Origin of the sequence: Luteibacter sp. 22Crub2.1 (genome assembly GCF_900167995.1) — a bacterium.
GTDB classification, from domain to species: domain Bacteria; phylum Pseudomonadota; class Gammaproteobacteria; order Xanthomonadales; family Rhodanobacteraceae; genus Luteibacter; species Luteibacter mycovicinus.
The window spans coordinates 1-55,448 of sequence record NZ_FUYT01000012.1; the positions used below are offsets into that span (position 1 = coordinate 1).

At 65.1% G+C, this 55,448-nt stretch carries 56 protein-coding genes (1 of these 56 running past the window's edge); 22 read left to right on the forward strand and 34 right to left on the reverse strand.

Translation table 11 applies throughout. The annotated features are described in order from the left end of the window. On the forward strand, positions 1 to 217 hold a 217-nt coding region (locus B5X73_RS13380; RefSeq protein ID WP_139382785.1), incomplete at its 5' end, for an IS3 family transposase. 70 nt (positions 218 to 287) lie between these two features. On the opposite strand, the gene rplS is transcribed toward B5X73_RS13380, so the two are convergent. The 5 genes from rplS to ffh form a co-directional block, all read right to left on the reverse strand. Next, positions 288 to 692 (reverse strand): 50S ribosomal protein L19, encoded by a 405-nt coding sequence (gene rplS / locus B5X73_RS13385; RefSeq protein ID WP_036111719.1) that lies wholly within the window; start codon positions 690 to 692, stop codon positions 288 to 290. Positions 693 to 702: 10 nt separating this feature from the next. Continuing rightward, complete coding sequence (trmD, locus tag B5X73_RS13390) at positions 703 to 1,485, reverse strand: tRNA (guanosine(37)-N1)-methyltransferase TrmD (RefSeq protein WP_036111718.1); 783 nt, start codon at positions 1,483 to 1,485, stop codon at positions 703 to 705. 17 nt (positions 1,486 to 1,502) lie between these two features. Further along, positions 1,503 to 2,018 carry a ribosome maturation factor RimM gene (gene rimM, locus B5X73_RS13395; protein WP_036111715.1) on the reverse strand — a complete coding sequence of 172 codons (516 nt, stop codon included), beginning with the start codon at positions 2,016 to 2,018 and terminating at the stop codon, positions 1,503 to 1,505. Then, positions 2,018 to 2,269, reverse strand: coding sequence for a 30S ribosomal protein S16 (gene rpsP, locus B5X73_RS13400; RefSeq protein ID WP_036111712.1), 252 nt, complete (start codon positions 2,267 to 2,269; stop codon positions 2,018 to 2,020). Before rpsP ends, rimM begins: the two co-directional genes overlap by 1 nt. A gap of 99 nt (positions 2,270 to 2,368) precedes the next feature. After that, positions 2,369 to 3,751: a signal recognition particle protein gene (gene ffh, locus B5X73_RS13405; RefSeq protein WP_036111710.1), complete on the reverse strand. Its 1,383-nt coding sequence runs from the start codon at positions 3,749 to 3,751 to the stop codon at positions 2,369 to 2,371. Between the two features lie 128 nt (positions 3,752 to 3,879). Here ffh and ccsA point away from each other — a divergent pair, with 128 nt between their 5' ends. Next, a complete protein-coding gene (gene ccsA, locus B5X73_RS13410; protein ID WP_036111707.1) occupies positions 3,880 to 4,677 on the forward strand; it encodes a cytochrome C assembly family protein in 798 nt (265 codons plus the stop codon). A gap of 27 nt (positions 4,678 to 4,704) precedes the next feature. On the opposite strand, the gene radA is transcribed toward ccsA, so the two are convergent. From radA to B5X73_RS13460, 10 genes are all read right to left on the reverse strand, one after another. Then, positions 4,705 to 6,099, reverse strand: a complete 1,395-nt coding sequence (radA, locus tag B5X73_RS13415) for a DNA repair protein RadA (RefSeq protein ID WP_079522097.1) — start codon at positions 6,097 to 6,099, stop codon at positions 4,705 to 4,707. 78 nt (positions 6,100 to 6,177) lie between these two features. Next, on the reverse strand, positions 6,178 to 7,266 hold the full coding sequence (gene alr / locus B5X73_RS13420) for an alanine racemase (RefSeq protein WP_079522098.1): 1,089 nt from the start codon (positions 7,264 to 7,266) through the stop codon (positions 6,178 to 6,180). A gap of 95 nt (positions 7,267 to 7,361) precedes the next feature. Beyond that, positions 7,362 to 8,330, reverse strand: coding sequence for a CsgG/HfaB family protein (locus tag B5X73_RS13425; protein ID WP_036111700.1), 969 nt, complete (start codon positions 8,328 to 8,330; stop codon positions 7,362 to 7,364). A gap of 157 nt (positions 8,331 to 8,487) precedes the next feature. After that, positions 8,488 to 9,225 (reverse strand): SGNH/GDSL hydrolase family protein, encoded by a 738-nt coding sequence (locus tag B5X73_RS13430; RefSeq protein ID WP_254857295.1) that lies wholly within the window; start codon positions 9,223 to 9,225, stop codon positions 8,488 to 8,490. A gap of 62 nt (positions 9,226 to 9,287) precedes the next feature. Next, the gene (locus tag B5X73_RS13435) at positions 9,288 to 10,718 is read right to left on the reverse strand and encodes a replicative DNA helicase (RefSeq protein ID WP_036111694.1); all 1,431 of its coding nucleotides are present in this window, start codon (positions 10,716 to 10,718) and stop codon (positions 9,288 to 9,290) included. Positions 10,719 to 10,838: 120 nt separating this feature from the next. Then, positions 10,839 to 12,065: an alginate export family protein gene (locus tag B5X73_RS13440; protein ID WP_139382786.1), complete on the reverse strand. Its 1,227-nt coding sequence runs from the start codon at positions 12,063 to 12,065 to the stop codon at positions 10,839 to 10,841. Positions 12,066 to 12,460: 395 nt separating this feature from the next. Then, entirely contained in the window at positions 12,461 to 12,907 is a 447-nt protein-coding gene (gene rplI / locus B5X73_RS13445; protein ID WP_036111689.1) for a 50S ribosomal protein L9, read from the reverse strand. 78 nt (positions 12,908 to 12,985) lie between these two features. Beyond that, on the reverse strand, positions 12,986 to 13,216 hold the full coding sequence (gene rpsR / locus B5X73_RS13450) for a 30S ribosomal protein S18 (RefSeq protein WP_029214018.1): 231 nt from the start codon (positions 13,214 to 13,216) through the stop codon (positions 12,986 to 12,988). A gap of 15 nt (positions 13,217 to 13,231) precedes the next feature. Further along, entirely contained in the window at positions 13,232 to 13,654 is a 423-nt protein-coding gene (gene rpsF / locus B5X73_RS13455; RefSeq protein WP_036111682.1) for a 30S ribosomal protein S6, read from the reverse strand. 161 nt (positions 13,655 to 13,815) lie between these two features. After that, positions 13,816 to 14,142, reverse strand: a complete 327-nt coding sequence (locus tag B5X73_RS13460) for a HesB/IscA family protein (RefSeq protein WP_079522100.1) — start codon at positions 14,140 to 14,142, stop codon at positions 13,816 to 13,818. Between the two features lie 124 nt (positions 14,143 to 14,266). On the opposite strand from B5X73_RS13460, the gene asnS reads away from it, so the two are divergent. From asnS to B5X73_RS13490, 6 genes are read left to right on the forward strand one after another with little or no spacing between them, the layout of a single operon-like run. Further along, complete coding sequence (gene asnS, locus B5X73_RS13465; RefSeq protein WP_079522101.1) at positions 14,267 to 15,670, forward strand: asparagine--tRNA ligase; 1,404 nt, start codon at positions 14,267 to 14,269, stop codon at positions 15,668 to 15,670. Positions 15,671 to 15,690: 20 nt separating this feature from the next. Beyond that, the gene (locus B5X73_RS13470; RefSeq protein ID WP_079522102.1) at positions 15,691 to 16,503 is read left to right on the forward strand and encodes a MalM family protein; all 813 of its coding nucleotides are present in this window, start codon (positions 15,691 to 15,693) and stop codon (positions 16,501 to 16,503) included. A 7-nt stretch (positions 16,504 to 16,510) separates the two neighbouring features. After that, complete coding sequence (locus B5X73_RS13475) at positions 16,511 to 16,843, forward strand: hypothetical protein (RefSeq protein WP_036111675.1); 333 nt, start codon at positions 16,511 to 16,513, stop codon at positions 16,841 to 16,843. Positions 16,844 to 16,871: 28 nt separating this feature from the next. Beyond that, complete coding sequence (locus B5X73_RS13480) at positions 16,872 to 17,660, forward strand: SDR family oxidoreductase (protein WP_079522103.1); 789 nt, start codon at positions 16,872 to 16,874, stop codon at positions 17,658 to 17,660. A 7-nt stretch (positions 17,661 to 17,667) separates the two neighbouring features. After that, positions 17,668 to 19,119 (forward strand): aldehyde dehydrogenase, encoded by a 1,452-nt coding sequence (locus B5X73_RS13485; RefSeq protein WP_079522104.1) that lies wholly within the window; start codon positions 17,668 to 17,670, stop codon positions 19,117 to 19,119. Beyond that, the gene (locus B5X73_RS13490; RefSeq protein WP_079522105.1) at positions 19,109 to 19,531 is read left to right on the forward strand and encodes a RidA family protein; all 423 of its coding nucleotides are present in this window, start codon (positions 19,109 to 19,111) and stop codon (positions 19,529 to 19,531) included. Before B5X73_RS13485 ends, B5X73_RS13490 begins: the two co-directional genes overlap by 11 nt. 16 nt (positions 19,532 to 19,547) lie before the next feature. On the opposite strand, the gene hutG is transcribed toward B5X73_RS13490, so the two are convergent. The 3 genes from hutG to B5X73_RS13505 all read right to left on the reverse strand — a co-directional run bounded on the left by hutG (position 19,548) and on the right by B5X73_RS13505 (position 23,047). Next, complete coding sequence (gene hutG, locus B5X73_RS13495; protein ID WP_079522106.1) at positions 19,548 to 20,342, reverse strand: N-formylglutamate deformylase; 795 nt, start codon at positions 20,340 to 20,342, stop codon at positions 19,548 to 19,550. A 16-nt stretch (positions 20,343 to 20,358) separates the two neighbouring features. Continuing rightward, entirely contained in the window at positions 20,359 to 21,720 is a 1,362-nt protein-coding gene (gorA, locus tag B5X73_RS13500) for a glutathione-disulfide reductase (protein ID WP_217699777.1), read from the reverse strand. Positions 21,721 to 21,787: 67 nt separating this feature from the next. Beyond that, positions 21,788 to 23,047 carry an NAD(P)/FAD-dependent oxidoreductase gene (locus B5X73_RS13505; RefSeq protein ID WP_079522107.1) on the reverse strand — a complete coding sequence of 420 codons (1,260 nt, stop codon included), beginning with the start codon at positions 23,045 to 23,047 and terminating at the stop codon, positions 21,788 to 21,790. Between the two features lie 188 nt (positions 23,048 to 23,235). On the opposite strand from B5X73_RS13505, the gene B5X73_RS13510 reads away from it, so the two are divergent. Then, complete coding sequence (locus B5X73_RS13510; RefSeq protein ID WP_139382787.1) at positions 23,236 to 23,757, forward strand: C40 family peptidase; 522 nt, start codon at positions 23,236 to 23,238, stop codon at positions 23,755 to 23,757. 126 nt (positions 23,758 to 23,883) lie between these two features. Then, complete coding sequence (locus tag B5X73_RS13515; protein WP_079522109.1) at positions 23,884 to 24,336, forward strand: organic hydroperoxide resistance protein; 453 nt, start codon at positions 23,884 to 23,886, stop codon at positions 24,334 to 24,336. A 141-nt stretch (positions 24,337 to 24,477) separates the two neighbouring features. On the opposite strand, the gene B5X73_RS13520 is transcribed toward B5X73_RS13515, so the two are convergent. Beyond that, on the reverse strand, positions 24,478 to 24,966 hold the full coding sequence (locus B5X73_RS13520; RefSeq protein ID WP_079522256.1) for an FKBP-type peptidyl-prolyl cis-trans isomerase: 489 nt from the start codon (positions 24,964 to 24,966) through the stop codon (positions 24,478 to 24,480). Between the two features lie 53 nt (positions 24,967 to 25,019). Next, positions 25,020 to 26,255, reverse strand: coding sequence for an MFS transporter (locus B5X73_RS13525; RefSeq protein WP_079522110.1), 1,236 nt, complete (start codon positions 26,253 to 26,255; stop codon positions 25,020 to 25,022). 128 nt (positions 26,256 to 26,383) lie between these two features. On the opposite strand from B5X73_RS13525, the gene B5X73_RS13530 reads away from it, so the two are divergent. The 3 genes from B5X73_RS13530 (at position 26,384) to B5X73_RS13540 (ending at position 29,025) form a co-directional block, all read left to right on the forward strand. Further along, on the forward strand, positions 26,384 to 26,659 hold the full coding sequence (locus B5X73_RS13530) for a hypothetical protein (RefSeq protein WP_079522111.1): 276 nt from the start codon (positions 26,384 to 26,386) through the stop codon (positions 26,657 to 26,659). A 62-nt stretch (positions 26,660 to 26,721) separates the two neighbouring features. Further along, positions 26,722 to 27,384, forward strand: a complete 663-nt coding sequence (locus B5X73_RS13535) for a class I SAM-dependent methyltransferase (RefSeq protein WP_079522112.1) — start codon at positions 26,722 to 26,724, stop codon at positions 27,382 to 27,384. A gap of 228 nt (positions 27,385 to 27,612) precedes the next feature. After that, positions 27,613 to 29,025 carry a DEAD/DEAH box helicase gene (locus B5X73_RS13540; RefSeq protein ID WP_079522113.1) on the forward strand — a complete coding sequence of 471 codons (1,413 nt, stop codon included), beginning with the start codon at positions 27,613 to 27,615 and terminating at the stop codon, positions 29,023 to 29,025. Between the two features lie 42 nt (positions 29,026 to 29,067). Here B5X73_RS13540 and rimJ read toward each other — a convergent pair whose 3' ends face one another. Both rimJ and fghA read right to left on the reverse strand, forming a co-directional pair. Next, positions 29,068 to 29,622, reverse strand: a complete 555-nt coding sequence (gene rimJ / locus B5X73_RS13545; protein WP_079522114.1) for a ribosomal protein S5-alanine N-acetyltransferase — start codon at positions 29,620 to 29,622, stop codon at positions 29,068 to 29,070. Further along, positions 29,619 to 30,467 carry an S-formylglutathione hydrolase gene (gene fghA, locus B5X73_RS13550; protein WP_079522115.1) on the reverse strand — a complete coding sequence of 283 codons (849 nt, stop codon included), beginning with the start codon at positions 30,465 to 30,467 and terminating at the stop codon, positions 29,619 to 29,621. The genes rimJ and fghA overlap by 4 nt, the downstream gene beginning before the upstream one ends. A 148-nt stretch (positions 30,468 to 30,615) precedes the next feature. Here fghA and B5X73_RS13555 point away from each other — a divergent pair, with 148 nt between their 5' ends. Then, on the forward strand, positions 30,616 to 32,475 hold the full coding sequence (locus tag B5X73_RS13555) for a DEAD/DEAH box helicase (protein WP_079522258.1): 1,860 nt from the start codon (positions 30,616 to 30,618) through the stop codon (positions 32,473 to 32,475). Between the two features lie 83 nt (positions 32,476 to 32,558). Here B5X73_RS13555 and B5X73_RS13560 read toward each other — a convergent pair whose 3' ends face one another. Then, on the reverse strand, positions 32,559 to 32,903 hold the full coding sequence (locus B5X73_RS13560; protein ID WP_036111645.1) for a YkgJ family cysteine cluster protein: 345 nt from the start codon (positions 32,901 to 32,903) through the stop codon (positions 32,559 to 32,561). A 10-nt stretch (positions 32,904 to 32,913) separates the two neighbouring features. Then, the gene (locus B5X73_RS13565) at positions 32,914 to 33,804 is read right to left on the reverse strand and encodes a KPN_02809 family neutral zinc metallopeptidase (RefSeq protein ID WP_036111642.1); all 891 of its coding nucleotides are present in this window, start codon (positions 33,802 to 33,804) and stop codon (positions 32,914 to 32,916) included. 103 nt (positions 33,805 to 33,907) lie between these two features. Between B5X73_RS13565 and B5X73_RS13570 the strand changes: the two genes are divergently transcribed. Further along, a complete protein-coding gene (locus B5X73_RS13570; RefSeq protein ID WP_051943421.1) occupies positions 33,908 to 34,339 on the forward strand; it encodes an MAPEG family protein in 432 nt (143 codons plus the stop codon). 43 nt (positions 34,340 to 34,382) lie between these two features. Here the strand turns inward: B5X73_RS13570 and B5X73_RS13575 are convergent, their stop codons facing one another. Continuing rightward, entirely contained in the window at positions 34,383 to 35,960 is a 1,578-nt protein-coding gene (locus B5X73_RS13575; protein WP_036111640.1) for a hemolysin family protein, read from the reverse strand. Between the two features lie 122 nt (positions 35,961 to 36,082). Here B5X73_RS13575 and B5X73_RS13580 point away from each other — a divergent pair, with 122 nt between their 5' ends. Next, complete coding sequence (locus tag B5X73_RS13580; protein WP_176167840.1) at positions 36,083 to 36,862, forward strand: CPBP family intramembrane glutamic endopeptidase; 780 nt, start codon at positions 36,083 to 36,085, stop codon at positions 36,860 to 36,862. Here B5X73_RS13580 and B5X73_RS13585 read toward each other — a convergent pair. Further along, complete coding sequence (locus B5X73_RS13585) at positions 36,859 to 37,455, reverse strand: class I SAM-dependent DNA methyltransferase (RefSeq protein WP_036117284.1); 597 nt, start codon at positions 37,453 to 37,455, stop codon at positions 36,859 to 36,861. The two genes, B5X73_RS13580 and B5X73_RS13585, sit on opposite strands and share 4 nt — an antisense overlap. A gap of 98 nt (positions 37,456 to 37,553) precedes the next feature. Here B5X73_RS13585 and B5X73_RS13590 point away from each other — a divergent pair, with 98 nt between their 5' ends. From B5X73_RS13590 to B5X73_RS13600, 3 genes are all read left to right on the forward strand, one after another. Further along, on the forward strand, positions 37,554 to 37,853 hold the full coding sequence (locus tag B5X73_RS13590; protein WP_036111635.1) for a hypothetical protein: 300 nt from the start codon (positions 37,554 to 37,556) through the stop codon (positions 37,851 to 37,853). Positions 37,854 to 37,953: 100 nt separating this feature from the next. Next, positions 37,954 to 39,462: a DUF1800 domain-containing protein gene (locus B5X73_RS13595; protein ID WP_254857296.1), complete on the forward strand. Its 1,509-nt coding sequence runs from the start codon at positions 37,954 to 37,956 to the stop codon at positions 39,460 to 39,462. 8 nt (positions 39,463 to 39,470) lie between these two features. Beyond that, complete coding sequence (locus tag B5X73_RS13600) at positions 39,471 to 40,661, forward strand: DUF1501 domain-containing protein (protein ID WP_079522118.1); 1,191 nt, start codon at positions 39,471 to 39,473, stop codon at positions 40,659 to 40,661. Here the strand turns inward: B5X73_RS13600 and B5X73_RS13605 are convergent. The 3 genes from B5X73_RS13605 to B5X73_RS13615 form a co-directional block, all read right to left on the reverse strand. Beyond that, entirely contained in the window at positions 40,658 to 42,499 is a 1,842-nt protein-coding gene (locus tag B5X73_RS13605; protein WP_079522119.1) for a glycoside hydrolase family 15 protein, read from the reverse strand. The two genes, B5X73_RS13600 and B5X73_RS13605, sit on opposite strands and share 4 nt — an antisense overlap. A gap of 36 nt (positions 42,500 to 42,535) precedes the next feature. Then, the gene (locus B5X73_RS13610; protein ID WP_079522120.1) at positions 42,536 to 44,764 is read right to left on the reverse strand and encodes a DUF5916 domain-containing protein; all 2,229 of its coding nucleotides are present in this window, start codon (positions 44,762 to 44,764) and stop codon (positions 42,536 to 42,538) included. 81 nt (positions 44,765 to 44,845) lie between these two features. Next, a complete protein-coding gene (locus tag B5X73_RS13615; protein WP_079522121.1) occupies positions 44,846 to 45,733 on the reverse strand; it encodes a LysR family transcriptional regulator in 888 nt (295 codons plus the stop codon). 98 nt (positions 45,734 to 45,831) lie between these two features. Between B5X73_RS13615 and B5X73_RS13620 the strand changes: the two genes are divergently transcribed. Together B5X73_RS13620 and B5X73_RS13625 are read left to right on the forward strand one after the other, a co-directional pair. After that, positions 45,832 to 47,256, forward strand: coding sequence for an aldehyde dehydrogenase family protein (locus tag B5X73_RS13620; RefSeq protein ID WP_079522122.1), 1,425 nt, complete (start codon positions 45,832 to 45,834; stop codon positions 47,254 to 47,256). Between the two features lie 88 nt (positions 47,257 to 47,344). Then, on the forward strand, positions 47,345 to 48,277 hold the full coding sequence (locus B5X73_RS13625; protein WP_079522123.1) for a peptidylprolyl isomerase: 933 nt from the start codon (positions 47,345 to 47,347) through the stop codon (positions 48,275 to 48,277). 106 nt (positions 48,278 to 48,383) lie between these two features. On the opposite strand, the gene B5X73_RS13630 is transcribed toward B5X73_RS13625, so the two are convergent. Continuing rightward, a complete protein-coding gene (locus B5X73_RS13630; protein ID WP_176167841.1) occupies positions 48,384 to 49,175 on the reverse strand; it encodes a DUF3014 domain-containing protein in 792 nt (263 codons plus the stop codon). Positions 49,176 to 49,443: 268 nt separating this feature from the next. Here B5X73_RS13630 and B5X73_RS13635 point away from each other — a divergent pair, with 268 nt between their 5' ends. Next, positions 49,444 to 49,851: an ExbD/TolR family protein gene (locus B5X73_RS13635; protein WP_079522125.1), complete on the forward strand. Its 408-nt coding sequence runs from the start codon at positions 49,444 to 49,446 to the stop codon at positions 49,849 to 49,851. Here B5X73_RS13635 and B5X73_RS13640 read toward each other — a convergent pair. The 4 genes from B5X73_RS13640 to B5X73_RS13655 form a co-directional block, all read right to left on the reverse strand. Further along, positions 49,848 to 50,657, reverse strand: coding sequence for an alpha/beta hydrolase (locus tag B5X73_RS13640; RefSeq protein ID WP_079522126.1), 810 nt, complete (start codon positions 50,655 to 50,657; stop codon positions 49,848 to 49,850). The two genes, B5X73_RS13635 and B5X73_RS13640, sit on opposite strands and share 4 nt — an antisense overlap. Before the next feature lie 83 nt (positions 50,658 to 50,740). Beyond that, positions 50,741 to 54,193, reverse strand: a complete 3,453-nt coding sequence (locus tag B5X73_RS13645) for a methylmalonyl-CoA mutase family protein (RefSeq protein WP_079522127.1) — start codon at positions 54,191 to 54,193, stop codon at positions 50,741 to 50,743. 111 nt (positions 54,194 to 54,304) lie between these two features. Beyond that, the gene (locus B5X73_RS13650; protein ID WP_176167842.1) at positions 54,305 to 54,802 is read right to left on the reverse strand and encodes a DUF2199 domain-containing protein; all 498 of its coding nucleotides are present in this window, start codon (positions 54,800 to 54,802) and stop codon (positions 54,305 to 54,307) included. 37 nt (positions 54,803 to 54,839) lie between these two features. Continuing rightward, on the reverse strand, positions 54,840 to 55,448 hold the 3' portion of the coding sequence (locus B5X73_RS13655; RefSeq protein WP_079522129.1) for an alpha/beta hydrolase. It continues 306 nt past the right edge of the window; the window shows 609 of its 915 coding nt (coding positions 307–915); its start codon lies beyond the right edge, outside the window; the stop codon is at positions 54,840 to 54,842.

Consider the following 55,448-nt stretch of genomic DNA (forward strand, 5'->3'; position numbering starts at 1 on the left):
CATGTCGCGCAAGGGTAACTGTCTTGATAACGCAGCGATGGAGAGCTTTTTTGGCACGCTGAAGGCCGAATACTTCCATCTCAACCAGTTCGATAGCGTCGAAGAGCTCAAGCGCGGCATCGACGACTACATCCACTATTACAATCACGAACGCATCAAGCTGAAACTAGAAGGCCTGAGTCCGGTGCAATACCGGACCCAGGCCTTGAGTGCCTAGCTCAAACTGTCCAACTTCTTGGGGTCAGTTCATCGCTCGCGGGCTTTTTCGTGTGCCTTGCGGCAGCCGATTACTCGGCGGCGGCAGCGGCGGCAGCGGCCTTCTTGGCGACCTTCGCAGCGGCGGCGGCGGCGATGTCTTCCTTGATGCGGGCAGCCTTACCTTCGAGACCACGCAGGTAGTACAGCTTGGCGCCGCGGACCTTACCCTTGCGCTTCACTTCGACCGAGTCGATGGCGCGGCTATGCGACTGGAACACGCGCTCCACGCCGGTGCCGTGCGAGATCTTGCGCACGGTGAAGGCGGAGTGCAGGCCGCGGCTGCGCTTGGCGATGACGATACCTTCGAACGCCTGTACGCGCTCGCGGTTACCTTCCTTCACCTTGACGTTGACGATCACGGTGTCGCCAGGACCGAAATCCGGCAGCTGGCGGGTGATCTGCTCGGCTTCGAACTGTTGGAGGAGTTTGTTCATGGCACACCTGTCAATTTTTGTTACGGCGGTCGTTTCCGGCCGCACCGTTTGGCCGTTCGTATTCACGGCGGAATTCATCAAGCAATGCCCTCGATTCATCATCGAGCGCACGCTGCGTTAGCAGATCCGGCCGGCGCAGCCAGGTACGACCCAGCGACTGTTTTCGACGCCAGCGGCGAATAGCCGCGTGATCGCCGGAAAGCAGCACCTCCGGCACGCCGCCCCAGGCATCGTGATGCTCGGGACGGGTGTAATGCGGGCAATCCAGCAGACCATCCGAGAAGGAGTCCTGCTGGGCGGATTGCGCGTCGTTCAACGCACCTTCCTGAAGACGACCCACCGCGTCGATAACCACCGCTGCGGCAAGCTCCCCGCCAGACAGCACATAATCGCCGATTGAAAGCTCTTCGTCGACCTCGTGCTCCAGCAGGCGTTCGTCCACGCCCTCGTAACGTCCGCAGATCAGGGCGATTCGCGGCATGTTTGCCAGCGCCTCGGTCCTCTTCTGCGTCAGCCGCGCACCTTGCGGGCTGAGATAAATCACGTGCACCGGTTCCGGTGCCGCCTCACGAACCGCTGCGAGCGCCGCTCGCAGAGGGTCGATCAGCATCACCATGCCCGGCCCACCGCCAAAAGGGCGGCCGTCCACGGTGCGATGCCTGTCGGGAGCGAAATCGCGAGGGTTCCAGGTTTCCACCTGTAACAACTCGCGTTGCTGCGCCCTTCCGACCACCCCGACCGCGGCCGACTGGCGGACGAAATCGGGAAACAACGAAACCACATCGATACGCATGACCTGGATTCGTCGCCTTAGAACTCGGGGTCCCAGTCCACCACGATGCGGGCGCTGTCGAAATCGATAGCGTGCACGTAAGGGCCCTGGACGAACGGAATCAGGCGTTCCTTGTCACCATCCTTCACCACCATGACGTCGTTGGCGCCGGTGGCGAACAGATGATTCACCCGACCGAGAACGACGTTTTCCGTGGTAACGACCTCGAGGCCTTCAAGGTCGGTCCAGTAGAACTCGCCCGGAGCGGGAGGCGGCAGCACATCGCGCGAGACCGTGATCTCACAACCGATGAGGGCTGTCGCCTGATCGCGATCCTCGACGCCCGGAAGGCTGGCCACGAGACCTTTGCCCTGCGCGCGTCCACGGACTCCGCCGATTTCCTTTTCCACACCCGGCGCGGTGAGCAGCCATGGCTGGTAGCGGAAGATCTGGATGCGGGGCTCGGTCCAGCTTTCGAGCTTGACCTGGCCCTGCACACCGTAGAGCCCGACAATGCGCCCCAGACGGACGCGCTTACCGGACTCCGTCGACATCAAGCAGCCAGCTTGCCGGCTTCCTTCACGAGGGCACGGACCTTGTCGGTCAGCTGCGCACCCTTGCCGACCCAGGCCTGGACCTTGGCGACGTCGAGCTCGAGACGCTTATCAGCGCCCGAAGCGACCGGGTTGTAGTAGCCGACACGCTCGATGTTACGGCCGTCGCGCGGGCTGCGCTGGTCGGTCACAACGATGTGATAAAACGGACGGCCCTTGGCGCCACCGCGCGAAAGACGAATCTTAACCATATTACGAGCTCCAGAATGCCGTGTGCCGGCAAGGCGCGCGCGAGAAGCGGGCGCGGTAAACCCGGCATTTTAGCGAAAGTTGTAGAAAATGGAAGGGGTTTAGCGCATCGGCGGCAAACCGCCGCCCATACCGCCCATACCCTTCATCGCCCCACGCATCTGACGGAGGAGACCCTTGCTGCCGCCCTTGGACAGCTTGGACATCATCTTTTCCATCTGCATGTACTGCTTCAGCAGGCGGTTGACGTCCGCCGGCTGCGTGCCCGAACCACGCGCCACACGGGCTTTGCGCGATCCGTTCAGGAGATCGGGGTGCCGACGCTCCTTCTTCGTCATCGAGCCGATGATAGCGACCATGCGCTTCAGCTCGTTGTCGTTGACCTTGGACTTGACGCTGTCCGGGATGTTGCCCATGCCGGGCAGTTTGTCCATGAGACCGGCCAGGCCGCCCATGTTCGACATCTGCTCGAGCTGGTCGCGCATGTCGTTCAGATCGAAACGCTTGCCCTTGATGACCTTCTCGGCCAGCTTCTGGGCTTTCTCCTGGTCGACCTTGCGCTCGACTTCCTCGACCAGCGACAGGACGTCGCCCATGCCGAGGATGCGCTGCGCGAGGCGATCGGGATGGAACGGCTCGAGGGCGTCGGACTTCTCGCCCGCACCGAGGAACTTGATCGGGCGACCCGTGATGTAGCGCACCGACAGGGCTGCGCCGCCACGGGCGTCACCGTCCGTTTTGGTCAGGATCACACCGGTCAGCGGCAGGGCGTCGGAGAACGCCTTGGCCACATTGGCCGCATCCTGACCGGTCATCGAGTCGACCACGAACAGGGTCTCGATGGGGTTCAGGGCACCGTGCAGCGCCTTGATCTCGTCCATCATCGCGTCGTCGATATGCAGACGGCCCGCGGTATCGACCAGCAGCACGTCCATCACTTCGCGACGGGCGGCGGCAACCGCGGCCTTCGCGATATCGACCGGATTCTGGCCGGCTTCCGACGGGAAGAAGGTGACGTCGACCTGCTCGGCCAGCGTGCGCAGCTGCTCGATGGCGGCGGGACGATACACGTCGCAGCTGACCACCATGACGCGCTTCTTCTTCCGCTCCCTGAGGAAACGGGCCAGCTTGCCGACCGTGGTGGTCTTACCCGCACCCTGCAGACCGGCCATCAGAACGATGGCGGGAGGCGTGGCGGCGAGGTTCAGCTCGGTGTTGGCCTGACCCATGACCGCGGTCAGCTCGTCGCTGACGACCTTGATCAGCGCCTGGCCCGGCGACAGGCTCTTCAGCACGTCCTGGCCGACGGCGCGGACCTTGACTCGCTCGATCAGCGCCTTCACCACCGGCAGGGCCACGTCGGCCTCGAGCAGGGCGATGCGGACTTCGCGCAGGGTTTCGCGAATGTTTTCCTCGGTCAGCCGGCCGCGACCACGCAGGCGGTTGACGGTATCGGAGAGGCGATTACTGAGCGATTCGAACATGGCGAGTCGGGTCGGCGATGCTGTAAACGACGAATTATAGCTGACGCGGGACGCGCAAAGGGCTTGGGCGAGCAAATGCCACTGTGTCGCATTCACGACCCCGGGCGGCTATGCCACACTCCGCAGTCATGATCGTCACCGCCCTTACGCTGGCCGCCATCGCCCTCTACCTGTCCGCCGCCGGTGTCCTCGCGCGGCCACTGGTCACGGGCGGGCAGCCGCTCGCCCGTGCGGGCGCCCTGCTGGCGACCGTCGCCGCCCTTGCCCACGGCGCCGTCCTGCTCAGTGCCCACCGCGGCACGCTGGATCTGCATTTCTTCGCCGCCCTGTCGCTGGTCGCCTGGATCGCCTCGGCACTGACGCTGGCGGTCAACCTGTCCCGGCCGGTCGCGGGGCTGGGCATCCTGATCTTCCCGCTCTCCGCGATCTTCCTGGCGGTCGACACGTTTCTGGCGCCTCACACCGCGCCCGGCATCATGACCTGGCAGATCGAGCTGCACGTCACCATCGCCGTGCTGGCCTTCGGCATCCTGTCGATCGCCGCCGCCCTGGCCATCCTGCTGGCGATTCAGGAGCGCGCACTGCGCCGGAGCAAGTTCGGCCACTGGCTGCGCGCCCTGCCCCCGCTCACGCTGACCGAAGTACTGCTGTTCCGTCTGATCGCGGTCGGCTTCGTGCTGCTCACGCTGACTCTGGTGACCGGCGCCCTGTTCGTCGGCGACCTGTTCGGGCAGCACCTCGTCCATAAGACGGTGCTCTCGATCATCGCCTGGATCGTCTTCGGGGTCCTGCTCTGGGGACGGTGGCGCTACGGCTGGCGCGGCATTCGTGCCGTGTACTGGACGCTGGCCGGCATGGCGTTCCTGCTGCTGGCATTCTTCGGCACCAAGGCGGTGCTGGAGCTCATCCTGCACCGCACGGCATAAGCGCGCGCGTCCTTGCGCCCTTGCGGCTTACGCGTCCCGGCTCGCGTCCAGGGCCTGTGACAACCGCTCGACCCCGATGACTTCCATGTCGCCAACGCGACCACGCCTGGGCGCGTTGGCGGCCGGCACGATGGCACGACGAAAACCGTGCGTCGCCGCTTCCTTCAGCCGCTCCTCGCCATTGGGCACCGGGCGGATCTCACCGGACAGACCGACTTCACCAAAGGCGATGGTCTTTTCGGGCAGGGGACGATCGCGCAGGCTGGACAGCACCGCCATGATCACCGGAACATCGGATGCCGTCTCCTGAACACGAATACCGCCAACCACGTTGACGAAGACGTCCTGGTCATATGCCGCCACACCGCCGTGGCGATGAAGGACGGCGAGCAACATGGCCAGACGGTTCTGCTCCAGCCCCAGCACCACGCGCCGGGGGTTACCCAGTGACGACTGATCGACCAGCGCCTGGACCTCGACCAGCAACGGCCGTGTGCCTTCGCGGGTCACCATGACCGCACTGCCGGGCGTGGGGCCCGCATGGGCGGAAAGAAAAATGGCCGAGGGGTTCGGGACTTCGCGCAGACCTTTCTCGGACATGGCGAACACGCCCAGCTCGTTGACGGCGCCGAAGCGGTTCTTGAACGCGCGCAGCACACGGAAACGGCTGCCCGACTCGCCCTCGAAATACAGGACGGCGTCGACCATATGCTCAAGCACGCGCGGTCCGGCGATGCCGCCCTCTTTCGTCACATGACCGACCAGAAAGACCGAGGTGCCGGTTTCCTTGGCGAAGCGCGTGAGCTTGGCGGCGGACTCGCGCACCTGGCTGACGGACCCCGGTGCGGCGGTGAGCATCTCGGTCCAGATCGTCTGGATCGAGTCGATCACCAGGACGCGCGGCCGCGCAGTCACCGCCTGCTCGAGAATCCGCTCGATGCAGGTTTCCGCCAGCGCATGCAAAGGCGCCAGCGGCAAATCGAGGCGCTGTGCGCGGCTCGCCACCTGACTCAGCGATTCTTCGCCCGTGACATACAGGCTTGGCAACACGGCACCCAGCGTGCCGAGCATCTGCAGCAGCAGGGTCGACTTGCCGATCCCCGGATCGCCGCCGATAAGCACCACCGAGCCATCGACCAGACCGCCGCCGAGCACGCGATCGAGCTCGCCTATGCCGGTATTCGTGCGGGCTTCGGCCGTCAGCAGGACCTCGGTGAGTGGCGTGATCCTCGGCGCGCCCGCGGCGTCCCCCGCATAACCGCCGCGCCGGGCACCCGGCGATGACACCGCCGCGGGCTTGGCGGGCTGCACGACGAATTCGGTGAGGACGTTCCATTCGTTGCATTCAGCGCACTGGCCCTGCCATTTGCTGTGCTCGGCACCGCACTGGGTGCACACGTAAGCGGTCTTGGCCTTGGCCATCGTCGGGAAATTCCGTGAAGTGGATGAGGCTGTATCGCACAGCGCTGTCGCAGGGACCGATACGCGGGTGACGCTCGCTCAGGTTTCGTCTTCGACGAACAGTACGCGACGGGTCATGCCACAGGTCAGGTCATACGAGATGGTACCCGCCGACGCCGCCACCGTCTCGACCGGAAGCCCCTCACCCCACAACGTCACGCGGTCGCCGGTACGCGCTTCGGGTATGCCGCGCAGGTCGATCGTGATGAGGTCCATGGAGACCCGGCCGATCAGCGGCGCCAGGCGGCCATGGATCGACACCGGCGTGCCGGGGGCGGCACTGCGTGGATAACCATCCCCGTAGCCGATGGCGGCCACGCCGACCGGCATGTCTTCAGGGCACTCGAAGGTGCCGTTGTAGCCGACACGCTCCCCCTTTGCGAGGCGATTGATCGCTACGAGACGGGTGGCGAGGGTCATGACGGGACGGAAGCCGAAATCGCTACCGGATTTGCCCTCGACCACGGACAGTCCGTAGAGCAGGCCGCCCGTGCGAACCCAGTCGGCGCGCGCATCCGGCCAGCCGAGCACCGCGGCGGAGTTGGACAACGCTCGCGGGCCGTGGAGTCCTTCGGTCGCCGCGCGGAACCGGGCGATCTGCAGGGCGGTCTCGCGCCCCTCGAATTCCTCCGACGAGGCGAAATGCGTCATCAGTCCCAGTTCGGGGTCGATGGCTGGCATGGCCGACAGAGCGGCATGCACCTCACGTGCACGCACCGGATCGAAACCGAGCCGGTGCATGCCCGTGTCGACCTTGATCCAGACCCGCAGCGGACCTCGCGAAGGATCGGCCTTCGCCAGCCAGGGCAGCTGGGCATCGTGATGGATCAGCGCGTCCAGCCGGAGGCGCTGCATTTCCGCGATATCGGACGAGGTGTCGGGGCCGGAGAGAACGACGATGCGCTGCCGGTGACCGGCCGCGCGAAGCCGCAGACCATCCGCAATGGCCGCGACCGCAAAGGCCTCGGCTTCGCCGTCCAGTGCGCGGGCCACGCGCTCGAGGCCATGCCCATACGCGTCGGCCTTCACCACCGCCATGACTTTCGCGGTACCCGCCAGTGCCCGCACGCGTGCGAGGTTATGGCGCAAGGCACCGAGATGGATGGTGGCGACGGTGGTACGGCTCATGGGCTTGAATGCGGCAACGCTGACGAAGAAGACTGCCCAGTCTAGCCGGATCGACCGGGCAGCCGTGTGGCGCGAGGGTGGCGGTTACCGGCCGGTCAGCGCGCCAGGTCGAAGTTTTCCGAAGAGATCCAGCCACGGTTGCCGTGCTCGTCCTCGACCTCCCAGATGACTCCGACCTTGTCGCCCGTCGGATAGACCGTCATGCCGGGCTCGAGCGAGCGCACGGCCTTGCCCTTCATGCTGGAGGTGGCGAACATGCGCGTCGCCACGCGAACCGTGCCGGACTGCCGCACATTCGCTGCGGACGCGTTGCCAGGCATGCCGCCCATTTCGTTGACCAGCTTGGTGTAGGCATCGAGGTAGGCCATGGTGATGACCTGGCCGATCGTGGTGTTGGCGTAGCCACCGATGCCGGCGCCGCCCATACCCTGACTGCCGAAGAACGAGCCGCGGGCCCCGAGGCCGATGTCATTCTTCTCGCCATGGCCTTCCGCCATCGCGACCTGCTCGGACGAGCGCACATCGGTGACGGTGAGCACCACGTCCGACGTTTTGGAACTGATGTTGATGGAACCGACGAGGCGCCCGGCACCGCCCCCGATCAGACCACCCGCCAGCGCTCCCAGCGCGCTGCCGCCGGCATTGCCATTGGCCGAAACCAGATCGGGGACCATGACATAGTCCGCCGCCTTGACCTGCCCCTTGCCGACGTTGGCGCCACCACGGAGTTCACCTCCGGCCGCAAGCGCACGCTCGCGCATCGCCGCGCTCATGCCCGTGCCGCGATCCACCAGTGTGAAGCAGCCGGACTTATTGACGAACACCTTGATGAGTTTGGTCGGCGACGGCAGCTGCTGCTGCGTCCACCAGTGCACGTCACCCTCGGGCTCGAGCACCGAGATGCTTCCGAGCTTGCGTGCGCATTTGGGAATGGCGGCGACCTTCGCTTCGTGCTCCTTCTGGGTTTTGGCGACGAGCGGGTTGGTGGCGGCGCACGCGGAAAGCGTAAGGGTGAGGCCAAGCGCAAGCGACGCCACACCGGCGTGCCTGAAGGTAATTTCCATGATGGATTCTGTCCTGATGCGTCCGGCCCTGAACGACCTTGACCCTGCCCGGACGCACGCGGGAAAAGGCCGTCGAATGAGCGGACGATGCTAGCGATCAGGCAGACATGCGTCTGTTGGGCGTTGTCCTAAAATGCTGTAGGAATTTGCCAACGCGTTAATCAGTCGCCGCCGCCAAAGCGGCATCGACGGCTTTCTGAGCAAGCGGCGCCATCACGGCGTAGCCCTTCGCGTTCGGATGCAACCCATCGTCCGTCAAGTCGACCTTCAGGGCGCCCGCGCCGTCCGACATCGCTGGCGCGTAATCGAGCAACACGAGATGCTCCGCTCCCGCGTACTGACGGATCCATGCATTCAGGGCGAGAATCGCCGAGGGCGGCCGGCGCACCGTCTGATCCTTGATGACCGCATCGCTGACGGGCAGCAACGAAGCGAGGACGACATGGATACCATGCGCCCGTGCCAGCTCGGTCATCGACGACAGATTGTCCTCGATCATGCCCAGCGACGACGCTCCGGTGTTACCCGCGATGTCGTTCGTCCCGGCGAGGATCACAACGACCGCCGGCTTCAGGGCGATCACGTCGGCGCGAAAGCGAACCAGCATCTGCGCCGTCGTCTGGCCGCTGATCCCGCGGTTGATGTAGCCACGCCCCGGGAAGAACTCGCCGATGGGCCGGCCCCAGAAATCGGTGATCGAGTCGCCGAAGAAGATGACGCGCTTCTCCCCGGCCCGGGGCGGCGGATAGGTTGCGTTGTCCTTCGCGAACCGCGCCAGCAGCGGCCAGTCGTTGAGGCGCTGCTCGATGTCGGCGCGCTGGTCGGCCGTGGGGTGGTCGGGCAGCGCGATACGTTCGGCCGCCGACACGTCGGTGGCGAGCATGAGCAGCGACATTCCCCAGAACCTGAGCCTCATGACCCCATCCCCGACGCATGAAAGACAACCAAAGCAACAAGCTAGTCGAACGACCCCACGTAGGATTCCGGCGTCCAGTTCTCGAACTTGGTGTAGTGACCGAGGAAGGCCAGTTTCACCGTGTCCGTCGGACCGTTACGCTGCTTGCCGATGATGATTTCGGCCAGGCCCTTATCGGGCGATTCCTTGTTGTAGTACTCGTCGCGGTAGATGAACATGATGACGTCGGCATCCTGCTCGATAGCGCCGGACTCGCGAAGATCGGACATCATCGGACGCTTGTCGGCGCGCTGCTCCAATGAACGGTTCAGCTGCGACAGCGCGATCACCGGCACATTGAGTTCCTTCGCCAGCGCCTTGAGGCCGCGGGAAATTTCCGAGATCTCCGTCGCGCGGTTTTCGCTGTTGCCGGGCACCTGCATCAGCTGCAGGTAATCGATCACGATGAGGCCCAGCCCGTGTTCGCGCTGCAGACGACGCGAACGCGAGCGCATTTCCACCGGCGACATGGCTGGCGTGTCGTCGATGAAGATCTTCGCATCGGAGAGCATGGTGATCGCCGACGTGACGCGCGGCCAGTCTTCTTCGGCCAGATCGCCGTTTCGCAGGTGCTGCGCGTGCACGCGACCGAGCGACGAGATCAGACGGAAGGCCAGCTGTGAGGCCGACATTTCCATCGAGAACACCGCCACGGCCTTCTTGCCGCGCATCGCCGCCGCTTCGGCGAGGTTGAGTGCGAACGCCGTCTTACCCATCGACGGACGAGCCGCGATGATGACCAGGTCGGACGGCTGCAAGCCCGAGGTCAGTTCGTCGAGATCGGTAAAGCCGGTGGACAGACCGGTGAGCTGGCCGCGCTTTTCATAGCGCTCTGTCAGCATGCGGAAGGCCTCACCCACGGCTTCGCGTACGGAGACGATGTCTTTCTTACCGCGCGCGCCCGATTCCGCGATACGGAACACGCGCTGCTCGGCGAGTTCCATCACCTCCTGAACGCTTTTGCCTTCGGGACGGAAACCGTCCTCGGTGATCGACGTACCCGCGTCGATCAGCATGCGCAGTACCGACTTTTCGCGCACGATATCGCCATAAGCGGCGATATTGGCTGCGCTGGGCGTGGAGTTGGCCAGTTCCATCAGGTAGCTGGCACCACCGACCATCTCGGCCATTTCGTTGGCGACGAACCAGTCGCCCAGCGTGATGGCGTCGCAGGGCATGCCCTTGTTGGCCAGCTCGTTGATGGCGCGCCAGATCAGACGATGGTCCTTGCGGTAGAAGTCGTCGTCGGTCAGCTTATCGGCCACCTTGTCCAGCGAGTCCGGAGACAACATCAGGCCGCCCAGGACGGCCTGTTCCGCCTCGATGGAGTGCGGCGGGATGCGAAGGGACTCGAAAGCGCTGGGCTCGCGCTCGCGGCGGCGCTTGCGGTCGCCGCGCTCACCGCGCTCGCCACGCTCTGGGTTGAAGGACATCGTTTACCTCGTCATGCCGTCGGCTGATGACCCGGGCCCGGGTCGCCGTGACGCCATGATACGCGCCCCGGTCGCAAACCTTGAGAGGATAAGTCTGTGGATAACTTGTGGGTTATCCCATCAGCGCGGCGCCTGGCCGAATCGGTATTCGCCAATGAACCACAGTTTTCGCTCATCGACGCCGTGGGATGAGGCACGGTAATCGCCGTATTGGATGTCCAGCGTCAGGCCCCTGGCCAGCCCTACCAGCACGCCCGCATCCAGTTCACGGCCCAGCAGCGCACCGCCCTTCTCTGCCCGGAAATGCCGCGACGTGACCTGCCAGCTTATCTTGCGGCCCGCATCGACGCTGCCGAGGACACCGACGTAGCGTTCGCGTAAGCCGGTGCGGGGAATGCGGAAAGCCACCACCCAGCCGTTGAAGGCGCGAGCCGCGCCGTAGGCGACGTTGACCGCGTTGCGCCCGTTGCCGTCAAGCTTCTCCTCACCGGCGCGCCCGGAAAGTGCTGGCAGGCCGTAGCTCACTTCGAACAGGTGATAGCCGAGGCTGAACCGCGCGGGGTTATTCGCGTAGTCGTACTGGCGGGCCACGTCCACGGTCCAGCCCAGTTTCGCCGCGCTGGCAGCGGGCTGGTAGGAGCCCGTCCAGCGGGCGCCGGCCGTCTTCGTCGAGTTGGCCGCCACCGTGTCGTTGCGGATGAAATAGCCGTAGGCGGCCAGCTTACCCACCGGCAACGCCTGATCCAGGTGCAGCAGGTGCGCTGCGAGCTTCCACCGACGCTGATCACGGTCGTGAAAATCGAACCCAGGCGTACGGTTCGCGCGGCCCAGCCAGAAGTAGCGCAGGTCGGCTCCCTGCCACGCTTTCCAGGACAGCTGCACACCGTCGTAGGATTGCAGGTTCTGCCGCCATGGGTTGTTGCTTATGAAACGGCCGGCATCGAGAAGCACGTACTGACGTCCGGCGCGCAAGGCGAACGCGTCGTCGCGATACTCCGCCCACGCATTGGACACGCCGGTGGAGGCGGGATCCGCTTCGGTTGGATAGGGGGTGATACGGGCCGAGCCATCATCGTATTGCTGACCGAACAGCGCCCACGTGCGGGTGCCTTCGCCGTAGACGCTCCAGCCGCTGCCGATCACCCAGTGATAGCCAAGCTGCGTGCGCAACGTGTTGGCGTGACCTCGCTTAGGCGCACCGTCGGAATGGAGATTGCTGTAACGGTAGCGTGCCTCGATGTAGGGCGCGCTTTCCGCCTCTGTCGGCGCATCGGCAGCCCAGGCCGACATTCCCATGATCGAACCGCCAGCCACGCCCATGCATGACCGCCACCACCACTTGCCCATGACCGCTCGCTTGCTGACTGCGCAAAGGGCGTGACTTTAGGTGGGGAGTTGGCGGGAGCCAATGGGAGGTGGACGGGGTTTGGCGGAAGCCGCTCTGGGTGGGGCTTTGGCTGGGGCGGGCGGACGCTCGACGATGACGGATGCTGCGTTGGCTTGTGAGATGTTACGCAAATTGAGGGTTGCCGCTTCGCCGCTTCGTTGGCTGTCGCCAGCAGGGCTGGCTCCTACAGGAGCGCGGAAGGACTGGCGCCTGCCGGAGCACGGAACGGCGGCTCCTGCCGGGGCACGGAAGGGCTGGCTCCTGCCGGAGCGCGGCATGACCGAGTCCATCGGCGCGAGGCAAAAAAAACGGGCGCCACAAGGGCGCCCGCTTCGGTGTTGCCGGTAGCCGGTGCTTACGCGCCGACGACCTTGACCTTGACCGTCTGCTGGATATCGGCGTGGAGCACGATGGTGACATCGTATTCGCCGGTATTGCGGAACGGGCCTTCGGCCTGGATCACTTCGCTCTTGTCGACTTCGTAGCCCTTGGCGACGAATGCCTCGGCCACGTCACGCGGGGTCACCGAGCCGAACAGCTTGCCTTCCGGCGAAGCGTTGACTTCGATGGTGACTTCCGCGCCGTCGAGCTTGGCGGCACGACCCTCGGCGCCGGCCAGCTGTTCCTTCGCCTTGGCTTCGTACTCGGCACGACGTGCTTCGAACGCTTCGAGGTTGGCGGCGGTCGCGCGAGCGGCCTTGCCGGTCGGGAGGAGGAAGTTACGACCGTAACCCGGCTTGACGCTGACCTTGTCGCCGAGGTTGCCGAGGTTCTTCACCTTCTCGAGGAGAATGAGTTCCATAAATATTCCTTACTTTCGTTAGCACGGGTTGGGCCCCATGCAGCCAGGACGGTTGTCCGAAATGAGACGCCTGAAAAATCAGACGTCGTGGTTGTCGGTGTACGGCAGCAGCGAGAGGAAGCGAGCGCGCTTGATCGCGGTCGCCAGCTGACGCTGGTAGCGGGCCTTCGTGCCGGTGATGCGGCTCGGGACGATCTTGCCGTTCTCGGTCACGTACTGACGCAGGGTGTTGAGATCCTTGTAATCGATCTCTTTCACGCCTTCAGCGGTGAAGCGGCAGAACTTACGGCGGCGGAAGAACTTGGACATGTCTGTGATCCCCGATTAGTCGTCGCTGTCGCGATCGTTGTCGTTGTCGCGACCACCACGGCGGTCGTCGCCGTCGCTGTCGTCGTCACGGCGACGCGAACCCTTCTGCTCATCCTTTTCCTTGCTCTTCAGGATGAAGGACGGCTCGGTGTCGGCTTCGTCGCGGCGGACCACGAGGTGGCGCAGGACGGCGTCGTTGAAACGGAAGCCCGTCTCGAGCTCGTTCAGGGCGTTCTGCGAAACCTCGATGTTCAGCATCACGTAGTGAGCCTTGGCGAGGTTGGCGATCGGGTAAGCCAGCTGACGGCGGCCCCAGTCTTCCAGACGGTGGATCGTGCCGTTGTCGCCTTCGATCAGCGCCTTGTAGCGCTCGATCATGGCGGGCACCTGTTCGCTCTGGTCCGGATGGACCAGGAACACGACTTCGTAATGACGCATGGTGACTCCTTGTGGATGCACCCCTTCCGGGGATGGCAGCCTCCCGCGACGTGCGGTGAGGCAAGAAGACCCTCCTTTGGGGAGAGCCAGCCGCGCATTGTAAGGAGATTTGGGAGGTTATCGCAAGCGGCGGCGCAGCCGCCGCTGGGCAGGAGCGGGGCTTACGAGACGGTGAAGCTTTCGCCACAGCCGCATTCGCCGGTGGCGTTGGGGTTGTGGAAGACGAAGGAGGCGTTCAGGCCCTGACGCTGAAAGTCGATCAGGGTGCCGTCGACCAGGGGCAGGCTCTTCGGGTCGACCACGACGCGGATCCCGTCGATATCGAGCACCTGATCCTCGTCGGCGATAGCGCCGGCCAGGTCGACCACGTAGCCGAAGCCCGAGCAGCCCATTCGCTTGACGGAAAAACGCACGCCCGCGGCCTCAGGGGCCCTGGACAGGAAGGCGCGCATGCGGTCGGAGGCGGCGGGAGTGATCTGGATGCTCATGAAATCGTTTTATTACCGTGATATACCCGGGAACGGTGCCGTTCACGTGACCCTTACATTATCATGCAAGGTCGCGTCCCACGCGCCCTCCTTATGTGCGGCGCCTTTTCTGGAGTTTCAATCGATGACGGTGGTAAGCGTCAAGCAGGCCCTCGCCGGCGGTACGACCGCAGGCGAACACGAAGTCACGGTCCGCGGCTGGGTGCGCACCCTCCGCGAGTCCAAGGGTGGCCTCTCCTTCGTTAACGTGAGCGATGGCTCCTGCTTCGCCCCCATCCAGGTGGTCGCCACCTCCGATCTCGCCAACTACGAGACCGACGTGAAGCACCTCTCCGCCGGCGCCGGCGTGATCGCCACCGGCAAGCTCGTGCCTTCGCAAGGCAAGGGCCAGGCGTTCGAGATCCAGGCCACCCGCATCGAGGTCACCGGTTTCGTCGAGAACCCGCTCACCTACCCGATCCAGCCCAAGCAGCACTCGATGGAGTTCCTGCGCGAGGTCGCCCACCTGCGCCCGCGCACCAACCTGTTCGGGGCCGTCACCCGCGTCCGCCACACCATGATGATGGCGATCCACCGGATCCTGACGGAGCAGGGCTTCTTCTGGATCAACACGCCGATCATCACCACCTCCGACGCCGAAGGCGCCGGCGACATGTTCCGCCTTTCCACGCTCGACCTGGCCAACCTGCCGCGCGACGACAAGGGCGGGATCGACTGGAAGAAGGACTTCTTCGGTCGCGAGGCCTTCCTCACCGTGTCCGGCCAGCTCAACGTCGAAGGCTATGCCATGGCGATGAGCAAGGTGTACACGTTCGGCCCCACCTTCCGCGCCGAAAACTCCAACACCACGCGCCACCTGGCCGAGTTCTGGATGGTCGAGCCCGAAGTGGCCTTCGCCGACCTGAACGACAACGCCGATCTGGCCGAGCTGTTCCTCAAGGGCATCTTCAAGGCCGTGCTGGACGAGCGCCAGGACGACATGGCGTTCTTCGCCGAACGCGTGCAGCCGGACGCCATCACGCGCCTGGAAGCGTTCATCGCCAAGCCGTTCGAGCGCATCCAGTACACCGAGGCCGTCGAGATCCTGCAGAAGTCCGGAAAAAAATTCGAACACCCGGTCGCCTGGGGTATCGACCTGCAGACCGAGCACGAGCGCTACCTCGCCGAGGAACATATCGGCCGTCCCGTGGTCGTCATGAACTACCCCGAAGAGATCAAGGCGTTCTACATGCGCCTCAACGACGACGGCAAGACCGTGGCGGCGATGGACGTCCTCGCACCCGGCATCGGCGAGATCATCGGCGGTGCTCAGCGCGAGGAACGCCTGGACTACCTCGACCGCCGCATGGACCAGTTCAAGCTCGATAAGGACACCTACAACTGGTACCGCGACCTGCGCCGATACGGCACCGTGCCGCATGCCGGCTTCGGTCTGGGCTTCGAGCGCCTGCTGGTCTACGTCTGCGGTCTGGCCAACATCCGTGACGCCATCCCCTACCCTCGCGCGGCAGGGAGCGCCGAGTTCTGATCATTCCCCGACTGAAGACCATGCCCCCACACGTCGTACGTCCCCTGTTGATCGCCGTGGCCCTGCTGGGCCTCGCCGCCTGCCATACGATGGGCGCGATCGTGCCGCCGAACTTCCGTCCGCCGGAAAAAACGACGGCCGCGATCGACGCCGCACGCAAGTCGCTCGAAGACGCCTCGCCGTGCTGTGGCAGCTTCGCCGACCTCTCCTACCAGGACATGCTGCCCTGGCAGCCGCAGCGGTTCGAACTGACGAAGGACAGCCCGGTCGCCAATCTCAACGGCGACCGCAGCTACTTCCTCGCGTTCCGCCTGCCGGCGGGCGCGCAGATGCCGTACACGATCGCGCTGAAAGCCGAACTCAACGGACGCTGGCTCAGCTCCAGCTACCTCTTCGCCCCGACCATGGTGGTGCTGGACGATGCCTTCCAGCCGCTGCACGCGGAAGACATCCAGCTCTGCGAGTACATGGGCTGGACCAACGAGACGACGGGCGCCTTCGGCAAGTTCAAGGTCGAAGACGACAAGGCGCGCTACCTGGTCGTGTATTCGTCGGCCAAGCAGCAGAAGAGCCAGACCTACTGGGAGCAGTCGCCCAGCAGCTTCTCGGCGGAAGCGCCCGTCAAGATGAGCTCGGCGGGAAGCTTCAAGATCCCGCACGGCCCGGACGGCGTGCTGTTCCTGGGCATGCAGAACGATACGTACAAGAAGGCGATCGGCAACGCCGTCTGCTCGAAAGCGTCGCAGGGTAACGGTGTCATCTCGACCATTCGCAACGTGGTGACCACCGATCTTCTCGGCACCGACGCGAAGAAGAAAGACAAGGACAGCTGACCCGACCATGCAGACCGCGGTTCTCTTCTATCTTCTTCTCTTGCTGGGCGCCGTCGCGTTCTTCGTCCTGCACATCGTTGCGCAGTGGCGCTTCACGGCGACACTGCGCAAGCGCTATCCGGACCAGTGGAAAACCATCGTCGAGGCCGACTCCGGTCGCCCGAACGGCTTGTCCAACTGGCTGCGCGTGCGCCGCGTCCTGCGCTCGGACGCTCCTGCCCTGTTCAACGATGATCAGCTCAACCGCTGGCAGGCCTTGTGGCGACGTGCCCCCTGGCTCGCGTGGCCGTGCTGGTTGGCCGCGATGGCGTTACAGTGGTGGGCGATGAAGCAACACTGATTCCGTCCACCCGCCGCAGGGAGTTCGCATGGATCTTCGCCTCACCGGTCGACACGCGCTGATCTGCGGCGCATCGCAAGGCATCGGCCGCGCCACCGCCTTCGAGCTGGCCGAACTGGGCGCCAGCGTCACCCTCTTATCCCGCTCCGCGGATGCGCTCGCCGCCCTCGCCCGCGAGCTGCCCGCCCGGCATGCCGGCCAGTCCCACGACCACCTCGCCGTCGACATGCTCGACACCGCCGGCCTGACCACGGCTATCGCGCGAGTGGTCAGCCTGCATGCCGTGCATGTCGTGGTGAATAACAGTGGCGGGCCACCGCCAGGTCCCGCATGGTCCGCCGCGCCGGACGACTACCTGACGGCCTTTCGCCAGCACGTGCTGGCGGCCCAGGTCATTACCCAGGCCTGTCTGCCCGGCATGCGCGAGGCGCACTACGGCCGCGTGATCAATGTCGTCTCCACCTCGGTCAAGGCGCCGATCCCGAACCTGGGCGTGTCCAATACCGTACGTGCCGCCACGGCCGGCTGGGCCAAGACGCTCGCATCGGAAGTGGCCGCCGACGGCATCACGGTGAACAACGTGCTGCCGGGCTATACGCGCACCTCGCGCACCGAGGAACTGATCGAGGCCAGGCGCGGGAACGGTCGCAGCCGCGAGGACGTGGAGCGCGATCTGCTCGCCAGCGTTCCCGCGGCGCGCTTCGGCGAACCGGCCGAGGTGGCCGCCGCGATCGCCTTCCTGGCCAGTCCGGCCGCCGGCTACGTCAATGGCGTGAGCCTGGCTGTCGACGGCGGGCGCACCCGAAACCTCAACTGAGGCAGCCATGATCGTTCTCGCCAACCTCATCGACGGGAAGGCACGCGCGCCGCGAGGCGATCGCTATCTCGACGTCATCGACCCGGCCACGAGCCACGTCTTTGCCCGGTGCCCCGATTCCGATGCGGCCGACGTCGCGGACGCCGTGAGCGCCGCCTCACGGGCCGCCGCCGGATGGGCGTCGACCCCGGCCGACGCGCGCGCCGCGTGCCTGTCCCGTCTCGCCGATCGGATCGAAGCGCGCCTCGCCGCCTTCGCCGCGGCGGAGTCGCAGGACAGCGGCAAGCCGCTCGCTCTCGCACACACGCTGGATATCCCTCGTGCGATCGCCAACCTTCGTTTCTTCGCGGCCGCCGCGACGCAATGGAGCAGCGAGTCGCACGCGATGGAGCGCGGCGCCATCAATTACACGCTACGGCTTCCCCTGGGCGTCGTCGGCTGCATCAGTCCGTGGAATCTTCCGCTCTATCTGTTCACGTGGAAGATCGCCCCCGCGCTGGCCGCCGGCAACACCGTGGTGGCCAAGCCTTCGGAAGTGACGCCGTATACCGCATGGCTGCTCGGCACACTGGCCTGCGACGCGGGCTTCCCGCCTGGCGTCCTCAACATCGTCCACGGGACGGGGCCCGCTGTCGGCGAGGCGGTCGTCACGCACGAGGGCGTCAAGGCCGTCTCGTTCACGGGCAGCACGCGCACGGGTATCGCTATCGCCTCCGCGGCGGCGGCGCAGCTCAAGAAGGTGTCGCTGGAGCTCGGCGGCAAGAATCCCACTGTCGTCTTCGACGATTTCGATTTTTCCGACGCGGCGATGAGCACGATCGTCCGTTCGGGCTTCGCGAACCAGGGTGAAATCTGCCTCTGCGGATCGCGCCTGCTGGTGCAGCGAAGCATCTACGAGCGTTTTCGCTCGACCTATCTGGAGCGTGTCGGCGCACTGCGTACCGGCGATCCAAACGACGCGACGAGCGATCTCGGCGCGCTGGTCTCGCGGGCGCACTTCGACAAGGTCATGGGATGCATCGAACGTGCGCACCAGGAAGGCGGACGTCTGCTGACAGGAGGAGAGCGCGTGCAGGTGGACGGTCGCTGCGCAGAGGGCTGGTTCGTCGCACCCACGGTCATCGAAGGGCTGGCGCCGGAGGCGGCGACCAATCAGGACGAAATCTTCGGCCCGGTCGTCACGCTGATCCCCTTCGACAGCGAGGACGACGCCCTGGCGATCGCCAACGGTACGCCTTACGGGCTGGCCGCCTCGGTGTGGACGCGGGATGTCTCGCGGGCACACCGGTTTTCGGCGCGCCTGCGGTTCGGCATCGTCTGGGTCAACTGCTGGATGCTGCGCGACCTGCGCACGCCTTTCGGCGGCTCGGGTCAGTCGGGTATCGGCCGCGAAGGCGGCGTCGAAGCCATGCGTTTTTTCACCGAGGCCAGAAATGTCTGCATCGACCATGGGTCATGACGTCATCCGTGTCGGGGGCGCACCGAAGCCCGTCGGCGCTTATCCGCACGCCCGGCGGGTGGGCTCGCTGCTGTTCCTCTCAGGCATCGGCCCGCGTGTACCCGCGGACAATTCGATTCCCGGCAACGTGGTCGATGCGGACGGAACGCTCGTCAGCCACGACATCGAAGCGCAGTGCCGCCAGGTATTCGCCAATGTTCGCGCGGTGCTCGAAGCCAGCGGCGCCCGGTTCGAGGACCTGGTCGATGTGACGGTTTACCTGACCGATATGGCGGGCGATTTTGAAGCGTATAACCGGCTTTACGCGGAGGCGTTCGCGGGGGTGGATGCGTGCCGCACCACCGTGGAGGTGAATGCGTTGCCTACGGCGATCGCGATCGAGCTGAAGTGTGTGGCCGCGTTCGCTTCGTAGGCTTTCGCCAGAACGCTCAGGAAACCGCGGGAACCGACGCCAGACACACCTTCAGCATGTCGCCGATCAACGCCTGCACCCCGGCCGCCTTCCTGGGCAGATACTCGAACGACTCCTCGTCCATGTAGTTGATCTGCGACAGCTCGAGCTGGATCGCGTCGATACCCTTGTCCGGTCGTCCGTAATGACGGGTGATATGCCCGCCCTTGAAGCGCCCGTTGACGGCAAAGCTGTAGTCGCCCTGCCCCTCGAGCACGCCGACCAGCGCCTCCTGCAACCCGGGCGAGCAACTGGCGCCATCCGCCGTACCGATATTGAAATCCGGCAGGCGCCCGTCGAACAGCATCGGCACTTCACTGCGGATCGAATGGCCTTCCCACAGCACGACACGTCCAAACTGCTTGCGCAGGCGGGCGATCTCGTCGCCCAGCGCCTGGTGGTACGGTTTCCACCAACGCGTCACGCGATCGGCGATCTCGGCCGCGTCGGGCTCGGCACCCGGCCGGTAGATCGGGCTGCCGTCGAACATGACCGTCGGCGCCAGCCCGGTCTCGGCCTTCCCGGGATACAGGGCATGCCCGTCGGAGGGACGGTTGAGATCGACCACGTAGCGGGACGCGAAAGGCTTGATGACGCTGGCGCCCATGCTCCGGGCGAAGTCATAAAGCTCGGCCACGTGCCAGTCGGTGTCCACCGAACGGCGTGCCCGGCGCTTCATGCGGGCGCCGATATCGTCGGGAATGGCGCTGCCGTTGTGCGGCAGGCTGATCAGGAGCGGCGCGTTGCCGCGATGAAGGGTGTACGGAATCATGGGCTCAGTGTAGCGCTCAACCGGGCACGCGATCGCCCATGGTCACCATCTCTTCGGCCGATGTCGGATGCACGGCCAGGGTGGCGTCGAAATCCTCCTTGGTGGCACCCATCTTGATGGCCACGGCGAAGCCCTGGAGGATCTCGTCCACGCCGGGGCCCAGCATCTGCATGCCGACGATGCGCGAGTCTTCGCCGGTGCAGATCAGCTTGAAGCGGACCTTCATCGGTCGCTGCGCCAGCGCGAGCTGCATGGGCACGAATGATTGCTTGTACAGGTGCACGTCCGCGCCATAGGCCTCCCGGGCCTGTTCCTCGGACATGCCGACGGTGCCCAGTGGCGGATGCGAGAACACGACGGTAGGAACGTTCCGGTAGTCGAGCCGCGCGTTCGGTTTGCCTCCGAACAACCGGTCGGCCAGCTTGCGCCCGGCGGACACGGCCACCGGGGTCAGCGCCAGCCGCTGAGTCACGTCGCCCACCGCATAGATCCCGGGCACGTTGGTGTTCTGAAAATCGTCGACTTCGATGTGACCCTCGTCATCGGTCGCCAGACCGATGGAGCCGATATCGAGCGACTCGGTATTCGCCTCGCGACCCACCGCCCAGACCAGCAGATCGTACGGACCGGGATGACTGCCCTTGTCGCAGTCGAGCAAAAGGACGCCGTCCTTTTCATGCACGGCGTCGATCTGGCACGTGTAATGGATACCGATGCCATGCTTCTGCATCTCCTCACCCAGCTGGTACGAGATTTCCTCATCGAAGCCACTCATCAGCCTCCCGCGGACGAACAGGTCCACCTCGCTGCCCAGGGCGCGAAGCACACCCGCGAGCTCGACGGCGACATAGCCACCGCCGACGATCGCCGTGCGTTTCGGGCATTCGCGCAGCTGGAAGAACCCGTCCGATGTCACACCGAGGTCGAAGCCGGGCTTATCGAGCTTCTTCGGTGTCGAGCCTGTGGCGATAACGATGTGCGGCGCGGTGAGTTCCCGTTCGCCCGCGCGGACGCGATCCGGCGCGACGAAGCGTGCGCGCTCGTGGACCAGCGTGACGTGTGCCTTGTCGAGCGACTGACGGTAACTGGCGTGGATATGCTCGATATAGTCATCGCGTCGGTCGATGAAGCGAGGCCAGTCGAGACTGCCGGGCCTCTCATGGAAGCCGTAGTCCACAGCGATGTACTGGGCCTCGGACATCTGCGCCGCGTACCACATGGCCTTTTTGGGCACGCAGCCCGCGTTGACGCACGTGCCGCCCAGCTCCGACGGTTCTACGAGCGCCACCTTCACGCCATGTTTCGCCGCGCGTATCGCCGCCGCGAGGCCGCCCGATCCGCCGCCGATCACGATGAGGTCGAAGGCTTCCACAGTCATAAGAGCTTCCAGATATCAAATGGGGAGGCTAACGCCGCGCGAGTGAAGCCGACGACTGCGCGGCGGTTCACAGGTCGAAACGCGAGGGCGCATAGGGTGTCGGATCGAGTGACGGCGCCGGTCCGGAGAGGAGGTTCGCCACCAGCTCGCCCGTGGCGGCCGACATGCTGATTCCGAGCATGCCGTGCCCCGTGGCGTAAACCAGATTGGACCAGCGCGAACTCGGACCGATGATCGGCAGCTCGTCGACGCTCATGGGCCGCCAGCCCCACCAGGGTGTCACTTCACCGCGTCCTTCAGGCTCGCGCAGGTAGGCGGCCGCGCCACGACGCAGCGCGTCGATGCGAACCGGATTGAGCCCTTCGTCGAAGCCCGAAAACTCCATGGTGCTACCGAGCCGGAAGCCGGTCGCCCAGGGGGTGACGCACACCGCCGCCTCACGTAGCACGAGCGAATGCGTGGGCGACTGCGCGGGCGGCGTGTCCCAGGTCAGCGAGTATCCCTTGCCGGGCTGCATCGGCAGACGGATATCGAGCAGTCTGCCGAGCAACGGCGACCACGCGCCCAGCGCCATCACCACGCGATCCGCGTAGAAAACACCACGCGTGGTCCTGACGTGTGAAATGCGGGCCCCATCGAAGCCGAACTCGTCCACGCGCGCGCCCGTCTCGATCGCGCCACCGAGTTCGCGCACGCGCCGTGCGAGTTCGGCGACGAAGCGGTCGGGTCGCAGACGCGCATCGCCCGGATGCAGCAGGCCACCCACCACGCCGTCACGCAGGGAAGGCTCCAGCGCGAGTACGTCGTCGCCCAACAGCACGCGGACGTCCATGCCCAGGCGCCGCAGCAGTTCCACATGGGGCCGGTCCGCCTGCACGCTCCGCTCGTGGCGATAGACATAGAGTTCGCCGACCTCCTCGAACTCGCAGGCCATTCCCTCGCTCCCGACCAGATCGGCCAGCAGCGCGCGAGATCGGGCCAGAATGGCGCCACGCGCTTCCCCGGCCTGCTGATAGTCGCGCCACGTGCAGCGCCGCGCGAAGCCCAGCAGCCACCGCGCGCGCGCGATGTCCGGCCGGGGGCTCACGTACAGCGGCGCATCGCGGTGCCAGAGCGAGCGCAACGCGGTGCCGACCATGCCCGGCATGGTCAGAGGGCCCGCATGGCTGGGGGTGATCGTGCCGCAGTTGCCGTGGGAGCTGCCATTACCCGGCAGACCCTGTTCCAGCACCCGCACGCTGGCGCCAGCCTTCAGCAGGTACAGCGCGCAGGCCAGGCCGATCACGCCGCCGCCCATGACCAGCACATCGCTTCGGGATCTATCCATGCACGTAGTTTAACGGTGTGAATGGCCGCGGCCGGCCTGTCCGGGAGATAAACTCGTGCGCTTTAACAGGTATTCCCTGTAAGCCATTGGTTTTGCTAGTCTGACTCATGCCGATCCTTACAGGGGATATGCCCGTGCATCCCGCGTTACCCGCATCACCCCGCCCATCGCGCTTTCTTGGCCCGGTCATGCTTGGCGTTTGCCTCAGCCTGCTGGCCGCCTGCGGCACTGCCCCGCACAAGCGCTCGTCGTCCCAGCAGCGCAATCCCGCCTCCGCGGTACCGCTGGCGAAGAACCTCGAATGGTCGACGCGCCCCGCCGACGCGCCGCCGGCCGATGCCGCCAACGATGTCCTGTTCCGTGCGATCGGGCTCGTAGGCACGCCTTACCGCTGGGGCGGAAACACGCCGCAGGGCGGCTTCGACTGCAGCGGCCTGATCAACTACATCTATCTGACCTCGACCGGCCTCCGCCTGCCGCGCACCTCCCAGGAAATGGCGGCGCTGGACAAGCCCAAGGTCGACGAGTCGGCCCTCGCCAGCGGTGACCTCGTGTTTTTCGGCCGTGGTCATGTCACCCACGTGGGCGTCTACGTCGGCAAGGGTCGTTTCGTCCACGCCCCGAACTCCGGCGGCACGGTACGGTTGGACGATCTGGATGGCGCTTACTGGAAGCAGAACTTCGTCTACGGACGCCGCGTCCTTAACTGAACGAATGGCAACGAACCAGGCACGCCTCGATTAATTAGATTGCGCGCGATTTAATTGCGTGCTTATATACGTTCCACGCCCGGCAGCTCCGGGCCCCTGACTCCCCTACACACCAAGGACAACGCTATGAGCAACCTCTCGAAAGTGCAGAAGATTCTTTACACCGCCCACGCCAAGGTCGCCGGCGGCCGCGAAGGTCACGTCGAGAGCGACGACGGCCTGATCAAGCTCGACCTCCGCCTGCCGAAGGAAATGGGTGGCAACGGTGGCGGCAGCAATCCGGAGCAGCTGTTCGCCGCAGGCTATGCCGCCTGCTTCGAGGGCGCGGTACGCTTCGTCGCCGGTCAGAAGAAGGTCAAGGTCGACGGCGCGTCGGTCGCCAGCAGCGTCGGTATCGGCCCGCGTGAAGGCTCCGGCTTCGCCATCCAGGTCAAGCTCGAGGTGAGCCTGCCGGGTGTCGACGACGCCACCGCGCAGGACATCGTCAAGACCGCGCACGAAGATGTCTGCCCGTATTCGCACGCCACCCGCGGCAACGTCGATGTGGACGTGTCGGTGAATGGCAAGTCGCTGGCGTAATCGCCGCGCGGACGTGATCGAAAAAAAGACGGCGCCTGCATAGGGCGCCGTCTTTTTTCGTTCTCCGGAGTACCTGGCCTACGTTCAGGCAAGAAAAAAGCGCCCGAAGGCGCTTTCGTCGTAACGCATTGAAGCAAAGGCTCAGTGCTCGCCGTCACCCTTCGGGTGGGCGTGGCCATGGGCCAGTTCTTCTTCGGTCGCGTCGCGGACGACCTGCACGTCGACGTTGAAGGTCAGGTGCTTGCCGGCCATCGGATGGTTGAGGTCGATGTCGACCACGCTGGAGCCGATCTTCTGGACCACGACGACACGGTTGCCGCCTTCCTTGAGGGAGAGCACGGTCGAATCGCCGACCTTGAGGCCCTTGCCCTGCTGCGGGAAATACTTCTTCGGCACGCGCTGGGTCATGCCTTCCTGACGCGGGCCGTAGCCCTGCTCCGGGGCGATTTCGATGTCGAACGTATCACCCACCGACTTGCCCTCGAGACCCGATTCCAGGCCCGGGATGAGCTGGCCATGGCCCAGCAGGATCCACAACGGTTCGCCGCCCTCGACCGAGCTTTCGACTTTCTCGCCGTCGACGGTGAGCGTGTAGTGGAACGAGATGACCTTGTCCTTACCAGCCTGCATGTTGGTTTCTACCGGATGAAAACGCGGCATTTTACCGGCCGCGGGCCCCGGCGTCACGCGGCGTCACGGTCCTTGCCGAAGCCGACACCGCGCGCTTCGGGTCCCAGCCACGTCAGCAGGGCCAGCAGGGCCGCCACGACGGCGATCCAGGTCGACATGGCGAACGCGAAATCGCCCCCACGCTGCTCGGCCAGCCAGGTCTGCGCGGTGGCGGTGATCGCTGCGAGCAGATTGCCCATCTGATAGGCAAAGCCCGGCAAGGTCCCGCGGACGGCGTCGGGCGAGAGCTCGTTGAGGTGGGTAGGAACGACACCCCAGGCGCCCTGCACCATCACCTGAATAAGGAACGCGCCGAGGCCCAGCAGCAGCAGGGAGCCTCCGTAGGTCCACAACGGAATGACCGGGATGGCCAGCACCGCCGCGATGATGATCGCCTTGCGTCGCCCGATCCGCTCCGACAACGAGCCGAAGGTCAGGCCACCGAACAAGGCGCCGAGGTTGAGCAGCGCCGTCAGCATGAAGGCGGTGCCGGAGCCCGCCGGAATCCTCAGCGTTTCCTGCACGAAGGTCGGATACATGTCCTGCGAGCCGTGACTGAACATGTTGAACGCCGCCATAAGAAGCATCAGATAGATGAAGAGCTTCCAGTGACCGCGCATGGAAACGAACACGCTCTCCCGGGCCTTCGACCGGCGACCTTCCCAGACCGGGGACTCGGGCACCTTGCGGCGTATGTACAGCACGAGGAAGGCAGGAAGGGCCCCCACGATGAACAGCCCGCGCCAGCCGATGTGGTCGACCAGCAGCCAGTTGACCAGCGCGGCGAGAAAGAACCCGCACGGGTAGCCACTTTGCAGCAGCCCTGATACGAAGCCTCGCGACCTGGCGGGAATGGACTCCATGGCCAGCGAGGCGCCGATGCCCCACTCACCGCCCATGGCGATTCCGAACAGAAAGCGCAGGCCAAGCAGGATGCCCAGACTGGGCGCGAAGGCGCAGGCGACCTCGAGCACTGAAAACAGGACGATGTCGAACATCAGGACAGGACGGCGACCGTAGCGGTCGGCCAGTCGTCCGAAGATCAGCGCCCCGATCGGACGCGCGGCCAGTGTGAGGAACAATCCGTAGGTGACCTCCTGCTTCGGCACGTTGAACTCGTGAGCGACGGCAAGGATCACGAAGGTCAGCAGGAAATAGTCGAACGCATCGAGCGTCCAGCCCAGGAAGCTGGCCAACACGGTGTGTCGCTGTGTATGGTCCAGATCGCGCAGGGCGGCGGGGAGCGGCATGAGAATTTCCTCATCGAGATTCGGGCCGCGCCGAGGCTAGCACAGCGCGAAAATCCAACGGGCACCTCACGATCCGGCGACGGGTCATCGCTAAAACTGGTGCTCTTACCACGACAGACGGAGGACTCATGAAGTACTCGCGATCCATCGTTTCATTTGCCGTTCTGACCGCGTTCTGCGCCGGTACCGCCATGGCGCAGACCGACAGCGGCGCGCCCTCGTTCGCCGATCTCTCGAAAGACGGCAAATCCATCAAGCGCAGCGACCTGCCCAAGGACAACGATGCGCTGAAGGAAATGCGTGCCCATTTCAACGAGGCCGACACCAACCATGACGGCAAGGTCGATAAGGGCGAGTACGACGCCTACATCGCCAAGGGCAGCCAACGACCTCAGCAGAACTAGCCGTCACGACCGGGTGCCGCGTATGGTGCCCGGTCCTCCTTCAGGAAAGGACACCTCGCCGCATGAGTTCCGACACCCGGATCCGACGCCGGATCGCTTCACGTTTCAGCCGCCGTGGCGACCGCCTCTACATTCACGGCAAGCTGGCCAGCGATCCCGTCTATGCGGCTACCGTCCAGGCCATCTCGGGACGTCGCCTGCCGATGCTGGATATCGGTTGCGGGCTCGGCCTCCTCGGCCACTATCTCCATGCCTGTGGCGCGCTCGATGGTTATGTCGGCATCGACCACGACCCGCGCAAGATCGCCATGGGTCGGGACGCGGCGGAACGCGCCGGACTTGGCGAAGCCATCGCGCTGCGCGAAGCCGATGCCACGGCGGCACATCCCCTGCGCGGACACGTCGCCATGCTCGACGTGCTGCACTACCTGCCCAGGGAACGCCAGGCGGACCTTTTGTCGTTCGCCGTCGACCACCTCGCCGAAGATGGCGTGCTGATCCTGCGCAACGTCATCCGGGACGGCACGTGGCGATACCGGGCTACCGTGCTGGAGGAAAAATTCATCAAGGCGGTCGGCTGGATTCCCGGTGGGGCTCAGTACTTCCCGACCGAGGCGGATATCCGCGGGGTGCTGGAGCCCAGGGGGATCCGGGTGGATTTCCGCCCCTTGTTCGGGCGGACGCCCTACAACAGCTACCTGATGACGGCCTCGCGGCGGAGCTGAATCGCCGATCCCCATTTGTGCACCGCAATAAGGTATACTGCGCGAGTCGAGAAGCGCTCCGACTCCCTTGCGGACCCCCGGCGTGGAGATTCTCCCGCCCGTTCCCCCACCCCCGGAAGCGCGCTCGACACCGGCCAGCCTGCTGTCTTCGTCATGGTTAGCGGCCGCCAATCCATAACTCGCAGCGCGGTTCCAGGGAACGCTCGAGTCAAGCAGGAGCTCCATCCCATGTCTTTCGATTCGCTGGGCCTCGCGCCCGCGTTGCTGCGTGCCCTTTCCGAAGCCGGCTACGAGAAGCCGACGCCGATCCAGGCGGCCGCCATTCCCCAGGTCATCGCTGGCCACGACCTCATGGCCGCCGCCCAGACGGGTACCGGCAAGACCGCCGCATTCGCTCTGCCGCTTCTGCAGCGCATCGCCAACGAAGTGCGTGGCGAGAAGGCGCGCCCGATCCGCGCGCTGATCCTCACCCCGACCCGCGAGCTGGCCGCCCAGGTGCAGGACAACCTGCGTGACTACGGCAAATATCTTCCGCTCTCCAGCACCGTCATCTTCGGCGGCGTCGGCATGGGCAACCAGCTGCACGCCCTGCGTCGCGGCGTCGACATTGTCGTGGCAACGCCCGGCCGCCTGATCGACCACATGCAGCAGCGCTCGGTGAACCTGTCCAAGGTCGACGTGCTGGTGCTCGACGAAGCCGACCGCATGCTCGACATGGGCTTCCTGCCGGCGCTCAAGCGCATCCTCGCCGCCGTGCCGAAGGAGCGTCAGACGCTGCTGTTCTCGGCCACCTTCGCGCCGGAGATCAAGGCGCTCGCCCAGCAGTTCATGCGCAGCCCGCGCGAGATTTCGACCGCTCCGGCCAATACCGTCGCCAACACGGTCACGCACCGTGTGCACCCGGTCGACGCCGCGAAGAAGCGCGACCTGCTGCTGCACATCCTCTCGCAGGACAGCCGTCGCCAGACGCTGGTCTTCAGCCGCACCAAGCATGGCGCCGACAAGCTGGTCCGTCACCTGGAGCAGTTCGGCATCAAGTCCGCCGCGATCCACGGCAACAAGAGCCAGAATGCCCGCACCCGCGCCCTGTCCGACTTCAAGACCAACCGCATCACGGTGCTGGTCGCGACGGACATCGCCGCCCGCGGTATCGACATCGATCAGTTGCCGGTCGTGATCAACTTCGACCTGCCCATGGTCGCCGAGGATTACGTGCACCGCATCGGCCGTACCGGCCGCGCCGGCGCGACGGGCGAAGCCATCTCGCTGGTCAGCCACGATGAGTCGGGCCTGCTGCGCGATATCGGCCGCCTGCTCAAGACGGACCTCGAGATCGCCAACATCGCCGGCTTCGAGCCGAGCACCCCGCTTCGCCTCGACGCCGGTGCGCCGCGTCCGAAGCAGGGTGGCGGCCAGCAGCGCCAGCCGCGTGCGCAGAGCGGCGGCAACGGTGGCGGCCGCCCGGCCGGCAACGGCCAGGCACGTCAGGGCGGCGGTGGTACGGGTGGTGGCAACGGTGGCGGTCGTCCGCCGTCGCATCGTCCGCATGGTCATTCGGCTGCCGGCACCGGTGAGAACACCGGCAGCCACAAGCGTCGCCGTCAGGGCCGCGGTGGCCGTCCGGCGACCAACAAGGCCTGACCGGTCGCGCGGGGATAAGCCTGGCCGGACAGCCGGTCCTGCTTATCCCTGCGCCCTGACCTTCGCGGTCAGGACATGGTCTTCCCACAGGCCATCGATCTTCAGGTAACGCTTCGCATAACCCTCTTTCTCGAAACCCAGGCGCTGCAGAAGGCGTCCGCTTCGCTCGTTGCGCGGCATGTGGTTGGCCATCACCCGATGGAAGTCCAGAGGGCCAAACGCATAGCGGATAGCCGCATCCAGTGCTTCGAACATCAGGCCCTGCCCCTCGTGGCGCCGGGCGATGCCATACCCCAGGTGACACGCCTGAAACACGCCACGGACGACGTTCGCGAACGTGAAACTCGCGATCATCTCCGCGCCATCCGGGGTCAGTACCGCGAAGGGATAACCGCGGTCGGCACGGGCCGCTTCCAGCCCGGCTTCGATCGCCAGCCGGCATCCGTCGAGCGTGTAATGCGTCTCCGTGCGCAGAGGCTCCCAGGGAGCCAGGTGCTCGCGGTTCTCGGTCCGGTAGCGTCGCAACACGTCAGCCTCCTCGACATCGAGCAGGCGGATCACCGTACGCGACGTGCGCATGCGGATCGGCTCGCTCATGCGGTCAGTGCTTTCGCGTGGTGACGGAGGTGGTCTTCGACGAAGCTCTGGATGAAGTAGTAGCTGTGGTCGTAACCCGGCTGCATGCGCAGCTTCAGTTTCTGACCGGCCTCTTCGCAGGCGGCTTCGAAGCGCTGCGGCTGGAGCTGACTGACGAGGAAACCATCGGCTTCGCCCTGATCGATGAGGATCGTACCGTCGAAGCGCGCGCCGGCGGCGACCAGTTCGGTGGCATCGTGCTTCGCCCAGGCCTTGCGGTCGGCGCCGAGGTAGCGAGGAAACGCCTTCTCACCCCAGGGCACGGAGCCCGGGGCGACGATCGGAGCGAATGCGGAAACCGAGCGATAACGGCCCGGATTGCGCAGCGCGATGGTCAGCGCGCCGTGACCGCCCATGGAATGACCGAAGATGCCTTGCCTGCCCATGTCGAATGCGAATCGTTCCGCCAGAAGTCGCGGCAGTTCGTCCACGACATAGGTGTACATGCGGAAGCGGGACGACCAGGGCGCCTCCGTCGCATCGAGATAGAAGCCCGCGCCTTCGCCGAATTCCCAGTCGCCGGTGGCGCCGGCGATGCCGGTATCGCGCGGACTGGTATCGGGCATGACCAGCGCGAGGCCGAGTTCCGCGGCGATGCGCTGGGCACCGGCCTTGATCGTGAAGGTTTCGGCCGTGCACGTGAGCCCGGCAAGAAAACAGACCACCGGCACCGGCCCGTTTTCGGCAGCCGGCGGCAGATACACCGCAAAGCGCATGGGGCCGCCGCACGCCTCGGATTCATGCGAATAGAAGCCCTGCAATCCACCGAAGCAGCGCTGCTCCGACACCGTTTCGATCGCCGACATGCATCTCTCCTATCCGAAAACTGACCGGGAAGTGTAACGCCGGCGTGACAAGTGGCCACATACCACAACGAACAGCGCACATCGCTGCTACAATAACGCTACTGCCGGCGCGCGAATGTCGCCGTCGCGCCCCCTCTTCGAGGTCGCCATGTCATCCCCTGAAACAGACAACGCTCCGGCATCGCCCGGCTTCAGCGCGCTCGCGCTCGACGCTAACGTCGTGCGCGCCCTGACCGAGGTGGGCTATGAAACCCCCTCCCCCATCCAGGCCGCGACCATCCCGGCCCTGCTCGAAGGCCGCGATGTCATCGGCCAGGCCCAGACCGGTACCGGCAAGACCGCGGCGTTCGCGCTGCCGGTGCTGTCGCGCATCGACCTGCGTGCGGGCAACAAGCCGCAGGCGCTGGTGCTCGCGCCCACGCGCGAGCTGGCCATCCAGGTGGCCGAGGCGTTCCAGAAGTACGCCACCTACCTGCCTGGCTTCCAGGTCCTGCCGATCTACGGCGGCCAGAGCTACGGGCCGCAGCTGCAGGGTCTGAAGCGCGGTGCCCAGATCGTCGTCGGCACCCCCGGCCGCGTCATCGACCATCTCGACAAGGGCACGCTGGATCTTTCCGCGCTGCGCTTCCTCGTGCTGGACGAAGCGGACGAAATGCTCCGCATGGGCTTCATCGACGACGTCGAGAAGCTGCTCCAGGCGACCCCGGAGGGCCGTCAGGTCGCCCTGTTCTCCGCGACCATGCCGGCGCCCATCCGCCGCATCGCGCAGACCTACCTGAAGGACCCGGTCGAAGTTACGATCAAGAACAAGACCACCACCGCGGCCAACATCCGCCAGCGTTACTGGTGGGTCAGCGGCGTGCACAAGCTGGATGCGCTCACCCGCATCCTCGAAGCCGAAAGCTTCGACGCCATGATCGTGTTCACCCGCACCAAGTCGGCCACCGAAGAACTCGCCAGCAAGCTGCAGGCGCGTGGCTTCGCCGCGGCGGCGATCAACGGCGATATCGCGCAGGCCCAGCGTGAGCGCGTGATCGACCAGCTCAAGACCGGCAAGCTCGACATCCTGATCGCGACCGACGTCGCGGCGCGCGGTCTCGACGTCGAACGCATCAGCCACGTGCTGAACTACGACATCCCGCACGACACCGAGTCGTACGTGCACCGCATCGGCCGTACCGGCCGTGCCGGTCGCAGCGGCGAGGCGATCCTGTTCGTCACCCCCCGTGAGAAGAACCTGCTCCGCCAGATCGAGCGCGCCACGCGCCAGCCGATCGAGCAGATGCAGCTTCCGACCATCGAGGCGGTCAACGACACGCGCGTCAACAAGTTCAACCAGAAGATCTCCGACACGCTGGCCACCGGCGACCTCGGCCTGTTCCAGCAGCTCGTAGAAAAATACGAGCAGGAGCACAACGTGCCGGCGATCGAGATCGCCGCCGCGCTGGCCAAGATCGCCCAGGGCGACCAGCCGCTGCTGCTCGAGCCGCCCGCCAAACGCGAGTACACCGAGCGCCCGCCCCGCGACTTCGATCGTGAGCGCCCCTCGCGCGACGACCGTCCGTCCCGCGACGGCGGCGACTTCAGCGACCGTCGCCCGGTCCGCGAAGGCATGCGCCAGCCGCGCCCGCATACCACGGAAGCCGGCAAGCGTACGTACCGCATCGAAGTGGGCCACGAGCACGGCGTGAAGCCGGGCAACATCGTCGGCGCCATCGCCAACGAAGGCGGTGTCGAGGCCAGGTTCATCGGCCGCGTCAGCATCCGTGACGACTACAGCCTGATCGACCTCCCGGACGGCATGCCGGCCGAGACCTTCACGCACCTCAAGAAGGTGTGGGTCGCCCAGCAGCAGCTGAAGATCGCCGAGTGGGACGGCAAGGAAACCCCGCAGAGCGGTGCCGGCGCCGGTGGCGCTTCGCGTCCGCCGCCGCGCGGTGGCAACTTCCGTCCGCAGGGCAACCGGCCCAGCGGCGGTAAGCCGCCGCGGAAGAAGCGCGATTTCTGATGAATGAAAAAAGGCCCCGGAGACGGGGCCTTTTTTATGGTGCTTCTCCAGCGACTGCTCCAGCGACTGCTTCAGCGAATCGTTCAGTGCCCGAAGTCCGCGGGCGTCAAAGGCGACATCCCGTGCTTCACCCGTGCCTTGTCGCATTGCGGACTGGGCTGTCCGTTTTCCCACGCCGGCTGCAGGTCGTGGCATGGCGAGGGGCGAACTTCGTATACACCGCAATGCGCGGCAATGCCGACCTCACCCACGAGCGATTTGCAGCGCGGCTCGTACGCGTTCGTGCCGTGCATGTTCACCCGGTGCGGATCGAGATGCTCGGTCAGCGCCGACGGCACGATGCCGCCGGCGAGATCGGTTTCCATCCAATGGAAGGCCACGCGGAAGGTCGCGCAGCAGGCGCCGCAGAGAAGACAGGGGTGCGTCATGTGAGGACGGTCAGATCGTTCCGGAGAAGGTGTTGCACTTGCCGATGTCACCGGATTCGAGGCCCGTCCTGAACCACTTCACACGCTGCGCCGAGGTGCCGTGCGTGAACGAATCGGGCACAACGCGCCCCTGCGACTGTTCCTGCAAGGTGTCGTCACCGATGGCCGAGGCCGCGTTGATCGCCGACTCCACATCGCCCGGCTGCAGCCACTGCTGACGCTGGTTGGACCGGTTCGCCCAGACACCGGCGAAGCAGTCGGCCTGCAGCTCCTGACGAACGGACAGGCCGTTGGCCCCTTCCATGGCGGCACCGCGGCGGCGTGCGTCGCTGACCTTGTCGAACACGCCCACGAGGTTCTGCACGTGGTGGCCGACTTCGTGCGCGATGACATAGGCCCGGGCGAAGTCGCCGGCCGAATGAAAGCGCTGCTGCATCGTCTGGAAGAACCCGAGATCCAGATAGACCTTATGGTCACCGGGGCAATAGAACGGTCCCACCGCCGATGACGCCGAACCGCAGGCCGTGCGCACGCCATCGCGGAACAGCACCAGCTTCGGCCGCTCGTACTGCTGACCGTTGGCGGCGAAAACCTCGCCCCAGGTGTCCTCGGTCTCGCCCAGAATGGCGCGGACGAAGTCCACCTGCGGGTCATTGGCCGCGGCTTGGTCGCCCACCTGACGGGCCGGTTCCTGGCGGGTCTGCTGCTGCGACGTCGTCCCCGGGTCGCCCTGGCCGCCAAGCAAGGCCGTCGGATCCTTGAAGAACACCATGCCGATGATGGCCAGGATGATGATGCCGCCGATACCCAGGCCGCGGCCTCCGAAGCCACCTCCACCGCCACCACTGCCCTGGCCGGCGTCTTCCACGTTGTCGCTTCTACGGCCTTTTTGCCAGAGCATGGGCATCTCCTCGGTTGAAAGCGTCTCCAGCGAGACGCGGTCGGCATGATCGCATGGACCATTGCCGGTAAACTTGCGGGTTATTCAGTCCCCGGATCGCTTCATGACAAGCCAGCTTCCTGCCGTCGTCACCCTGCTCACCCTGCTACTGATGTTCTATACGGTATGGATGGTAGGCCGTGCGCGTGAACGCTATGGCATCAAGGCGCCGTCCATCTCCGGCGACCCGGCGTTCGAGCGGGCCTGGCGGGTCCAGATGAACACGCTCGAGAACGCCGTGATGTTCATCCCGGCGCTGTGGCTTGCCGCCCAGTACGTCGATCCGCTGTGGGCGGGCATCGCCGGCCTGGTCTGGCTCGCGGGGCGTGTGTGGTATGCGCTGGCTTACGTACGCGATGCCTCGCGCCGCGGTCCGGGTTACCTGGTCTCGATGGTCGCCTGGGCCGCGCTGATGCTGATGGCGGCCGGTGGCATGGGCATGGCGATCATGGAAAACAACGCGTCGCCGCCGGTGGACGATACGACGGGCGCATAAACGGCAAATCCGGGAAGGGACGATCCGTCCCCGGACGCGCTGCTCAGTCTTCGTCGTCCCGCGCCAGCGCCAGCACCCGGACGCGCTGGATGCGGGCACCTTCCATCGCGGTCACCTCGAACTCGAAGCCGTCGACCTCGAAGCGGTCGCCGGCGGCCGGCAGGCGGCCCAGCTGCGACAGCACGAAGCCGGCCAGCGTGGAGAAGTTGCCGTCGGCCGAGCCCGGCAAGCGATGGCTGAGCAGGTGCTCGACCCGACGCACGTCGAGACTGGCATCGAGCAGCCACGCCCCGTCCGGCTCGCTCACCGCGGAAGGATCGCCCTCGCGGGTCTCGTCCGGGAATTCACCGGCGATCACCTCGAGGACGTCGGCCGGGGTCACGAGGCCGAGGATGCTGCCGTACTCATCGACGACCAGCGCCATCTGGAGCGGCGCGCGACGGAACTCGTCGATCAGGCGGAGCACGCTCAGCGATTCCAGCACCGTGATCGGCTTGCGGACGAACTGCGCCGTCTCCAGTCGCCCGTGATCGGCCAGGCTGGCCAGCAGGTCGCGGGAGGAAACCACGCCCACGAGCTGGTCGAGATCGCCCTCCGCCACCAGCATCCAGTGGTGCGCGGACTCGCGCGCCTCGGTGAGCAGTGTCGTCAGGTCTTCGCCCGGGTCGACCCAGACGATCTCGGTGCGCGGCGTCATGATCGAACGCACCGGTCGCTGGGACAGGTCGAGTACCCCCTGGACCATTTCCAGTTCGTCCTGACCGAACACCGCCGCCTCGGACGCCTCCGTGCGCGCCTCGTGCTTGCCGTTCTCGCCCTCCTCGTCCGACCGACCCCCGAGCAGGCGCAGGACCGCCTTGGCGGTACGGTCGCGCATCGCGCGCCCGCCGACCAGGAGGGAACGATGACGATTACGCCGCATCGTCTGGTTGAACACCTCGATCATGATCGAGAAGCCGATCGCGGCGTACAGGTAACCCTTGGGGATGTGGAAGCCGAAACCTTCCGCGATCAGGCTGAAACCGATCATCAACAGGAAGGACAGGCACAGGATCACCACCGTCGGACGCGCGTTGACGAAGGTGGTCAGCGGCTTGCTGGCGGTGATCATCAGGGCCATGGCGATGACCACACCGACCATCATGATCGACAGATGGTCGACCATGCCGACGGCGGTGATGACGGAATCCAGTGAGAACACGGCGTCGAGGATGACGATCTGCGCCACGACCAGCCAGAAGCTCGCCCGGCGGCCGGCCTTGCCACCATCGTCGTCGTCGGCCTCGAGCCGCTCGTGCAGCTCCAGCGTGGCCTTGAACAACAGGAAGGCGCCGCCGATCACCAGGATCAGATCGCGCCAGGACAGGCCGAAGCCGTTCCAGTTGAAGAGGGGTGTCGTCAGCGTCACCAGCCAGGACATGGCGGCGAGCAGGCACAGGCGCATCACCAGCGCGAGGCCAAGACCCAACAGCCGCGCGTGGTCGCGCTGGCGGGCGGGCAGTTTGTCGGCGAGGATCGCGACAAAGACGAGGTTGTCGATACCGAGCACGATCTCCAGCACGATCAACGTGAGAAGACCCGCCCAGGCCGAAGGGTCGGCAAGCCAGTCGAATGCGAACATGGGACGGCGCGTCGAGGCGCCAGTTTTCCTCCTTTAGGGACGAAACACTATACAGGTGCCACGTGACGGTCTGTGCCGGAAGCGCCGTTGCTTTTGTCGCGGGGCGTCCGCTAGGGTGCCGCATGCCTCACGACTCCCCCTCGTCCGCCGCCCCGGCCGCCCTTCCCGCCAGTCCCGCCCAGGCCCCCGGCCTGCTTGAGGCGGTTCTCACGATCCTCGGTTATTTCATCCTGCAGCTGGGCTTCGGGATGGGCTTCAAGCTGCTGTCCGATGCCCTGGCCCGCTGGTTCCCGGACGGCGTCCCCGACGCTCCCGACCGGATCATCGTGGTGGTGATGCTCACCGTCGTCGCCTCCGCCTGGCTAACGATTCATGTGGTGGTACGCCGCTGGGGCAGCCTCACGCGATCAGGCGGTGTACTCGGGCTGGGCTTCACCGAGCCGGCCGGGCGCTTTATCGCCGCGGGCACCGTACTGGGCCTCGTCGCGCCGCTGCTGGGCGGGCTGCTCACCCAGTGGCTGGCAGGCGATCATGCCGTCTCGCAGACCGTTTCCGAGATAGCGGACAAGGCGCACTTCGGCATGCGCGTCGCCCTCGTTCCCGTCGCGGTCCTTGTCGGCCCTCTGGTCGAGGAAGTGCTGTTCCGTGGCGCATTGCTTGCCCGGCTGCGCCACCTGACAGGCGACGGCTGGGCTATCGGCATCTCCGGTATCCTCTTCGGCGCCGTGCACCTGCCCGACCTGGGCTGGCTCTGGTATGCCGTGCCCAACCTCGTGCTGGTGGGCATTTTCTGTGCGTGGCTGCGCGTGCGCAGCGGCTCGATCTGGCCGTCCTATATCGCGCATGCGGCCAACAACGGGCTGGCCGTCATGGCCTGGTTTTCGGCCTCGACCGGTAGTTAAAGCGTCTCCAGAGCCGCCACGTGCCGGGCCAGACGCGGGCTGGCGTAGCACTGCGAGCCGACCGGAATCAGCCCGACCTCGTTGAACGCGTCCCGGTAGAAGCGGGCGGGACGCCCATGGAAGCCGACCCGGTCACCGCCGGGATCGTCCTCGCGGGTATAGACCTCGAGGAAGACGAGCCCTTCGGCCATCTCACCGATGCCGGTCAGCCCCGCGCGGATCTCGGCGGGCTTCAGGTAGTGCAGCACGTCGGTGCAGACGATCAGGTCGAAACGCGTGTCGAAGCGCAACTCGGCAAGCTGGCCGAATCGCGCCAGCCCGATATTGCGGGTCCGGCCATAACGGGCCACGGCGTATTCGCTGGCCTCCAGCCCCCGGTACTCGATGCCTGGACGCAGGCGCCGCAGGACCGCCCGCCAGGGGGCCTCGCCGCATCCGACGTCGAGGACGTTGCGTACCGGCCGCCCCAGGTAGAACTCCGCCTGCCCCAGCACCATCGACACCTTGCGCGTGAGCTCGGCCGGCGAGCGCACGGCGTGCTCCGCGCTGCGGTACCACTTGTCGAAATAGGCCTGGTCGTAGGTCTTGGTCATGGGCGAGGCGCCGCGGAAAACGCCCATGGTAGCCCGCCGTACACTTCGGGCATACATGCCTCACCGCAGCATCGGACCTTATCGAAAAGGAGACTCTCATGCCCCGTATCCAGCTTCGCATTACCGGCGACCGCGACATCTTCGACGACGTGATGAACGCCATCCATGGCGTCGACCGCGTCGAGCGCGTCGAGGAAATCGACGACCTGATGATGGGCGTCCGCGATGATTCCAGCTCCAGCGAGTTGTCCGACGACGTCGGCTCGCGCACCTTCACCCTGGAAGTGGAAGTGCCCAATGAGAAGGTCGGTGAGCGCGTGCGTGAGATCGCCGAAGAAACCGCGGGAACCCGCGAAGCGGCCATCGAGTTCATCGGTCCGGACGAAAGCGAGATCTGAATCACGAACATGAACGTTGCACGACACCGCGACGTTCATGCGTAAACCCCATGAAAGGCTCCCCGTTTAAGGTGACATGCGCACCGAGAACGGAGGTTTCATGCGATCCATGGCCGCGGCCGCCCTGCTCGCTCTCGTCACGCTGCCTGCCATGGCACGTGACGACACGCTTTCGAAGGACGATGTCGCCTGGCTGAACCGGGTGACCTTCGGCGTGGATTCCGCGACGGTGGCGCACTTTCGCAATGTCGGCAGACGCCGCTTCCTCGACGAACAACTACATCCGAAGGCCGATAGTCTGCCGCCCGCCATCGCGGCGCAGATCGCCTCATTCGACGTCATGAAAACCCCTGCCCCCGCGCTGCTGGCGCAGGTTCGCGATCAGTATCGCGATATCAAGGACCTGCCCGATGGCGATGCGAAGGAGACCGCCAGGAAAGCGCTCCAGAAGCAGGGTAACCAGTACGCCCAGCAGGCCCAGGCCGCCGAGTTGCTGCGTGCGGTCTATGACGAAAACCAGCTGCGTGAGCAGCTCGTGTGGTTCTGGATGAACCATTTCAGCGTGTTCCAGAATAAGGGACGCGTGCGCTGGCTGGTGGCCAGTTATGAACAGGACACGATCCGTCCGCATGCGCTGGGCAAGTTCCGCGATCTGGTCATCGCCACGCTCAAGAGCCCGGCGATGCTCGAATACCTGGACAACGCGCAGAACGCACGCGACAAGATCAACGAGAACTACGCGCGCGAGCTGATGGAGCTGCATACCCTGGGTGTGGGTTCGGGATACACGCAGGACGACGTACAGAACCTCGCCCGCGTCCTGACCGGCGTGGGTGTCAATTTCGACGGACAGCCGCGCAAGATAAAGCAGGACCTGCAGCGGTATTACGTCCAGGACGGCGTGTTCGAATTCAATCCGAACCGACACGACTTCAGCGACCAGAAGCTGCTCGGCAGGAACATAGCGGGCGGGGGTTTCGACGAAGTGGAGAGAGCCGTGGACCTGATCGTCAGCCAGCCGGCCTGCGCGACCTTTGTATCAACGAAGCTGGCCAGATATTTCGTCGCCGACGACCCGCCGCCGGCGCTGGTCAAGGCCATGGCGAAGACGTTCAGCCATACCGATGGCGACATCGCCGCGGTGATGAAAACCATGCTCGAGTCGAAGGAGTTCAACGCGTCGCTGGGCGAACGCTACAAGGACCCCACACAGTTCCTCGTCTCCACGATGCGTCTCGCCTATGACGGAAAACCGGTGGCCAATCCGCGCCCGCTGGTGAACTGGATCAACCAGCTGGGCCAGGCACCGTTCGGCCGCATCACCCCCGATGGCTGGCCAACCTCGGACTCCGAATGGTCCAGTTCCGGTCAGCTGGCGAAGCGTTTCGAGATCGCGCGTTCGATCGGCAGTGGCGCCAACCATTTGTTCGATGTCGACGAGGATGGCAAGGTGCAGCGCGGTGGCTTCCCCCAGCTGACGACGCCGACGTACTACGCAACGATCGAGCCGTGGCTCGGTCAGAAGACACGCGACGCGCTGGCCCAGGCCACCTCGCAACAGGAGTGGAATACCTTCCTGCTCTCCTCCCCCGACTTCAACTACCGCTGAGGCCTCCCATGGATCGCCGCCAGTTCCTGCTCGCTCTCGCCGCCACCGCGCCCGCGCTTACGCTGGGCGGCAAGGTTTTCGCGGCTCCGGCCAGTTCACCACGCTTTCTGATTGTGTTTCTACGCGGCGGGTACGACGCCAACAACCTTCTCGTGCCGTATTCCAGCGACTTTTACTACGAGTCGCGCGCGACCATCGCGCTGGCACGACCCACGGCGGGCGATCCGAAGTCGGTGCGTGCCCTGGACGCGAACTGGGGCCTCGCACCCGCTGTCGCGCAGAGCATGGGACCGCTGTGGGACCAGCGCCAGCTGGCGTTCATTCCGTTCGCCGGCACCGACGATCTTTCGCGAAGCCACTTTGAAACGCAGGACAACATCGAATCCGGCGAATCGGGCGACGCCCGGGACTACGGCTCCGGATTCATGGGCCGGCTCTCGTCCGTCCTGCGCGGCATACCGCCCATCGCGTTCACTGATGCCCTGCCCCTGTCGTTCCGCGGCGCGGGCGACGTGCCAAACATCTCGCTGAAGGGCGACAGCAAGGCGGTGTTCGACGACAGGCAGTCGAAGATCCTCGCCGGCATGTATCAGGGCACACCTCTGCAGGCCGCCGCGACGGACGGGCTGCAGCTGCGCCAGCAGGTGGCCCAGGACCTGCAATCGGAGATGGTCGCGGCGAGCCGGGGCGCCGTGAACGCACGCGGTTTCGCGCAGCAGGGCCAGCGAATGGCCACGCTGATGCGTGACCGCTACCGACTCGGCTTCGTCGATGTCGGCGGCTGGGACACGCATGTCAACCAGGGCGGCGCGGATGGCCAGCTCGCCAACAACCTCGACAACCTGGGCCAGGGTCTGGCGGCATTCGCCGAAGGACTGGGCGAGGCGGAATGGAACAACACCGTCGTGGTGGTCGTGTCGGAGTTCGGCCGCACGTTTCGCGAGAACGGCAACAAGGGCACCGATCACGGTCACGGTACGACGTACTGGGTGCTTGGCGGGAAGGTGCACGGTGGGCGGATCGCGGGCCAGCAGGTAGCGGTCAACGCGCAGAGCCTTCTGCAGAATCGCGACTACCCGGTGCTCAACAATTATCGAGACGTACTCGGCGGCATGCTGCGTCGCATGTACGCCTTATCCGATACCGACCTCGCACGGGTCTTCCCCGGTGCGAAGCCCCGGGATCTGCAGCTGGTCTAGGGCTGCCAGACCTGGCCGTCCGGATCGGTCAGCTGGCGGTCGAGATAATACGCCGCGCTGATGAAAGCCAGATGCGTGAGCGCCTGAGGAAAATTGCCCAGCTGCTCCGCCCGGAGGCTCAGTTCTTCCGAGAACAGTCCGAGGTGGTTCGAATACAGCACCCCGCGCGCCATGACCTCGCGCGCTTCGTGCAGACGGCCGGCACGTGCGAGGCACTCGACGTACCAGAAGGTGCACGTCGTGAACGCGCCTTCTCCCCCTTCAAGGCCGTCGGCATTGCGATAGCGGAAGACCAGGCCATCGTCGGTCAGCTGGTCGCGAATCGCATCCAGCGTCGCCAGCCACACCGGATCGGTCGCCGAGACAAAGCGGACCAGCGGCATCATCAGGAGCGCGGCATCGAGATCCGTACCGCCCTTGGTCTGCACGAAGTAGCCATGCTCGGGATGCCGGAAATTGTTCCAGATATCCTCGGCGATCCGGTCCCGCTCCGTCGCCCATTCGACGATGGGACCCGGCAGCGAACGTTTACCGGCAAGGCGCACCGCGCGATCCAGCGCCACCCAGCACATCAGCCGCGAGTGCAGGAAATGCTGCTTTCCGCCCCGTATTTCCCAGATACCTTCGTCGGTATCCTTCCAGTGACGGCTGACATGGTCGACCATGCTGACGACGTGCAGCCAGCCGGTACGACTGATGGCGCGGCCGTACTTGTTGGCCAGATAGAGGCTGTCCATCAGCTCGCCGAAGATATCCAGCTGGGTCTGCGTGCGCGCGGCGTTGCCGATGCGCACCGGTTGCGACCCCGCATACCCTGCGAGGTGGTCGAGCACGTCCTCGTCCTCGGCTTCCTCGCCGTTGATGGCATACATGATGCGCAACGCCGAATGCCGATCCAGATCGGCCAGCCGCGCTTCCATCCAGCGGCGGAAGTGCTCGGCCTCGTCGATGTAGCCGAGGCGCATGAAGGCGTACACGGTGAAAGACGCGTCGCGTATCCACGTCGCGCGGTAGTCCCAGTTGCGCCCGGCGCCGGTGGCTTCCGGCAGGCCGAACGTGGCCGCGGCGGCAACGGAACCATGCCGGTGCGACGTCAGCAACTTGAGCACCAGCGCTGAACGGTCGACGCGCTCGCGCCAGCGGCCACGATACGTCGAGCGACGCGTCCATCGGCGCCAGGCCTCCGCCGTGCTGTCGAAGGCGGCGCGGCACTCGGCTTCATCGTAGGGGTCATGGGCTTCGTCGCCCAGCATGAACCAGACTTCTTCGCCGGGGTTCAGCTCGAACTCGGCGTGCACGGCGCCCTCGCCCTCTTCGATCAGAAGCGGCACGCTCGCGGCGAGGCGCAGCGACTGAGGCCCATCGTGAAATACCACCGAATCACCGTATTCCGAGACCTCCGGAACATGCCTCGCATACGCAAGGCGCGGCCGGCAGCGCACACGGATCGCCACCTTGCCCCGAGGCACGCGAATGCATCGCAGGAGGCAATTGGCCACGCGCGGCTGCGTGTCCGGGTGCGGCATGAAATCCGTAAGCTCGACGCTTCCCGCTTCCGCCATCCAGCGCGTGATCAGGATGTTCGTTTCCGGAACGTAGAGCTGAATCGTGCGCGCATCGGGAAGGTCGGGTGTCACGGTGAACTCGCCACCCTTCTCCGGATCGAGCAGTCCGGCGAACACGGTGGGACTGTCCATATGCGGCCAGCACATGAAGTCGATGGTGCCGTCGCTGGCGACCAGCGCGGTGGTATCGAGGTTCCCGACGATACCGTGCTCGCCGATGGTCCGGCCGGGCACGGGATTGAGTGACTCGGATGGGGTCGTGTGTCGTGGCATAGCCGGAGGAGGCCACAACCCATGTGAAGGCGAGGCTCAGAACTCGAGGCGGTAAGCCACCTTGATCAGCCCTTCCTCAACGTCCTTGAGGCCGAAACCACGACGAAACTGCCCGTCGAGTTCGTCATCCGTATCCTCGGCGTAGCCGCCGCGGTTATAGACGACGTAGAGGTTCGACAGCGGCGCGATCTCGTAGCGATAGCGGATCTGGAAGCCGAGGTTGGCCACGCCGAGACCGTCGACCGGTTCATCGCTGTCGACCGCCGCGCCGGTGGGCGTGATCTCCAGGCGACGACGAAGCTTGGCGCCCACCGCCAGGGTCTGCAGTTTGACGCGGAGCTCCTGCTTGTTACCGAGATTCCAGTTGAGGCCGCTGTCGAGGCCGACGGTACGGCCGTCATACGCGCCGACGAGGTTGTCGTGTTGCCAGATCAGCCAGTTCGGGTCCCATTCGTAACTCGCGCCAGCGAAGACGCTGAACGCATCGGTGACGAAGTACGTCGGCGTGAACTTGAAGTAGTAGCCCAGCCTATGATAGCCGGTGAGCTGGTTGCCGCTGACGAAGCCCTCCGCTTCCCACGCCCACCGGCCGATGCGCGGGCGGGTGCGATCGTAGGTCAGCTTCGCGGTCGGCGGCGTGTGCTGGTTGTTGCCACCGCGGGTAAGCAGGTCGTCATACGCGGCCGTAAAGGCATCGAGCCGCCACAGTTCGTCGCCGCCATCGCGACGCTGGCTGTTGCGCTGAATGCGAAGACGCTGCCGCACGACCACGCCCTCGGTGTTTTTCTGCTCGGAGATGCGATACCGCCACAGATGCGAGGCATAGGCCGAGTCGGCCGGCAGATTGGCCTGACGCTGCCTTACTTCCCAATGCAGATACTCCATGTCGCTGCGTGGCAGGTAGCCGAAGTCGTCGATGTCCAGTCGCTTGCCGAAGTACATACCCAGCCACTGCTGGCTCCAGACATCGTTCATTTCCCAGAACGCGATACTGGTCGCGCCCACGCCGTCGCTGTTGTTGCGCGGCTGGTCGATCTTGCTGCCGACCACGTTGCTGGTGATGGTGAAACGCTCGTTCGGCTGCCAGCGATGATCCAGGCCAAGCACGTTGGCGTCGCGGTCGAGATACGGGTGGTTGACCCGCGTGGCGAGCAGACCGAATGACTGGGTACCGGCATTCTGCAACAGACGGAAAGCACCGAACGTGCGGCCCGCGTCGCCTTTTTCCTGCGCGGCGAGGATGCCGTAACTGGTCGAACCCACGCTGCCGTTCACTTTCACCGCCGTGGAAATATCGGCCGCACCGTTACCGTCATCCGCCGCACCACCCACCCGGCGCGTGTAGACCAACTGCGAATAGTCGTCGAGCAGGCTGAAGTCGAATATGCCCTGGTTCTCGGTGAAGAACGGCCGTTTGTCGGTGAAGAAGGTTTCTTCGGGCGAGAAGTTGACCACCAGGTCGTCGCTCTCGACCTGGCCGAAATCGGGGTTGATCGTGGCCGTGAGCTGCGTCTGGCCATTGGGTTTCCAGAGGATGTCCGCGCCCTGCTCGAACGACGTGCCGCCGTGCGCGCGATCCACCTTGCCGACCACGTAAGGCGTGATGGCGAACAGCGACTGCGAATATGCCGGCACCTCGATGCGCTGAAAACTCGAGAGAAACCTGCCGCGATCGAACGCGATCGCCGGCCATGCCATGCGCTCTCCCGTGGCGGCGATCACACGGTCGACATACAGACCGATCGTGCGCGTATCGCCGCTCGCCTTGCGCATCGGCGCGATGTACCAGGGGATGAGGATCTCCACCGAATAACCGTCCGCGTCCTCACTGACCGCGTGATCCCAGCGTCCGTCCCAGTCGTAACTAAAATCGGATTCGTTGGTGATCACCTCGTCGGCCACGCCGCCCTGCGACCGCACCTCGAAGTCGTAACCGACACGGCCGTCCGCGTCGAAGTCGACCATGACATTGACGCGATCGACCATCGCATCCTCGTCGCGCCGGGTCTGTTGGCGCGAGCGTGGGATATCGGCGGACTGGGTGACCCGGATCGCCACGGCCAGTCCTTTGGGCGTCGACATCACCCAGGCTTCGGTCGGCTGGCTACCCGGCTTGCCGTTCATCGGCTGGGTGTCGCGGAAATCCGTGATCCGCTTCGCCCCCGCCCATTCGGCAGGGTCGATATGACCGTCGATCGTCACCTCGGCATGGGCGGCCGCCGCAGCGAAGAGGAGCGTGGCAAACAGGGCGAGGCGACGGTGCATGCGGGGTCCGGATCGTGACATCTTGCGGCATAGGATGCCGCCCGCGTCGCAAAGGTTTGCCGTGACCCCTGGCCCATGCGCTCAGCCGGTTTCCCTGATGAGGTCGATCAGCGCGCGCAGCGCGCCGGGTACGTGGCGCCTGCCGGAGTAATACAGGCACAGCCGGTCGAACGGCGGGGTCCAGTCCTCGAGAACCCTCACCAGGCTGCCGGACGCAAGATCTTCCGCCACGTTGAACTCGGTGAGGTAAGTCAGGCCCAGGCCGGCGCGGGCCGCTTCGAGCATGAGGTTCGGCTCGTCGAGCGTCAGCACGCCCGGCACGTCGACCTCGATCGCTTCACCGTGCCGCTCGAATTCCCAGTGGTAGATATGGCCGGAGCGCATACGCGCCCGGATGCAGCGGTGGCTGGCGAGATCCGACGGATTGCGCGGCGTGCCGTTCGCCGCGAGGTAGCAGGGTGAGCCGACCACGGCGAACCGGATCGGCTCCCCGAAAGGGACGGCGATCATGTCAGCCGGCACGATGTCCGCGGTGCGGAAGCCCGCATCGAACCCATCACGCACGATGTCGGTAAGCCTGTCGTCGGTGACCAGATCGAGCCGCACGTCGGGATAGCGCGTCAGATAGGGCACCAGCAGCGGTGCCATCACACGCCGGGCGGCCCCGGTAGACGTATTGATCCTCAGCGTCCCGCGCGGTGCATCGCCCTCGTCGCTGGCCCGCTCGATCGCCACACCGAGGCTTGCGATGGCGGGGGCCACATCGGTCACGAAGCGCTCGCCGGCTTCGGTCAGCCGGACACTGCGTGTCGTCCGGTGAAAAAGCCGCGTGCCGAGCCGGGCCTCCAGCGAGGCGACGGACTGGCTAAGGGCTGAGGTGGAGAGATTCAGCTCACCGGCCGCGGCGCGAAAGCTACCGTGCCGCGCGACCGCCAGCACGGCTTCGAATTCCGTAAGACCGGTACGCATTGTCCTCTCCCGCTTAATGACCCATCCACCGTTGTCCGTCTTATCAGACTAATGGGTCGGGCGCATGCTGGGAACCGTCCCCACGACGGAAGCCTCTCATGCACACGATCGACCACATTTATATCGATGGCGCGTTTGTCACTCCCCACGGTGAGGAACGTTTCGAACTGTTCAATCCGGCGACCGAGGCAGTCATCGGGACGGTACGTCTGGCCGATGCCGAAGACGCCCGGCAGGCCATTGCGGCGGCGAAGCGGGCTTTCCCCGCGTTCTCGCGGACGACGATCAAGGAGCGCATCGCCCTGCTTCAGCGCATGCATAACGCGATCGTGGCGCGGGAGGACGACCTCTTCGCCGCGATCGTCGAGGAGTACGGCGCACCCGTATCGCGCGGACGCTGGATGACCGGGCACGCGTCCGGCGTCTTTCTGGACGTCATTGCGACGCTCCGGGAGTACGACTTCGAACCGCGCATGGGCAGCGCCACCGTGCGCATGCAGGCTGTCGGTGTGGCGGGACTGATCACGCCCTGGAACAGCAATGCGGGTTTCATCTGCGGCAAGCTGGCGTCTGCGCTCGCCGCAGGTTGCACCGCCGTCATCAAACCCAGCGAGATGAGCGCGCTGCAGACACGCATAGTCACCGAAGCGCTGCATGAAGCCGGCGCGCCAGCGGGAGTGTTCAACATCGTCACGGGACGCGGCGACACCGTCGGTGCCGAGATCGTCGGCAGTCCGGATATCGCCAAGGTGTCGTTCACCGGTTCGACCGCCGTCGGCAAAGGCATCGTCCAGGCGGCGGCGGATACGCTGAAGCGCGTCACGCTGGAACTCGGTGGCAAGTCGCCGTCGATCTTCCTCGACGACGCGGACTTCGCGGTCGCGTTGCCGCTCGCCGTCATGGCGGGTTTCAACAACAGTGGGCAGGCGTGTATCGCTGGTACACGTCTGCTGGTGCCCCGGGCGCGTCTTGCCGAGTTTGAAGCAATGGTCGTAGCGGCAATCGACGATATCGTGTCAGGCGATCCGTCCGATCCGGCCACGACGGTCGGACCCATGGTCAGCCGCAAGCAGTGGGATCGCGTGCAGGACTATATACGCCGCGGCATCGCCGACGGTGCGCGCCTGATCGCCGGCGGTGAGGGACGGCCGGACGGCTACGAGCGTGGCTGGCTGGTGAAACCGACCGTGTTTGCCGATGTCCGCAACGATATGGCCATTGCCCGCGAGGAGATCTTCGGACCGGTGCTTTCGATCATCGCGTATGACGGCGACGAGGATGCAATCGCCATCGCCAATGACACGCCGTATGGATTGCAGGCATACGTCTTTTCCGCGGATGAGGCACGCGCACGCCGCGTGGCGGAACGCATCGACGCGGGTCGTGTCGCGATCAATTCGCTGAAGCACGATCCGAAGGCGCCGTTCGGTGGGTTCAAGCAATCGGGCTGGGGACGGGAGTACGGCGTGCTCGGACTGGAGGCCTATCTGGAGCCGAAGGCCCTGTTGGAATTGTCGGGCTGAAGCCCTTTTCCGCAATATCGACGGCGATAAGCGGAACTCGCCGGGCTCTGCTACTTTCACCCCGTTAGCAATCACTGACGGGGAACCCATGCTCGCTCGTACCTGCCTCGCGCTCGCCCTCACCATCGCCCTCACCATCGCCCTGCCCGCGATGGCTGCCGATGAGGCCAAGAAAGCCCATACCCCCACGCCGAAGGAGCTCCTGGCGAAGTCCACCCCGGCGGAATGGCGCACGCCCGACCCCGAGAATCTGGTCTACATGGACCTGCCGCAGGGCCGCGTGGTCATTGAACTGGCCCAGGACTGGTCGCCGCTGCATGCCGCGAACATCCGCACGCTGATTCGCGAACGCTATTTCGACGGCACCCAGGTGATCCGCGTTCAGGACAACTTCGTTACCCAGTGGGGCGATCCCGACGGCGACGACAAGAAGAAGGCCAAATCGCTCGGTACGGCGAAGGAAGCCCTGCCGCCCGAGTTCACCCGCAAGGACGGCAAGGCGTTTCCGTTCACGAAGCTTCCCGATGGCGATGTCTACGCACCGGAAGTCGGTTTCTCCGAGGGCTTCCCGGTCGCTCGCGACAAGGGTGAGGCCTGGATCACGCACTGCTACGGCACCGTGGGCGTCGCACGCGACGTCGGCGCCGAGACGGGTAACGGCAGCTCGCTCTACGCGATCATCGGCCAGGCCCCGCGCAACCTCGACCGCAACCTCGCGGTAGCGGGCAAGGTCATCAAGGGAATGGATCTGCTGGCCGCCTACCCGCGTGGCGGCGAGCCGATGGGCTTCTACGACAAGCCCGGGCAACGCGTGACGATCAAGAGCGTTCGCCTCGCGGCGGACGTTCCCGAAGCCGAGCGCACGCCGATCCAGGTGCTGCGTACCGACAGCAAGACGTTCTCGGCGGTGATCGAGGCCAAGCGCAATCGCAAGGACGATTTCTATACGCGCCCGGCGGGGAAGATCGACCTCTGCAATATCAGCGTGCCGGTGCGGGATCCGACGCAGAAGGCGCCTTGACCGATCGGCAGGTCTGATCGAGGGGCATCGCCGACAGGATTGGCTCCCACTCGAGCAGGCAGGGCTGGCTCGGGTAGGAGCCAGCCCGCTGGCGATTCAACCCGCCTCAGTTCCGAGCTGCCGAATCCCCTGCCCCATCCTTCTCAGTGACCACTTCAGCACGCAGCGCCCGCAGCTTCGCTTTCAACTTCGCCTCATTCTCCGGACCGACGCGAATCATGAACTTCTGCCCGACCGACAGCTGCTCCAGCGCGGGATTGGCGTAGACATACCCCACCTTCTCCGGAAGCAGCTGCTGATTACCCTTCGGCTCCGGCGCAGCCAACAGGTGGTCGATCACCTGGACGAGGCGATCGTTGAAATAGCCGCCCGTTCCGAGGTCACGATAAGCCTGCTGGAATAACGGGTAGTTGTGCTTGTACCAGGCGGCAGCGGCCTTCGGGCTCACACGGTCGGCGACATACATGTAGGTCGCATAGCGATCCGCATTCTTTTTCGACGCGACGAAATTGCCGTCGTCGGAAACGACCTGGAACCGGCCTGTCGGCGTACGCAAGGGAAGGACGTTCATACCGACAGTCTGCTTCGGTAACGCATCGATGGTGGAAACCATCCGCGACACGATCGCATCCGACTTCAGCAGCGACTTCAACGCTTCGTCGCCGGTGAGCGCGAGCAACCCGGCCAGCACCTCGTCGTCGCTCTGATCGAGCGCGGGAAGCGCGGACGTCGAACCACGGGCGGGATCGATGGGATGCTCCGGCAGCGCGGCGTCGTGCACGGACGTAGCGGGAGCGGATGCCGTCGAGGACGCGGAGGCGAAAGGTGGCGCGGTGACGGCATCGCGCGCCTGCTTCTCGCGCCAGACGAAAATACCCGCTACCACGAGGATCGCCACGATCAACAAACCTGCGACCCACTTCGAACCCGACGACTGACTGCTCAACGTAACGCTCCCACGAAAAAACGTCTCCATGGGACTACGAACGGTGCGGTTGGTTCAAGCTCGAACCGGAATGGCGGCGATCGTCGGCGATCCGGCCATCATGAACCCGACGGCGGTCTTGTGGGAAGCCCCATCCGACACCTAGTCTGGCCCTGCCGGGCATCCCCCTATGGCCCGGCACCAGGGCACACCCACATCGATAACGTTTGGAGGAAGAACCATGGCTTTCTCTGCAAGGAACGACGCCGCCCCGATTTTGGGCATCAATGTCACCCCGCTCGTCGACGTGCTTCTCGTACTGCTGATCATTTTCATGATCTCCGCGCCAGTGGTGGCGCATAAGGCACGGGTCGATCTCCCCGCTCCCGGGTCATCGACGGACCTCGAGCCCGACCCGGCACGCGTCGCGATCGACGCCGACGGTTCGATTTTCTGGAACGGGGCCCTCGTCACCGATGCGGCACTCGAAAGGCAGATCGATATCGCCGCCGCCTCGGCGCAGCCGCCCCGCCTTGTCATCGCCGCGGCTGACAACGCAAGCTACGAGGACGTCACCAAGGTACTGACGGAAGCAAAAGTTCGTGGTCTTACGAAGATCGACTTCGGAAGCCGCCAGGCGACGGACTAGTTATCCATCGGCGGATACGCCCAGCGCAACGCCTGCGCCTCCGACTCGCGGTAGATCGTATCGTGATGCGCTGAAGGACGAGGCACGTATTCGATCGTCGCCGCGCGCCTGGGCAAGCTGGAACGCAACGTCCTGACGAGTTGCTCTACGCCGGGAGCGATGTTTTCCTCGTCGGCTGACGTCAGGTAGATGCGGTGGGGCGATGGATCGCCCTCCGCCATGGCCACCGGCAGATCACGAATCAAGGCATCCGCGTTCCACCATACACTGGGGCTGATGGCGATCACCGTATCGAACAGCTTCGGCTCCCGCTGAAGCGACTCCAGCGCGAAAAGTCCGGCCAGCGATTCACCGATGACACCTCTGTGGCCGTCGACGCGATATCGCTTACCGACTTCGGACACCAGCTTCGTCGCGATGAAAGCGCGAAAGCCGGCCGATCCGCCCACGCGGGGTGCGATCCGCCTGTCCGACGCGACCGAGGTCGGTCCGGTCATGTCGCGGCGACGTTCGGTGTTTTCGATGCCGACGAGAATCAGCGGCTGAATTTCCCCCTTGCGGATACCCTCGTCGAGCGCCCTGGCCACGTGCGGAAAGTCTTCTTCCAGGCCGCCATCGGGCATGTAGAGGACGGGGTAGCGGGCTTTCGAGGTGGCGTAGCCGGGAGGTGTGTAGACGTTGATGTGCCGCGTTTCGGCGGCAGTTACCCCGGGCATGGTGAAGCTGTCGTGCGGAGGGACATCGTCCGCCGCGCGCGCCTGGAGGGCGAGTACGGCCAGACTGAGGAAGAAGACGATCCGACGCATTGAAAAGCTCCCTGGGTGAACCCGGAGCTTAACCGCAGAGCGGCTCTGGTGGGAGCCGATCCGGATGGCGATGGGTGCCTGCCTTACATATTCCGCCGATACTCGCCGCCCACGTCGTACAACGCGTGGCTGATCTGGCCGAGTGAGTTGTTCTTCACCGCGTCCATCAACTGTTCGAACACGTTGCGGCGATCGCGGGCGGTCTTCTGCAAGGTGGTCAGGCTGTCCGGGGCCAGGCCGTTGCGGGCCTTGCCGTAGAGCAGCACGTTGTCGATCTGCTGGCCCTTTTCTTCTTCCGTCGAGCGGATGAGTTCGATCTCCGTGGCGATCTCGCCGCCGTGATCCCGGGGCAGAAAGGTGTTGACGCCGATGAGCGGAAGCGAGCCGTCGTGCTTCTTGTGCTCGTAGTACATCGATTCTTCCTGGATCTTCCCGCGCTGGTACATCGTGTCCATCGCGCCGAGTACGCCGCCGCGTTCGCTGATCGCCTCGAACTCCTTGTACACCGCCTCTTCCACCAGATCGGTGAGCTCGTCGACCACGTAGCTGCCCTGCCACGGATTCTCGTTGAAGTTGAGGCCGAGCTCGCGGTTGATGATCAGCTGGATGGCGACCGCCCGACGAACGCTCTCTTCCGTCGGTGTGGTGATCGCCTCGTCGTACGCGTTGGTGTGCAGGCTGTTGCAGTTATCGAACAGCGCATACAGCGCCTGCAAGGTGGTGCGAATGTCGTTGAACTGGATCTCCTGCGCGTGCAGCGAACGCCCCGACGTCTGAATGTGGTACTTCAGCATCTGGCTGCGCGCACTGGCACCGTAACGCTCGCGCATGGCGCGGGCCCAGATGCGACGGGCGACGCGGCCGATCACCGTGTATTCCGGGTCCATGCCATTGGAGAAGAAAAACGACAGGTTGGGCGCGAAGTCATCGATCTTCATGCCACGGGCGAGGTAGTACTCGACGATGGTGAAGCCGTTGGAAAGCGTGAAGGCGAGCTGGCTGATCGGGTTCGCACCCGCTTCTGCGATGTGGTACCCGGAGATCGACACCGAGTAGAAATTGCGCACCTTGTGATCGACGAAGTATTGCTGGATGTCGCCCATCATGCGCAGGGCGAACTCCGTGCTGAAGATGCAGGTGTTCTGGGCCTGGTCCTCCTTGAGGATGTCCGCCTGCACGGTGCCGCGCACGTTGGCCAGGGTCCAGGCCTTGATCCGCGCGTAGGTCCCGGCATCGACCACTTCTTCGCCGGACACGCCGAGCAGGCCGAGACCGAGGCCGTCGTTACCCTGGGGTAGTTCGCCGTGGTAGCGCGGCCGGTCGCCGTCCGGATACAGCCGGGCGATGTGCGCGTTGGCGGCCTCCCAGCGGGAGACGTCCTCGTTGAGGTACTTCTCGATGTTCTGGTCGATCGCCGTATTCATGAACATGGCGAGGATGATCGGGGCCGGACCGTTGATCGTCATCGACACCGACGTCGAAGGCGCGGACAGGTCGAAGCCGGAATAAAGCTTCTTCATGTCGTCGAGCGTGGCGATGGAGACGCCGGAATTGCCGATCTTGCCGTAGATATCGGGACGCGGCGCGGGATCTTCACCGTACAGCGTCACCGAGTCGAAGGCGGTCGAAAGACGCGCGGCCGCGCCACCCAGCGAGAGGTAGTGGAAGCGACGATTGGTGCGCTCCGGCGTGCCCTCGCCCGCGAACATGCGAGTCGGATCCTCGCCGGCGCGACGATATGGGAACACGCCCCCCGTGTACGGATAGTGCCCCGGCAGGTTCTCGCGCATGAGGAACGAAAGCAGCTCGCCCCAGTCTTTCGTCTTCGGCGGAGATACCTTCGGAATCTTCTGGTGGCTGAGCGACTCGCGGTAGTTCTCGACGCGAATGACCTTGTCGCGCACCTGGTATTCGTTGAACTCCGCGGTAACGGCTTCAAAGCGCGAGGGCCACTCGCGCAGCAGGTGGATCGCTTCGCTGGTGAGCTCGCGCACGGCTTCGTTGTAGCGCTGGCGCAAGGTGGCCAGCGAACGGTCCCCGTCGACCGCGAGCAAGGCATGGTCGTAAAGATCGAACGCACGCGGCAGGGCGTCGTCGCCGATATCCTTCAGCGATTCATAGTAGTGCTGCGCTTTGCTGGCCGCCTCGGCCTGCTTCGCGATGCCGCCGTTGACGCCTCTCCCCTGCTCCGCGATCTCCGCCAGATAACGCACGCGATTGCCCGGAATCAGCACCGTGGCACGCGGTTCGCGCAATGTCGTGTCGACATCGGGCGTCCAGACCGCGTCGGGCAACGAGAGCTTCTCGCGCAGCAGACGGCACAGGTTGTCGAACATCCAGGTGACGCCCGGATCGTTGAACTGGCTGGCGATGGTCGGATAGACCGGCACGTTCTCGTCGGCCATCTGGAACGCGGTGCGGTTGCGCTTCCACTGCTTGCGCACGTCGCGCAGGGCGTCCTCGGCACCGCGCTTGTCGTATTTGTTGAGCACGACCAGTTCGGCGAAGTCCAGCATGTCGATCTTTTCGAGCTGGCTGGCGGCGCCGTATTCGCTGGTCATCACGTAGACCGGGAAATCGACGAGGTCGACGATCTCGGAGTCGCTCTGGCCGATACCCGCCGTTTCGACGATCACCAGGTCGTAAGCCTGGGCCTTGAGAAAATCGATGCAGTCGTGCAGCACAATCGAGGTGGCGGCGTGCTGGCGACGCGTGGCCATCGAGCGCATATACACGCGCGGGCTGCGCAGCGAGTTCATGCGGATGCGGTCGCCGAGTAACGCGCCGCCGCTGCGGCGACGGGTCGGATCGACCGCGAGCACGGCGATCCGCATCTGCGGAAACGCGTGCAGGAACCGCAGCAACAGTTCGTCCACCACGGACGACTTACCCGCGCCGCCCGTACCGGTCAGGCCAAGCACCGGGGTCTTGTTACCCGCCAGCTGCCATTCCTTGCGCAGGCGGGCGAGTTCGGCTTCGGGAAGCGAATCTTCTTCGATGGCCGAAAGCATCGCACCGATGGAAATCTCGTTCTCGACGGCAACGTCGGCCGGCGCCGCTTCGACGCGCGACTGAACGGCGCTGCGCGTTCGCGCCATCACGTCCTCGATCATCTCGGTGAGACCGAGCTTCATACCGTCGTTCGGGTGATAGATGCGCTCGACGCCGTAATCCTGCAGCTCGCGAATCTCTTCCGGCGTGATCGTCCCGCCACCGCCGCCGAACACGCGTACATGACCCGCGCCACGCTCGCGCAGCATGTCGACCATGTATTTGAAATACTCGACGTGCCCGCCCTGGTAGGAGGACAGCGCGATGGCATCCGCGTCTTCCTGGAGAGCAGCCCGCACCACGTCTTCCACCGAGCGGTTGTGGCCGAGATGAATCACCTCGGCGCCCTGGCTCTGGATGATCCGGCGCATGATGTTGATCGCCGCGTCATGGCCGTCGAACAGGCTGGCCGCCGTGACGAAGCGCAGCGGCGTGGCCTCCGCGTCGGTGTGGCTGGCGGGGATGTGCTTGGGCTGCGAGCTCATGAAAACTCCGGGAAAACGCGACGTCTGGGGAGGGAACCGGTCGATTCTATCCCCGCCCGTGCCGGGACCTCTGACGCAGTGCAGCGATACGCCGCCGCACTGCGTAACGCCTCACGCCGCCCTGAGTCCGACCGAGTATTCGCTCGCCCGGTGCGCGCTGATGCCGTGCCGCTGCTCGGCACCCAGCGAATACGTCGCGTCACGCACGAACACCTGGGGGCGTGTCTTCGGTCCGGTGAGCTGCAGCAGCAAGGCCTGCCCGAGGCTTTCCGGATGCAGACGCACCTCGTTCGCCAGGGTCGCCGACATGGGAGGCTCGGCCGCCTGACCCGGGTCGGTCCAGAGTTTGCCGATCCGGTCGAAGTCGGAAGAAGCGACTTCGACCCAGACACCGATCTGGTAATTTCCGCTACGTCCGTTAACCGGCAGCGGTAACGTCGCGCGGACGAAAAAACGCTTCGCATCGATGACACAGAGGTCGTCGTTCTCGAATACGCCCGCGGCTCGCGTCGCGGCATCGAGATCGATCACGGCGTCCGGCCGGCGGTAGCCCAGTTCCAGTGCCTCTTCGTCGTGCTCCGTTCCACACACCGCACAGGTGGTCGTCATGGCTCGCTCCTCGAAGGGGGGGGACTCGGTGGCGGGCTCAGCGAAGCTCCGCGCCATCCAGAAAGGCTATCGCCGCGGTCATGACGCTTTCGTCGTCGACGATCCGGCGATGGCCCAGCCGGCGGGTTTTCAGCAAGGTAGCATCGGGCCACAGCCGCGCGTAGAGCTCCCCCTCTTCCACCGGGACATCGCGGTCGAAGAAATCGTGGAAGATCAAGGCGGGCTGGGTCCGCTTCGGCGCGTGATGCCCGATATGCAGATCGTCGATGAGTATGCCGGTGCGCTCGGTCAGCGCCGCATGCAGCGACGGACGCAGATGCTCGGCGAGGCGGACGAAGCGCGAGAAGCGCCGCGTGGCGCCCTGGGGGTCCGCCGCGGGAGCGATCAGCACCACCCGCTTCGCCGTCCACCCGTCCTCCAGCGCCAGCGTCGCGGCCGCGCCGCCCAGTGAATGGGCGACGACGCCGTGCGCGTCACCGTAGTGACAGCCCACCGCGGCCAGCGTCCTGACGAAATCGGGCAGCGTGCACAGATCGCCGCCGCTGTGACCGTGACCGGGCTGGTCGAAGGACACCGCGGCCCAGCCCTTGGCGAGGAGCCACGGTGCCCAGGACTCCCAGCGCAAGCCCAGACTCGACCAGCCGTG

Excerpts from the sequence above, each read along its gene's own strand:
- rplS (WP_036111719.1), bottom strand. The coding sequence starts at position 692 with ATGAACAAACTCCTCCAACAGTTCGAAGCCGAGCAGATCACCCGCCAG.
- trmD (WP_036111718.1), bottom strand. The coding sequence starts at position 1,485 with ATGCGTATCGATGTGGTTTCGTTGTTTCCCGATTTCGTCCGCCAGTCG.
- rimM (WP_036111715.1), bottom strand. The coding sequence starts at position 2,018 with ATGTCGACGGAGTCCGGTAAGCGCGTCCGTCTGGGGCGCATTGTCGGG.
- rpsP (WP_036111712.1), bottom strand. The coding sequence starts at position 2,269 with ATGGTTAAGATTCGTCTTTCGCGCGGTGGCGCCAAGGGCCGTCCGTTT.
- ffh (WP_036111710.1), bottom strand. The coding sequence starts at position 3,751 with ATGTTCGAATCGCTCAGTAATCGCCTCTCCGATACCGTCAACCGCCTG.
- ccsA (WP_036111707.1), top strand. The coding sequence starts at position 3,880 with ATGATCGTCACCGCCCTTACGCTGGCCGCCATCGCCCTCTACCTGTCC.
- radA (WP_079522097.1), bottom strand. The coding sequence starts at position 6,099 with ATGGCCAAGGCCAAGACCGCTTACGTGTGCACCCAGTGCGGTGCCGAG.
- alr (WP_079522098.1), bottom strand. The coding sequence starts at position 7,266 with ATGAGCCGTACCACCGTCGCCACCATCCATCTCGGTGCCTTGCGCCAT.
- B5X73_RS13425 (WP_036111700.1), bottom strand. The coding sequence starts at position 8,330 with ATGGAAATTACCTTCAGGCACGCCGGTGTGGCGTCGCTTGCGCTTGGC.
- B5X73_RS13430 (WP_254857295.1), bottom strand. The coding sequence starts at position 9,225 with ATGTCGCTGCTCATGCTCGCCACCGACGTGTCGGCGGCCGAACGTATC.
- B5X73_RS13435 (WP_036111694.1), bottom strand. The coding sequence starts at position 10,718 with ATGTCCTTCAACCCAGAGCGTGGCGAGCGCGGTGAGCGCGGCGACCGC.
- B5X73_RS13440 (WP_139382786.1), bottom strand. The coding sequence starts at position 12,065 with ATGGGCAAGTGGTGGTGGCGGTCATGCATGGGCGTGGCTGGCGGTTCG.
- rplI (WP_036111689.1), bottom strand. The coding sequence starts at position 12,907 with ATGGAACTCATTCTCCTCGAGAAGGTGAAGAACCTCGGCAACCTCGGC.
- rpsR (WP_029214018.1), bottom strand. The coding sequence starts at position 13,216 with ATGTCCAAGTTCTTCCGCCGCCGTAAGTTCTGCCGCTTCACCGCTGAA.
- rpsF (WP_036111682.1), bottom strand. The coding sequence starts at position 13,654 with ATGCGTCATTACGAAGTCGTGTTCCTGGTCCATCCGGACCAGAGCGAA.
- B5X73_RS13460 (WP_079522100.1), bottom strand. The coding sequence starts at position 14,142 with ATGAGCATCCAGATCACTCCCGCCGCCTCCGACCGCATGCGCGCCTTC.
- asnS (WP_079522101.1), top strand. The coding sequence starts at position 14,267 with ATGACGGTGGTAAGCGTCAAGCAGGCCCTCGCCGGCGGTACGACCGCA.
- B5X73_RS13470 (WP_079522102.1), top strand. The coding sequence starts at position 15,691 with ATGCCCCCACACGTCGTACGTCCCCTGTTGATCGCCGTGGCCCTGCTG.
- B5X73_RS13475 (WP_036111675.1), top strand. The coding sequence starts at position 16,511 with ATGCAGACCGCGGTTCTCTTCTATCTTCTTCTCTTGCTGGGCGCCGTC.
- B5X73_RS13480 (WP_079522103.1), top strand. The coding sequence starts at position 16,872 with ATGGATCTTCGCCTCACCGGTCGACACGCGCTGATCTGCGGCGCATCG.
- B5X73_RS13485 (WP_079522104.1), top strand. The coding sequence starts at position 17,668 with ATGATCGTTCTCGCCAACCTCATCGACGGGAAGGCACGCGCGCCGCGA.
- B5X73_RS13490 (WP_079522105.1), top strand. The coding sequence starts at position 19,109 with ATGGGTCATGACGTCATCCGTGTCGGGGGCGCACCGAAGCCCGTCGGC.
- hutG (WP_079522106.1), bottom strand. The coding sequence starts at position 20,342 with ATGATTCCGTACACCCTTCATCGCGGCAACGCGCCGCTCCTGATCAGC.
- gorA (WP_217699777.1), bottom strand. The coding sequence starts at position 21,720 with ATGACTGTGGAAGCCTTCGACCTCATCGTGATCGGCGGCGGATCGGGC.
- B5X73_RS13505 (WP_079522107.1), bottom strand. The coding sequence starts at position 23,047 with ATGGATAGATCCCGAAGCGATGTGCTGGTCATGGGCGGCGGCGTGATC.
- B5X73_RS13510 (WP_139382787.1), top strand. The coding sequence starts at position 23,236 with ATGCTTGGCGTTTGCCTCAGCCTGCTGGCCGCCTGCGGCACTGCCCCG.
- B5X73_RS13515 (WP_079522109.1), top strand. The coding sequence starts at position 23,884 with ATGAGCAACCTCTCGAAAGTGCAGAAGATTCTTTACACCGCCCACGCC.
- B5X73_RS13520 (WP_079522256.1), bottom strand. The coding sequence starts at position 24,966 with ATGCAGGCTGGTAAGGACAAGGTCATCTCGTTCCACTACACGCTCACC.
- B5X73_RS13525 (WP_079522110.1), bottom strand. The coding sequence starts at position 26,255 with ATGCCGCTCCCCGCCGCCCTGCGCGATCTGGACCATACACAGCGACAC.
- B5X73_RS13530 (WP_079522111.1), top strand. The coding sequence starts at position 26,384 with ATGAAGTACTCGCGATCCATCGTTTCATTTGCCGTTCTGACCGCGTTC.
- B5X73_RS13535 (WP_079522112.1), top strand. The coding sequence starts at position 26,722 with ATGAGTTCCGACACCCGGATCCGACGCCGGATCGCTTCACGTTTCAGC.
- B5X73_RS13540 (WP_079522113.1), top strand. The coding sequence starts at position 27,613 with ATGTCTTTCGATTCGCTGGGCCTCGCGCCCGCGTTGCTGCGTGCCCTT.
- rimJ (WP_079522114.1), bottom strand. The coding sequence starts at position 29,622 with ATGAGCGAGCCGATCCGCATGCGCACGTCGCGTACGGTGATCCGCCTG.
- fghA (WP_079522115.1), bottom strand. The coding sequence starts at position 30,467 with ATGTCGGCGATCGAAACGGTGTCGGAGCAGCGCTGCTTCGGTGGATTG.
- B5X73_RS13555 (WP_079522258.1), top strand. The coding sequence starts at position 30,616 with ATGTCATCCCCTGAAACAGACAACGCTCCGGCATCGCCCGGCTTCAGC.
- B5X73_RS13560 (WP_036111645.1), bottom strand. The coding sequence starts at position 32,903 with ATGACGCACCCCTGTCTTCTCTGCGGCGCCTGCTGCGCGACCTTCCGC.
- B5X73_RS13565 (WP_036111642.1), bottom strand. The coding sequence starts at position 33,804 with ATGCTCTGGCAAAAAGGCCGTAGAAGCGACAACGTGGAAGACGCCGGC.
- B5X73_RS13570 (WP_051943421.1), top strand. The coding sequence starts at position 33,908 with ATGACAAGCCAGCTTCCTGCCGTCGTCACCCTGCTCACCCTGCTACTG.
- B5X73_RS13575 (WP_036111640.1), bottom strand. The coding sequence starts at position 35,960 with ATGTTCGCATTCGACTGGCTTGCCGACCCTTCGGCCTGGGCGGGTCTT.
- B5X73_RS13580 (WP_176167840.1), top strand. The coding sequence starts at position 36,083 with ATGCCTCACGACTCCCCCTCGTCCGCCGCCCCGGCCGCCCTTCCCGCC.
- B5X73_RS13585 (WP_036117284.1), bottom strand. The coding sequence starts at position 37,455 with ATGACCAAGACCTACGACCAGGCCTATTTCGACAAGTGGTACCGCAGC.
- B5X73_RS13590 (WP_036111635.1), top strand. The coding sequence starts at position 37,554 with ATGCCCCGTATCCAGCTTCGCATTACCGGCGACCGCGACATCTTCGAC.
- B5X73_RS13595 (WP_254857296.1), top strand. The coding sequence starts at position 37,954 with ATGCGATCCATGGCCGCGGCCGCCCTGCTCGCTCTCGTCACGCTGCCT.
- B5X73_RS13600 (WP_079522118.1), top strand. The coding sequence starts at position 39,471 with ATGGATCGCCGCCAGTTCCTGCTCGCTCTCGCCGCCACCGCGCCCGCG.
- B5X73_RS13605 (WP_079522119.1), bottom strand. The coding sequence starts at position 42,499 with ATGCCACGACACACGACCCCATCCGAGTCACTCAATCCCGTGCCCGGC.
- B5X73_RS13610 (WP_079522120.1), bottom strand. The coding sequence starts at position 44,764 with ATGCACCGTCGCCTCGCCCTGTTTGCCACGCTCCTCTTCGCTGCGGCG.
- B5X73_RS13615 (WP_079522121.1), bottom strand. The coding sequence starts at position 45,733 with ATGCGTACCGGTCTTACGGAATTCGAAGCCGTGCTGGCGGTCGCGCGG.
- B5X73_RS13620 (WP_079522122.1), top strand. The coding sequence starts at position 45,832 with ATGCACACGATCGACCACATTTATATCGATGGCGCGTTTGTCACTCCC.
- B5X73_RS13625 (WP_079522123.1), top strand. The coding sequence starts at position 47,345 with ATGCTCGCTCGTACCTGCCTCGCGCTCGCCCTCACCATCGCCCTCACC.
- B5X73_RS13635 (WP_079522125.1), top strand. The coding sequence starts at position 49,444 with ATGGCTTTCTCTGCAAGGAACGACGCCGCCCCGATTTTGGGCATCAAT.
- B5X73_RS13640 (WP_079522126.1), bottom strand. The coding sequence starts at position 50,657 with ATGCGTCGGATCGTCTTCTTCCTCAGTCTGGCCGTACTCGCCCTCCAG.
- B5X73_RS13645 (WP_079522127.1), bottom strand. The coding sequence starts at position 54,193 with ATGAGCTCGCAGCCCAAGCACATCCCCGCCAGCCACACCGACGCGGAG.
- B5X73_RS13650 (WP_176167842.1), bottom strand. The coding sequence starts at position 54,802 with ATGACGACCACCTGTGCGGTGTGTGGAACGGAGCACGACGAAGAGGCA.